Below are 57,671 nucleotides of genomic sequence, written 5' to 3' on the forward strand. Positions count from 1 at the left end.
GCATCACTAAGTCAGCAGAGAATCCTAAACATGCTAAATCTTTTAACTCATCACGGGTCATTGGACCTGTTGTATCCTGAGATCCCACCGTTGTCATTTTCGGTTCGCAATATTGCCCGGCGCGGATACCTTCTGTACCACAAGCTTTACCGACCATTTTCTGAGCCAATGTATAACCCTTTGTGGATGCTTCCGTATCAACAGGTAATTGGAATACCGTTGAAGTAGCAAGACCCAATGATTTACGCGCGCGATCTGTTAAGCCTCGACCGATAATAAGCGGAATACGGCCACCAGCACGTACTTCGTCTAGAATAATATTTGTTTTCAGAGTGAATTCAGCGATAACTTCGCCTGTTAGATGATTTTTTACCACACCTTGGTATGGGTAAATATCAATAACATCGCCACTATTTAGGGCACTAACATCCATTTCTATAGGTAATGCACCTGAATCTTCCATTGTATTAAAGAAAATAGGCGCAATTTTATTACCAATACAAACACCACCAGCACGTTTATTCGGCACAAAGGGAATATCATCCCCCATAAACCATAACACAGAGTTAGTCGCAGACTTACGAGAAGATCCAGTACCAACAACATCACCAACATAAACTAATGGATGTCCCTTAGTTTTAAGCGCTTCAATCTGTTTAATTGGCCCGGTAACGCCCTCTTCATCCGCAGTAATACCATCGCGAGATATTTTAAGCATCGCTAACGCATGCAATGGGATGTCTGGACGTGACCATGCATCTGGAGCAGGGGAAAGATCGTCAGTATTAGTTTCACCCGTTACTTTAAATACCGTCATAGTGATTTTTTCAGCAACCGCTGGTTTATCTAAAAACCACTGTGCATCCGCCCAAGATTGCATGATTTGTTGGGCAAATTGATTACCTTCTTTGGCTTTTTTTTCTACATCATAAAAAGCATCGAACATAAGTAATGTTTTTGATAAGGCAGAAACTGCTATTGGAGCCAACGCGTCATTATCAAGTTGCTCAATTAAAGGCTCAATATTATAGCCGCCTTGCATGGTACCAAGCAGTTTAACTGCATGTTCCGCAGTGATGATAGGTGAATTGACCTCTCCCCTTGCCAATGCAGCCAAAAACCGGCTTTAACATAAGCGGCTTCATCAACACCAGGTGGGATACGATTTTCTAAGAGGTCAATAAGGAAAGCTTCTTCACCTTGGAGTGGTTTTTTTATTAATTCAACTAATGCAGCGGTTTGTTGTGCATTTAATGGCTGCGGAACAACACCTTGAGCGGCACGTTCAGCGACATGTTTACGGTAAGCTTCTAACACAATAGTATCCCTCTTGTTTAAGCGAAAATCGTTCTCTGAGAATAATTTAATAGCAATATAAAGAAATGCAGTATATCGCATCATATTAGCAATGAAAATGACAGAGCGCATTATGCTTCCATCAAGTTAAAAAAATGTTAACGTTATTTTGAATTAAGTTAACATAAGGTAACAGAGTCATTCACCTTATGCATATCAGTAAACTTCAGGCGAACGACACTATGCTACTTATAACAATCGGTATATTATACCGAAAATGGATATTGGATTGGCTCATGGCATTGATAGTCGTTAACCGAAAAATCGTCCATCGTGACCCACGTTTCCAAATCTTCAAGCGATTGTATTTTCGGGTTGATGATTAGCTTTGGAGAGGCAAAAGGTTGGCGTTTTAATTGTACATCACGCATCAACGCTAATTGATCCTCATAGATATGTGCATTCACTATTTTATGGTATGCAGTACCTGCTTTTTTACCGGTTATTTGCGCCATTAATGCCAAAAAAGTAAATACTTGCACTTGGTTGAAGTTAAGCCCTAGTGGAACATCACATGAACGTTGGTAGCTAGTAAGATGCAGGGTATCACCTAATAATGAGAAAGTATGAGTATGCATACATGGTCGTAAACAGCCCATATCAAATTCACCGGGATTATAAAAAGTGATGATTTCAGCGCGATCATCAATGCCTTTTTTCAGGTTCTCAACCACTTTACGTAGCTGATCCACAAAACCGCCATCGGGTTTTGCCCATGAACGCCCTTGAATACCATATACTCTCCCCATGTCATCATCCCCCTTACGATAAGGGTTATTTAACCATGCAGCATTAAGGTTAGCATTAGCATCCCATGTTTTCGTCCCTAGCGCCCTAAAATCTGCAGCATTATCATAACCGCGAATATAGCCTAAAAACTCCGCGATAGCTGATTTCCAAAAACTTTTACGTGTTGTTATCAAGGGGAACTGATTATTTTTCACATCATATTCGAGATCCGCATTAATAACCGTCAAGCAACGTTTATTTGTACGTTCATTTTCAACCCAAACCCCTTCGTCAATAATGCGTTGGCATAATGCTAAATACTGCTTCATTTTTATCTCCTTACTGATTCACAGCCTTATTCACTTCACATTTATTGCAGTATGCAAAGGCAATTAGCCCACCTCCAACAATAACCATTGGTAATGACAAAATCTGCCCCATACTCAGGCCAAAAGTTAATAAGCCAAGCTGAGCATCGGGCTCACGGGCAAACTCAACGACAATACGAAAAATGCCATAACAAAGTAAAAACAGCCCTGCAACGGAGCCACTTGGACGTGGTTTGCGAATAAAGAGAAACAATATAATAAATAATACAACCCCTTCTAAGGCAAACTCATAAAGTTGCGAGGGATGACGAGGCAACGCCCCAGCATTAGGGAAAATGACACCGAAAGGTGAGTCTGTAACGCGTCCCCACAATTCAGAATTAATGAAGTTACCAATACGACCAGCACCAAGGCCAACAGGCAACAGCGGTACAATAAAGTCACCTACCGCTAATATTGAGCGTTGATTTTTCTTAGCATAATAGATAATAGCAAGCACAACACCAATCACCCCTCCATGGAAGGACATCCCCCCTTGCCAAATTTTAAAGAGATAAATAGGATCATCGATAAAGGTTGGAAACTGATAAAAAAGAACATACCCTACTCGCCCCCCCAGTATCACCCCCATGAACCCATAAAATAACAAATCGCTGGCTTGTTCGCGTGTCCATAAACCATTGGAACGATCACATTGACGATTAGCGAACCAGAAGGCAAACACAAATCCAACTAAATACATTAAACCGTACCAGCGAATATCTAGAGGCCCGATACTAATAGCAATCGGATCAATATGGGGTAATACATAATTTGACGATGACATTTATCTACTCATTAAACCGTTAAAAGAAAAATCTAATATAGCAAGCATCATGTTGCTTCACTATTAGAAAATAATTAGTATGGGGTTATCTTCGCTTATTTGGCCCTTAAAATCATGTTCTTTGGAATATTTCTTGCTCTTCTGGGCACTTTATTGTTTTCCTTAAAATCTATTTTTATTAAATTTGCCTATCTCGAAGGGTTAGATGCAGATAGCGTATTAATCCTGCGCATGGCTTTATCCGCACCGGCTTACTTTGCGATTTTAATTTACCTACTCATGCAGCAAGATAAAGATAAAACGCAAAACAAACTATCTAAACGAGTACTCCTAAAAGTATGTGGATTAGGATTTTTAGGTTACTACCTATCTTCGTTATTAGATTTAAAAGGCTTACAATATATCAGCGCACAACTGGAACGATTAACTCTATTTACTTACCCATTTTGGGTAGCCATTATTGGTTATTTTTTATTTAAACAGCCATTAACCAAGCGTATTATGATTTCACTACTCATCAGCTATTTGGGATTGTGGGTGGTGATGGGACAGGAACTACAAATTACTGGCAATGATGTCTTTTATGGCACTATCTTAGTGATGGCGGCTGCATTAAGTTTTGCTTTTTACGTTTTACTTAGCAAGGCAATGATTAATCAACTTGGGTCGTTACTTTTTACCAGTTTGGTGATGATAGCGTCCTCCCTTTTGGTCTTCATTCATGCACTCATACAAGCTGATTTAAACTTGTTGCAAGTAACGCCACAGGCTTGGTTGTGGGTTGGCCTATTAGCGCTATTAAGTACCGTTATCCCTAGCTTTATGGTCTCGGAAGCGATTCAGCGTATTGGCCCAACACAAACGGGTATCGTCGGCACATTAGGTCCAATTTTCACTATTGTATTGGCAATTTACCTTCTAGGAGAGCCGATTACAGCTTATATGATAGTCGGAATGACGATGGTTTTTATCGGAGTCATGGTTTTGATACTCAAAAAACAATAACGTAATCATTTTTTTATGATCCAGTTTAAAACACTGGCCATATAATTCGATTAATATTCACATGATAATAACCGCCTAACACCACCGAAACATGCAGGGAAGTAAGTTTTAGTGTATTACAGAGACGCATGCAATAGATAACAGTTTTATCTGCTTGTAATTCATAAAATAAATACAGGTTAACCATATGACCCAGCACCCCTCTTTTATACAACGTATTGTAAGCGCCAGTTTAATACTACAAATTTCGATTGCTATTATTATTGGTATCATAGTAGCAACAATGGCACCCGATATTGCGCTATCACTCTCTTTTTTAGGTGCGCTATTTGTTTCTGCTTTAAAAGCCGTTGCCCCAATACTGGTGTTTGTTTTAGTGGCATCATCAATAGCCAATCAGCAAAAGGGGACTCATAGCAATATAAAACCGATTATTAAGCTTTATATCATTAGTACGTTACTCGCTTCATTCACCGCGGTTATGATCAGCACCTTATTTCCAACAACATTGGTACTGATAACCGCAGATATCCAAGCGACACCACCACAGGGCGTTCTTGAGGTGTTAAATAGCTTATTATTTAAAGTAGTAGACAGTCCCGTAAACGCCCTAATAACAGGAAATTTTATCGGGATTTTAGCTTGGGCTATCGGATTAGGTTTAACATTACAACATGCGCAACAGACAACTAAAACAATATTACATGATGTCGCCAACAGCATAACTAAAATTGTTCACTTAGTTATTCGCTGCGCACCTATTGGTATCTTTGGTTTAGTCGCAGGTACCATCGCCGAAACCGGATTTGCTGCACTACTAAGTTACTCACATCTATTACTGGTTCTATTAGGTTGTATGGCTTTTATCGCTTTAGTAGTAAACCCTGTGATTGTTTATGCAAAATTAAAGCGCAACCCATACCCACTGGTATTTCAATGCCTACGAGAATCAGGAATAACCGCATTTTTCACTCGTAGCTCTGCAGCCAATATTCCCGTCAATCTAGAATTATGTGATAAATTAGATTTACATGAAGATACTTACTCAGTTTCCATTCCCTTAGGCGCCACTATTAATATGGCGGGCGCAGCGATTACTATTACGGTATTAACACTAGCAGCAGTACAGACAATGGGAATTGAATTTGATATTGCGACGGCAGTGTTATTAAGCGTCGTGGCAGCCATATCGGCGGGAGGCACATCAGGGGTTGCAGGTGGTTCATTACTGCTGATCCCACTTGCATGTAATTTATTTGGGATCCCCAATGAAGTCGCCATGCAAGTTGTAGCAATCGGCTTTATTATCGGTGTGGTACAGGATTCAGCAGAGACTGCATTAAATAGCTCTACGGATGTATTGTTTACCGCAACGGCCTGTATCGCGGCAGAAAGAGAACAAGTTAAACAGTAAGCAACAGAGAGTATAGATAGGGGTAGAGTCGTTAAGAGTAAACTCCCCTATCATCGCCAATCATTTACCAGCGCGTACAAATCCACCTAAGTTTTTACTGTCCAAATAATCACGGTAAATAGAGCGAGTATCTGCACCCGCATTTGCCTGCAAAGCCAGATCAATGCAGGTTTTTAATTCAGCATGCGATGTAGCATTAATCAAATACTTCACCTTTGCCATATTATTCGCATTCATACTTAACTTGTTATAGCCCATTCCCACAAGGATTAACGCGCCGATCGGATCGCCCGCCAATTCGCCACACACCCCCACTTCGAGATCATAACGACGGCAATTATCCACAATCATTTTTAAAGCTTGTAAAACCGCTGGATGATAACTATCAAACAGACCAGCTACACGGCTATTGTTACGATCAACCGCCAGTAGATATTGGGTTAAATCATTACTGCCTATTGACACAAAGTCGACCTCTTGCGCAAGCCTAGGAATAATAAAAATAGAGGAAGGTACTTCTAACATGACACCGATCTCTGGTAATGGAAATGCTTCGCTAGTTAAATTCAACTCAGTCTTAACTTCTTGCCAAGCTTGATTAATTAACTTCTTCGCTTCGATCACCTCTTCGATGGCACTAATCATCGGTAACATAATACGTAAATTTTGATGCTGTAAATTTGCCATCAGCATCGCCCGTATTTGCACCAAAAATATTTCTGGATGATCTAATGTTAAACGTATACCTCGCCATCCTAAGAATGGATTTTCCTCAATAATCGGAAAATAACTTAATTGCTTATCACCACCTACATCTAATGTACGCATTGTGACGGGAAATTGTGCATATTCATTTAATAATCGCTGATAAGCATCAGTCTGCTCTTGTTCCGTTGGAAATGAGTCGGTAAGCATAAAAGGTAATTCACTACGATATAACCCCACCCCATCAAAATGCCCTGCAACGCGCGCATGCTGATTTTCGTTTAATCCCGTATTGAGTAAAATAGAAACTCGGTACCCATCTGCAGTCACAGCCTCTTTTGCGTCACCTGAATCAACCAATTTCTTAAGATCATTATCTTCAGCTAATAACAGTTGATAATGTTGTAATAGTGGTTTTTCAGGAAATAAAATAACACTACCAGCATAACCATCCATGATCACATTTTTTTTGTGAATTTCACTCAAAGATAGCGATAGTCCCATCACAGCGGGTATTCCCAAGGCACGAGCTAAAATAGCCACATGTGAGCTACCACCACCATAAATAGAAATAATACCCTGAAGTTTATCCGTAGGGATACTTGCCATCATCGATAACGTAACCTCTGACGCCACTAGAATAAGCTTCTCAGGTAAGGAATGATTTTCTTCCACTTGCTGGGTAATATGATATAGAAGTCGTTGTGCAACATCTCTAATATCAGAGGCTCTCTCTTTTAGATAGCTATCACTCATTGCTTCAAATTGAGCAATATAAGATTCAGCAACCACTTTAATCGCACTCGCAGCGGTTAGCCCCTCTACGTTTATCTGCTCTGAACCTTGCCTAAAAATAATTTATCTTTAAGCACATGTGAATAAATATCAAATAAAGCAAATGTATCCTTAGATAATTGCTCCTTTAATGTTAGGGAGATATTAGAAAATTCATCGCTACATTTTTTAAGAATAAGCTCAAATAGCAAAATATCTTTACTGGTAGAAACACTTTTCTCTATATTCACTTCATCAAGCGTTAAAACAGGCCGTAATACAAATGCCTCAGCAATAGCAATACCCGAACTCGCAGGCGTGCCTTGCAGATGCATTGATCCCGTCAATTGATTACGTAGCTCTAGACCTAAACGTAAATCTGGATTAGCCAAAACCGTCGCCAAATGCATAGCCAAAGTAACCAGAAACGACTCTTCCAATTCACTAAATAAGCGCGGCGTTTTCTGCTGCACAACAAGCACACCTAGCACTCGTCGTTTATGAATAACAGGCGTGCCTAATAGAGAATTAAAACGCTCCTCATGTGCATCAGGTAGTAACTTAAAATGCGGGTGAGCATGAATATTAACAAGGTTTAATGGCTCGCCCTTTTGATGAATAAGGCCAACAATCCCTTCACCAAATTCAAGTCGAGAGCCGATTGCACGCTTCGATAGACCTTTACTTGCAATTAAATTGAGTTGGTGCGTTTTCTCATCAACAATATAAATTGAGCAACAATCAACTTCCATCGTTAGCTTGGTTTGTAAAACAAGGGTATCCATTGCGGCTGTTAAGTCTTTTGCATAGGCTACCTGCTCAACAATTTGACGCAACTGACTCAACATAGAAACTCCTTATTATACAATTATTGTCGATATATACCCATGCAACTTCAAGATGCAAAGTCAGCAAGGAAAAAGAGTGCCGAGATGCGAGGTATAAAGTTGAAGTATAGTTATTCTACATAGAGATTTTATAACAACACAGATGGGCGCTATTTTTCTTGCCCTACGGGGCGTTAGCTCAAAAACCACACCGGCTTTGTAACATTCGAAAAGTGAATAACAATTACCTCATGTTACTCCTTGCTCGGGTATCCGAGCTAGCGCCTGGCAAAGCATTTTTAGGTAACAACATAGGTATAGATACCTAAAGTATCACCTCTTTTTATATGATGAGGCACGCCTTGGACGCTTTTTTCGTTTATTATCCAAACCACTTTGTACTAATGCAAATGTCTGTGCAGAAAACTCTTTCAACGCCTTACGATAAACATCTCGTTTAAAGGAAACAACTTGCCGCACCGGATACCAATAAGTTACCCATCGCCAGTCATCAAATTCAGGATGCCCACAACGATCAAACTCAATTTGCATATCATCACCCGTTAATTGCAACAAAAACCAACGTTGTTTTTGACCGATACAAACAGGATCTGGTGAATCCCAACGCACTAAACGCTTCGGTAATTTGTATCGTAACCAACTACGGCTACTCGCAAGTAGTTTTACATGTTCAGCTTTGAGGCCAACTTCTTCGAACAATTCCCTATACATAGCCTGTTCAGGAGTTTCTCCCTCCTTTATGCCACCTTGGGGAAATTGCCATGAATGTTGTCCGTAGCGTTTTGCCCATAAAACCTGCCCATTTTTATTACAGATGATTATAGCAACATTGGGACGGTAGCCGTCTGGATCAATCACTAAGGCGCCTTATTATATATGAAGATTCATTACCTAATTTCTTATATATTTTTGGTATTAAATAATAATGAATACAAGTTGAAACAATAACCTATTCTTTCATAGATTATCTCCGCCATCAAATTGATAAATATAAAATTGTCGGATATATACTAACTGACAAGAAAATAGTAAAAATAGATAAAGTCAACGCTGCGCAAAATACCAACAATACACCAACAGTCACATGAATAAATAAATACATATTAACTATCCACGAAAACTGTGCATAACTTTGTGCATAATAAACAGATTTAATTATGATAAATCTTTGCAAGATCACAAAGGATCTTTGTGATAATAATAAAAAAGAGAATTAATAGTTAAATAACAAAGAGATAAAATATTTTTAGCCACAATGAAAAATAACATCTGTAATTAAAAACAGCTATACTTATTCATAAACCGATGTGCATATCTGTGTAGTCTAAAAAATAAACATTTCAAATTTATAGCCTTTTTTTTGTTTAATTATTAGACTAACCGCAAAGTTTCAACCGTGCTATATTTAAAATATTAATACTCCGTTTGATAAAAACGAGTTATCCACTATAAAAGTGGATAACTCTGTGTAATCTTCACGGTAAAAGTCTGAATAACCTTGAATAATAAAAATAGCCTCAAAACCTAATACATTGGTAAATAGATGATACAAACACCCCCCTCGAGGGAGTCATTACTACAACTCGCTGAAAATATCGCAGGCTACTCTCTTGGCGAGTTAGCCAATTTAGCAGGTATCCCGATCGCAAAAGATCTACGCAGGAATAAAGGCTGGGTAGGACAATTAATCGAATTTCACCTTGGTGCGACAGCGGGTAGTAAGCCCGAGCAAGATTTCAAACATTTAGGGATTGAATTAAAAACGATTCCTATCGACCAATATGGAAAAGTATTAGAAACTACCTTTGTTTGTTCTGCTCCTATTTTAAATACCCGTGGTTTAACTTGGCAAAACTCTAATGTGCGCAATAAACTCAGTCGCGTTTTATGGGTACCTGTTCAGGGGGAACGTAATATCCCCCTTAGTGAACGTATCGTTGGCAATGGTTTTCTATGGACAGCCAATAGCACCCAAGAAAAACTACTTTGCTCAGATTGGAACGAAATAATGGAAAAAATATCACTAGGTCAAATAGAAAGTATCAGCGCACGTGATGGGCAAGTGTTACAGCTGAGGCCTAAAGCCGCTAATGGGCAATGCTTAACAGAGGCATTTGGTCAAAAGGGAGAGCTAATTAAAGTAAGACCACGTGGTTTTTACCTGAAAAAAGCCTTTACACAAGCAATAATTAATTACGAATTTAGCATTTTATGAACAAACAACACACAATTGCATAGAAATTAAGCCAAATATACAGTAAATTTACAGTAACATTATTAAAAGGAGGTGATTATGACCATAAAAAAACAATATTTAAAGTCGAAACCTGAAGTCAAAGTTACATTTGAAATCGAAAAAGAAGACGCGCAAAATGCGCAAAGTATTGTCTTACTATCAGAGCATAATAACTGGGCTCCCATTGAATTTAAGCAGCTAAAAAGTGGTAAATTTAAAGTTACCGAAAATGTATCAACAGAAGATCGTAACGGTTTTCAGTTTATCTATAAAGCCACGTTGGCCGATGGAGGTGAATTTACTTTACTGCCAGCCGCTGCTGATAATTATGTGGATAATGGCATGACAGATGGTGGCAAAAACGCCGTTGTCGTTTTAGCACAGTAGACTATTTTCAATTGAAAAAGCGCTCGCATTATTGATAATGCGAGCGCTTTTTTCTATTTATTCTTCTGTTAATTAGCCTCACTTTAAAATAATCAAAGCTTCAATATCATATTGTTAACCATTTATAGCAAACCCCATGATTGGTAATAGCTGGCTATTATGATTGGGGGCAACACAGCTCTCTATTCTTTATAACCAACAAAATAGCTCAGATACTTATACGGATTGCTATTATTCCCTTAATTTGTATCAATTTGCATATCCAGAACTGCGCTTAATTATGCTATCCTCGGTGTAATAGTTAAATGAAAAGAGGTTGTATGAGTAATATTGAAATTCGTGGAGCAAAAACACATAACCTAAAAAATATTGACCTCTCAATTCCTCGCGATAAATTAATTGTTATTACAGGGCTTTCGGGATGGGGAAATCTTCATTAGCATTTGATACCTTATATGCTGAAGGTCAACGCCGTTATGTTGAATCCTTATCCGCTTATGCACGTCAGTTTCTCTCCTTAATGGAAAAACCCGATGTTGAGCATATTGAGGGTTTATCACCTGCAATTTCAATTGAACAAAAATCAACCTCACACAATCCTCGTTCAACGGTCGGCACTATCACCGAAATTTACGATTATCTACGCCTTTTATTTGCCCGTATTGGCGATCCTCGCTGCCCTACGCATAATATCTCGTTACATGCCCAAACGGTCAGTCAGATGGTAGATTCGATTTTAAGTCATCCCGAAGGAAGTAAAATGATGCTCCTTGCGCCAATCGTCAAAGAGCGTAAAGGAGAGCATGTAAAAACCTTTGCTACTCTTGCGGCACAGGGTTTTTTACGTGCTCGTGTTGATGGCGAAATTTGCGATTTAAGCGATCCACCGACATTGGCATTACACAAAAAACATACGATTGAGGTTGTTGTTGACCGCTTCAAGGTGCGCAAGGATCTACAGCAACGCCTCGCTGAATCCGTTGAAACGACGCTTAATTTAAGCAGTGGTAGCGCCATTTTAGCCTTTATGGATAGTGAACAAGACGAGTTATTATTCTCAGCAAATTTTGCTTGCCCACAATGTGGCTACAGTATTAGTGAATTAGAACCCCGCATCTTCTCTTTTAATAATCCCGCTGGAGCCTGTGAAACCTGCGATGGCCTTGGTATTGAGCAGTACTTCGATCCAAAATTAGTGGTTACCAATAAAACTCTCAGTCTAAGTGCGGGTGCCATCGATGGGTGGAGTAATAAATCCAATTACTATTTTCAAATGCTCTTCGCCCTTGCTGAGCACTATGGTTTCTCTGTCGACACACCATTTCAAGAATTGACTAAAAAGCAACAAGAGTTTGTTTTATATGGCTCAGGAAATGAAAAAATTAACTTTACTTACAGTAATGATCGCGGTGATCTTGTCGCACGTTTACATCCCTTTGAAGGGGTTATTCCAAATCGCGCTCGACGTTACCATGAAACAGACTCCAGTGCGATGCGTGAACATTTAAGCAAATACATGAATCGCAAATCATGCTCAAGTTGTGGAGGATCACGTTTAAAACAAGCTTCGCGCAATGTGTTTATTAATGATGTCAACTTACCCTACATTTCACAGCTCTCGATCGCTGAAGCGGAAACTTTTTTTAAAAAATTACAACTACACGGCCAAAAAGCACAAATAGCAGAAAAGATCCTAAAAGAGATCCTCGAGCGGCTCAGTTTTTTAGTCAATGTCGGCTTGAATTACCTTAGTTTAGAGCGCAGCGCAGAAACCCTTTCCGGTGGCGAAGCACAGCGCATTAGACTAGCTAGCCAAATTGGAGCAGGGTTAATGGGGGTCATGTACGTATTAGATGAACCCTCTATTGGTCTCCATCAACGCGATAATGAACGCTTACTTAAAACGCTCACTCACCTACGCGATTTAGGTAATACCGTGATCGTAGTTGAGCATGATGAAGATGCTATTCGCCAAGCGGATCATATCATTGATATTGGTCCGGGAGCAGGTATACATGGTGGTGAAATTATCGCACAGGGTAATTACAAAACCATTCTTAAAGCTAAAAATTCACTAACAGCCGATTACTTAAGTGGGCGTAAAGAGATCGCGATTCCTAAGCAACGCACAGCGTTAAACGATAAATGGATCAAATTAAACGGCGCCACGGGAAATAATTTAAAATCGGTTAATTTAGCCATCCCCATTGGCCTGTTAACCTGCATTACTGGCGTTTCAGGCTCAGGAAAATCAACATTAATTAATGATACATTGTATCCTCTCGCCCAAACCAAGCTCAACAAGGCAACGACCACCACCCCTGCGCCCTTTAAATCAATCACAGGGCTGTCACAATTAGACAAAGTGGTAGATATTAATCAAAGCCCTATCGGTCGAACACCACGCTCAAATCCCGCTACCTATACGGGCATTTTTACTCCGATTAGAGAGCTCTTTGCTGCCACGCCTGAATCTCGCTCAAGAGGTTATAAACCAGGACGCTTTAGCTTTAATGTCAAAGGTGGACGCTGTGAAGCTTGCCAAGGTGACGGTATGATTAAAGTTGAGATGCATTTCTTACCGGATGTTTATGTACCCTGCGATGCTTGTAAGGGGCAGCGCTATAATCGTGAAACCTTATCAGTCAAATACAAAGGCAAAAATATTCATGAAACCTTGGATATGACGGTGGAAGATGCTTTCACCTTCTTTGAGCCGATTCCGGTTATTGCACGTAAATTACAAACATTAATTGATGTTGGCCTTGCCTACATTCGCCTGGGTCAAGCTGCAACCACACTTTCTGGTGGGGAAGCACAACGCGTTAAACTTGCGAAAGAGTTATCAAAACGTGATACCGGTAAAACACTTTATATTCTTGATGAACCAACTACAGGTTTACATTTCCACGATATTGCACAGTTATTAAAAGTTATTCATACTCTGCGCGACCATGGTAATACCATCGTTATTATTGAACATAATTTAGATGTTATTAAAACGGCAGACTGGATTGTTGATTTAGGACCGGAAGGCGGGAACGGTGGTGGCGAAATTATGGCAACGGGAACACCAGAACAAGTCGCCGAAATAACGGCTAGTTTTACCGGTCAATTTTTAAACAAAATGTTAGCTAAATAAACTGCGATAGGAATAAAAAATAAATGGATGTTCAACAAAAACTGACTCGTGCTTTTTTTATCTGTTTTGCACTTTTAATGCTGTTAGGCGCGCATTACTTTCAGCATAATCAAGGAGGAAGTGGCCTTGAGCTGGCACAAAACAATGTGGTTTGGATTTTTTTCTCGTGTTTAATCGGGCTTGGTTTATGGAAAGTAAGTGAACAACAAAAATTTATTTATTCACGTTTCACCATACTATTTTTAATTGCGGTAGCGCTCTTTTGCGTCCCAATTTTATATCCTAACAATGAACTTGCCGAGCAAAGTTATACCCGCTTAATTGGCCTTTTCGCGGGCTTTTTGTTATTTCTAAGTCTGCAACAGTTTCACTTTAAACGCCTTGAAACTGAACGCCTTCTGTTGCTTATTGTCGGCGCAGGATTACTGCAAGCTTGCTATAGCTTAATGCAAGATTACCTGCTACCTGCACAAAATATCTTTGGCTATGATGTCGGCTATGGTCGCCCCTATGGTATTTTCCAGCAGCCTAATGTACTTGCCTCATTTATGGCGACAACGCTCATTTTATCGGGCTATTTATTGCAACAAATTAGTAATAAAAAAGTGCAAGCTTTTTTATTACTAACCACCCTACTTAATGCGTGGGTGATTACCTTGACTATGTCACGCACGGGCTATCTCGGTAGTGTCATCGCGTTACTTTTATTTTTACCTTGGGCATGGCAATGTAATAAAAAGAAGCTGACGATTTTTATGCTCGCCATCGCTTTAGGAACAGGGATTGCGATGCTAAAGGGGGATGCCTTGAAGGCGCGCAATGTTGATAATCTAAGTGAGGGGGGAGCGCGCTTAAACCACTATAGTAATAGCTGGCAAATGATTAAAGAGAAGCCACTACTCGGTTATGGTTACGGCGGTTTTGAAAAGCATTATTTACTGTTTAACGCTGAACAAGTGAAAAACAATAAATCTAAACCCGAATATGCCAACCTCACTCACCCACATAATGATATGCTATTTTGGGCCGTTGAAGGGGGTATTCTTCCTCTCTTTGCGATGTTATTGCTGATTGCTAGTTTCCTAAATTTACTACGTGCTTTTAAGTTTACCCACGCATTGGCACTCACCTCATTAGTGATTCCCATCATATTGCACACACAGACAGAATATCCTCTCTACCATAGTGCGCTGCATTGGTTAGTACTAATAGTTCTCGTGTTTTATATCGATAATCAAACTAAGCTCACTCAACAAAAGTCATTTAGGTTAACCTTTGGACTGCGTGTTTCAGCAATATTAGTCCCACTATTTACCACTATTTTTATGCTATCCAATCTTTATACTATCGCCAAGATAACTGAATATGAGCGCAGCAAAGAACCTAATATTATGGTGTTAATGGATATTGTTAATCCATTAGTGTTTGCTGATCGTTTTAATTTTCATCTCACCTACTTTAGGTTAGTCATGGCAATACAAAGGAAAGATGCCGAAGAGATCCAAAAAATTATTGCATGGACGAATGATACCGTGAAGGAGACCCCTCGCTCTTATTTTTATATTATTTTATACCATGCTTATATGAGTAGCGGTCAATCACAAAAAGCACAAGAAATTTTAGGCTATGCACGTTATTTATACCCTTTAGATAATGCACTTGCTAATATAGATAAACAAATAAAGGCGAACAATGCGCCTATATCAGACGCAAGTTCAACGGGTAGTACTACAAGTGCAGGACAATCAACAACTAATAAAGCCAATTAATATGAGCAGATATTTTTTCATTTTATTTATAAAATGTGTCAAAGTACTCTTACTTAGCTTGCTGCTTAGCCAGCAAGTTTTGGCTGATATTTATCTCTATATTGACAGCAATGGCAACCAACACTTTGCTGAGCGTAAAGTAAATAATGAATACAAATTATTACTACGCAGTGATACCAATAAGAGCCAAGGAAGTTTTAAAAATTGGAAAGAGAAGCGTTATAACAATATTAGCTTACCTAATAATGCTATTTTACAAAAAAAATACCATCCATTGATCCTAGAGGCTGCGCATAAATATCAATTAGAACCCGCTTTTATCCATGCCGTTATCACTGCCGAATCAAACTATCAACGTCATGCCATCTCTCGCGCAGGCGCGAAAGGGTTAATGCAATTAATGCCAGTAACGGCCGAACGTTTTGGTGTCAATGATCCCTTTGATCCAAAACAGAGCATTCACGCAGGAACGGAGTATCTAGCCAAATTATTGTCGGAATTTAAAAATAAAAAACTGGCACTAGCAGCCTATAATGCAGGAGAAGGGACAGTAAGAAAATATAATAAAATCCCCCCCTATCCTGAAACGCAACAGTACGTAAAAAAAGTGATGGACTTTTATCGTCATTACAAAATGAATTTATAATGAATTTTTTAAAAAACACAATACATTCATCAAAGGCAAAGCAACACCATCAACATACTGTTCAAAAAGCAACCGCCCAATTAAAACGGTTTCTAACATTGAGTTAATAAAATTGAAAATTAATAATTGGCACCGTGAAACGACTCACAAAGTAAAATAAAATATATTAATTTGAGAGAAAAAAATTTACAAAATAGCGCATAATAACCCTTCACCTATAAAACATAGATGTGGAAACAGTAACTTAGATAATGCACCCTAGAGATTTATTTATGAATGATGATGATCTTCTCTTTATAGAAGATGATATACACAACATAACAGAGCAATTATCTTTCCATCTATCTCCTTGGAAAGTGCTGATCGTTGATGATGACAAAGAGGTCCATGCAGTCACTAAGTTAGTGCTTTCAAAATTTGAATGGGATGAGATCCCACTACAATTTTATAGTGCTTATTCAGCCTATGAAGCAGAACAAATTATTTTAGAAAATAAAGATATTGCAGTGGCTTTGATCGATGTGGTCATGGAAACCGATGATGCAGGACTTCATTTAATCAAAAAAATTCGCGATGATTTTAATAACAAATCAACGCGAATAGTGCTTCGCACTGGCCAACCTGGGCAAGCTCCCGAACGAGAAATTATTCGTAAGTACGAGATCTCAGATTATAAAAACAAAACCGAACTCAGTGGGATGAAACTCGATACACTGATGTGTAGCGCACTACGTTCATACCAAAATATAATTAATCTAACAAAAAATAAACAAGCACTTGAGTTAGTCATTGAATCTTCAACGGTGTTATCTGAGACGATCACCTACGAAGCTCTTATTTATGAAACAATGAACTACCTGAGCAAATTACTGGATAAATGTTCTCATAGCGCGACTTCATCTCTATCTTCCCTTGGTATCTATTGTAATCCAACCGTTTTTCACCTCATTGAAGCTCGCGGTGAATTTGCTCATTTGAACAAATTAGATGATTTCGATAAGGTACATGATAAAGCCTCCATGTTAATCTCACAAAGTATTGCTGAAAAGCGTGATATTTACAGTGAAAATGCCTTTGTCATGAATATGCGAAGTAGTTCGAACAGCTCTATCCTATTCTACTTTGAAGGATTTTTTCCACTTAACGCACAAGATATTTCATTACTAGATCTATTTGCCAGTAATACAAAAACCGCTTTTGAAAATGAAGAGTTACGCCATGAATTAGAAGAGGGACAACGAGAAATTGTTTATCTACTTGGCGAAGCAATTGAAAGTAAATCCAAAGAAACGGGCAACCATATCCGCCGAGTAGCAGAGATAACCCGCATCTTAGCGCTTGAATTAGGCTTTAGCATTGTCGAGTCCGAAAAAATTAAATCAGCCTCTCCACTGCATGACCTTGGCAAAATAGGTATTCCCGATAGAGTTCTACACAAAGCAGGCCCGCTTAATGCTGAAGAGTGGGAGATAATGAAAACCCATGTTGAAATCGGCTATGAATTAGTGCGCTATTCCACTCAAGATATATTAAAATATGCCGCTTTAATTAGTTATCAGCACCATGAAAAGTGGGATGGCACGGGTTATCCCAATGGCTTAAAGGGAGAAGAGATCCACCTTGTTGGCCGTATCGCTGCCCTTGCCGATGTTTTTGATGCCCTTTGCCATGATCGCTGCTATAAAAAAGCTTGGCCGATGGAAGATGTTTTAAAGTTCATTGATGAGCAAGAAGGCTTGCATTTCGATCCGAAAGTCGTTGCCGCATTCCGCAAACATCGAAGTCAAATAATTGCAGTGAATGATCGCCATAGAGATTACTTCTAGCCTTTTCAAAAATCACAAAAGTTAGCAAGCATTTACGGTGCTTGCTTATATCCATAAAATAACTTTTTAAATTTTTATAAAAATCCCCCTGTTTGCTTTATAATAACCCCTACTTATACCAATTCGCATAATATTATGGTTATAGCTTGTTGAGGAAAAATGATAGAGAGCAAGGCGCATGATTGAGTAATAGCAGGCTATTACGAATAAATGCAACGCTATCATCTATTATTTTAACCAACAATATAGATCAGATCCTTATGCCGATTGGTATTATTATTGTTTTTTTATTTTGGAATATCGCATGTCTTTTGCAGAACTTGAGCTCGACCAACACCTATTAAATGCCCTTGCTCAAATGGGTCATAAACGCCCAACCAGTATTCAAAGCTTAGCGATACCTCCGGCAATGGATGAACAAGATATTATGGCGAGTGCGCCAACCGGAACAGGAAAAACGCTCGCATTTTTACTCCCCGCGGTGCAACGATTAATCGATTTCCCTCGTCGCAAAGGCGGCTCTGCGCGTATTTTAATTTTAACCCCGACGCGAGAATTAGCGGTACAGATCAGTGAAGTAGCACAACAGCTCATCGCGGGTACAGGACTCGTTGTAGGTAATATTATCGGCGGAGTTTCTTACCAAGATCAGGAAGAAGTGATCATGGGTAATGTGGATATCGTGATTGCCACGCCTGGACGCTTAATGGAATACATTGACTCTGAAGCATTTGACTGTCGTGAAGTTGAAGCCCTTATTTTAGATGAAGCTGACCGCATGCTGGATATGGGCTTTATCAAAGAGATGGACAGGATTGCTGGAGAAACTCGCTGGCGCAAACATACCTCGTTATTTTCAGCCACACTTGAAGGTAAAGGGCTACGAGAATTTTCACGCGAAGTACTACAAAACCCAATACAGTTAACGGCGGAAGTGTCACGCAGAGAGAGTGGAAAAATATTACAGTGGGTCCATCTTGCCGATGATCCTGAGCATAAATTAAATCTACTTTGCGCACTACTCGCACCACAAAAAACAGATTCAGAAAGTGATGCCGAAGAAAAACAACAGAAGATCATTGTCTTTGTTAAAACACGTGAACGTTTAGCAGAACTTGTCGCACAATTAGCCGAGCGCCATATTAGTTGTAATTATTTGCGTGGTGAAATGGACCAAGAAAAACGCAACCAAGCACTACGTCAATTTAAAGAGGGAAGCGTTAATATCCTGATCGCCACCGATGTTGCTGCACGTGGTATTGATGTGCCCGATATTAGCCATGTTATTAACTATGACATGCCGCGTAGTGCCGATGTTTATGTACACCGTATTGGCCGAACGGCACGTGGCGGTAAAAAAGGCATCGCTATTTCCTTAATCGAAGCGCATGACATTGATATCCTAGCCAAAATAGAACGTTATACCGACCAGAAACTCAAACGTCGCGTCATTAAAGAACTACGACCAACACATAAAGAAGCCAAAGTTAGCCAACGTAAACTTAAAAAACCGGTTAATAAAAAAGGTAAAGAGCGCGCAGAAGAGCTGAAAAAACAGCAAAAGGCAAAACGCTTACAGAAGAAAGAGAATATGGGTAAACAGCGTCATCGCGATATAAAAGCGAAGGGTAAACCCGATTGGGCGGCTAAGAAGAAAAAAGAAGATAAAGAGTCGTAACAAAATGATAGATGCCCCTATTCTTTATTAGATTGGGGCATCTCAAAAATAGAGCGCTTATTCTTTGATTTGCGCAATAAATTCATTGGATTGAGTTATCGCCAAATTCATATCCGTAATTAACCGCTCCACATCGCGTTTAATGACATTGTACTCCCCTTGTAATGCCCCAATCGCCTTCGCATTTAAATTATGCTTAAGAAACAAGACATTATCTTGCAATGCGGCTAGTACTGGCTGCATCCGCAGTTCCGCGGAATGCATCGTTTTAATCAGTTTATTATAGCGTTTCTCGGTGCTAGTTAGTTTTGCTTGGCTCTGCTTTTTTAACTGGGCACTGCTATATAGATTAATTTCATCTTGCCACTCAGCAAACAACGCATGTGCAACATCTTCAATCGATTCTATCTTACTCGATACATCATCAGCTGCCGCTTTACTAGTATCATAATGATTTTTACTTATTTCATATTGCTCGGCTAAATCACCGCCATCGAAGTTAATAAGCGTAGATAGATGAGTTAACGCATCCTTAAACTCAGTCTGTGCTTCCTGTTGAGACTCACTAGCGGATTCAACTCGGTCAATCAAGATATCGCGTTTGTGCTGCCCGACTTGCTCCATGGCTGCATAATAGGTCGATTCACATCCATAAAAAGTAAAAGTGAGCAGGGTTATTAATATAATTTGAATAAATTTCATCGGCTTACCTAATCATTATGAGCTCGAATGGCTGTATTTAGCGGCATCAATGATGCTCCAAATATATACAATAGGAACAAATAAATAACCAATTAAGACAACGGCTAGCCCCCATGAAATCAACATTCCAACAAAAAATATAAGCGCAGCTAAGAGCCTTCCCTGAACCAATTGCCCTAAACCTGGGATAAAAAAACTACAAATAGCGGCTAACACATTACCACCAGAACCTTGACCCGACATTATCATTCCCTCAATAGATTAATATAAATAATTACTTTAATACTAAAAGCGGGCAACGACAATTGAAAAATGGTGATATTGCTAAGCTAACTAACAATCGCATCGCAATGAGATCACTATCTTATCGTTTATTGCTTGTTGATCACCAATATAACCTCGCCAACATTTATTCCCCATTTTTTAATATAACTGCGATTAATCACGGTTTTATTATTGATTTGATATAACCAATCATCAAAGGTAACCCGGTAATGGCTATTATCGACTTTAATATCAAGTTGATAATCCCAATGCAAAGCAAATCCAGCCGCTTCACCTACCGCTTTGCCATGAATGTCCCCAGCCGTACCGCTGTATCGACCATTATCCAGTTGTGTAATAATCCATGTTCTAGTGGTTTTTTCGCCATCATCAAAAACAAACCACTCCTCTAATTTGCCAACATTATCCTGCCATGTACCGACCATTTTCACGCTAAAGCGACGCGCTACAACACCGGCGTGATTTAACACCACGCCATCAGCTTGTAAGGGGCCATTAAAAAAACGTTGCACATCAAACTCAGGGGAAGTTCCCCTATAATCATCGAGGCGCTGGCCACTACAGCCGCTTATTAAAATAACAATAAGAAAAGCCATTAGTTTCATCATTGCTCTCCAATTAACTGTTTACGCAGGGATGGCAAAGCCGTATTACGGGCCAGCCAGATACCTAAAAATGCCGCAGCAAAATCAGGGTGTTGAATGCCACCGACGGGCACCTGATTATAATAAAAAAAACCTTCCCCCTGCTCAGATACATAAAATGTTAATCTATCTCCCTCTTTAACATCGGGGAAAATCAAGGTCAGTTGTGATAGCCAAGGTTTATATAATGCGGCATTCAACTGTTGTTGTTGCCATTGCTCGCGTGTGGCATCAATTAACCGTTGTCGATCAATATTCTTATGGTAGTGAATAGTTAGTGCCTGTGGATAATGTAGCTCTTGATAGTTACCTGTACGACTATATAAACTAGCATTATAAATATCCATAAACATCCATTTTAAGGTCGCTTCCCCTACGGGCTTGAGATCAGCTGTTATAGTCGCGTGACTAACATTAGTTGAAGCTAATAAACTGATCATAAGGAGCAATTTAAGCTTAGTGATTGCCTCTCCTAATCGCATCATGTTCATCTCCCATTAATTTACTCGATAATAGGTATACGGGCATCAACGCCATCCAGATCACTGCGAGTAAAAATAAACTTGAGAATTCTCCAAAAGGTAAGCTCAGTGCTGAAAGTTTCACTCCAGCAAAATAACTTAAAGGGGCAAAAAATCCTCCTGCCAAGGATTTCACCCATAATGGCTTCCCCTTTAACCACGACATAGAATAATTTAGGCTTAATGCAAAATGAGCCCAAAGCAATAACAACCAGAACGGCATAATAGAACTATCAGGAAAGAGAAATACGTCATTAACCGACAACAGCGCATCAACCCCGCCACCTAACAGCGTCACCCAGAACAGACGATAGAGATCAAATGTGCGCTGTCGGGATAGGTAAAAGTGCAATGCTAATGACAATAACAGGGGCATGATTGCCTGCTGCTGAAAGTAAACAGCAGCAAACCAAGCAACTTGGAACCAAAAAAGATTTATCCAATTTGCATAGCGACGCCAGAGATTATCCACAACGGTAACCGGGTTTCGCTGCAATTAAATGTACGGTACTGATAGTACGCTCTAAAAATGCGCCTTCGCAGTAACATAAATAGAATTGCCATAAACGAATAAAATCATCACCATAGCCAAGTTGACGAATCTCATGCAAAGCGCCTTGAAAGCGCTCAAACCAATGCTTTAATGTTTGTGCATAATCCTGACCGATATCATGTAAACCGGTAATCACCATATCCGTCTTATTTGAAACATTATCCGCCATTACCGAAATAGAAGGCAGGCAACCGCCGGGAAAGATATAACGCTGAATAAAATCAACACCACTGCGGTATTGGTCATAACGTTGATCGGAAATCGTTATCGCTTGAATCAACATTTTACCATCATCCTTAAGATGCTTATTGCAGGTTGCAAAAAAGCTAGCTAAATATTCATGGCCAACGGCTTCAATCATCTCAATGGAGACTAACTTATCATATTGCCCGGTCAGCTCACGGTAATCTTTTTTCAATAGGGTAATTTGATCGCTAAGACCTAGGGATTCAACCCGCGCCTTAGTAAAATCATATTGAGCATCAGAAATGGTAGTTGTGGTCACATGCACCTTATAATTCTGTGCAGCATAGATAGCAAGCGCTCCCCAACCTGTGCCAATTTCTAATAATGTTTGCCCTTCTTTAAGATCTAAACGTTGGCAGATGGTTTCTAATTTATGTAATTGTGCCTCCTCTAAATCGGCATTTTGATGAGGATATATGGCACTTGAATAAAGCATTTCTCGGTCTAAAAATGTTTGATACATCTCGTTACCCAAGTCATAGTGTGCAAGAATATTTTTTTTAGAGCCCGCTTGGGTATTTTTACGCGCCTTATGGTAAATCCAACTGGGCAGTTTCATTATCGTAGCAACACCTTTATCAAGCTTGGCTAATGCTTGCTGCTCTCTTCCAAGGACTTGGATAACTTTGGTTAAGTCTGGACTAGACCATAAGCCTTGAATATAGGCTTCACCGGCACCGATACTGCCTCCTAAAAGCATCTTTTTATAACAACGAGGATCGTGAATAATCACCTTTCCCTGCAAGTCGGCATCTTTATTACCTAATAGTTTTTGCTCATTACCCTCTTGTAATATAATCGCGGCTTGTTTCATGGAAGCGAGAATAGAGAAAATCATTTTTTTAGCAAACTTGTCCAACACACCAATGGAAGCTTCTGATTTATTTAACTCTGCTTGTTCAATTGACATGATTTTTCTCCTTAGTAGAGTGAGGAATATAGGGGATGCCTTTGCAAAACAGGCGTAATGCTTGCCAATAAATCCCCAGCAGGGTTTTTACCGTCATCCACGGAATAGCTAAGAGATTATTACGTAAATTTTGATTAGTGAAAGCCAGCCTTTTCATGGCAATACTGGCGCTAAATAACTTATCTTGCTGATGATTTTCAATTATTAGATGTAACTGTTCACTTGGCTCACTAATACGCCAATGGTACTGCATTTGTAAATCCATGAAGGGAGAAACGTGGAAGGTTTTATCACAGACAGTCTCACCATCAATTGCAATTAAATAGTAATGACGTTCGTTCCAAGGTGTATTACTCACTTCAGCAAGTAGGTAAGCTAAACGGCCACTTTGGTCATAGCAATAGTAGTTATTAATGGGACTAAAATACAAACCGAAACAACGCATCTGCCCAATAAACAGCACTCGCCCTTGGCGATTTTCACCACCAAGCTCCACTACCTTAGACCAGACATCATTTTTACTAATAGATGCTTGATGGCTAAGGTAATCGCTGCTGCGAAAACTCAAAGGGGCAAATTGATTCACTTTAAAATAGCGCCCTAACTTTGCTAAAACGGGGAGTTCATCTAAATCTATCGCCAGAAAAAAAATATTGTAACTAAAACGATGTAGCTTAGGCGCAAAACGTTTGTGAAATACCTTACCTTGATAGATACAAGAATTGAGAGGTTTATTTTGATTCATAAACTAACTCCAAATCGTTTACAAACATCTAATGCACTATTCACACCATCTTCATGAAAACCGTTGTACCAATAAGCACCAGCAAAGTGAGTATGGTTTTTGCCACAAATGCGCGACCTTAATTGTTGCGAGTGGATGCTTTTGCCATTAAAAACAGGGTGGTCATAGTGATAAGTTGCTAATATTTTACTTGCGTCGATCTGCTTGGTTTGATTCAAGGTGACACAAAAGGTCGGGGCATCGGCAGGCAAGCGTTGCAAAATATTCATGTTATAGGTCAGCGCAGCTGGGCTATCAGCATCATTACTAAGGTGATAATTCCATGCCGACCAGGCTCGCTTTTTAGTTGGTAATAGAGAGGCATCGGTATGTAAAACCACCTCATTTTTTTGATAGCATAATCCCCCTAACACCCTCTCTTCATCGGCAGTGAGATCCACTAGCATTGCTTTCGCTTGATCACTATGACAGGCTAAAATCACCTCATCAAATTGCTGCCAATCTTCGCCTGCAACTTGAATTTCAACCCCCTCTGCGACGCGCCTTACTTTACTAATCGGCGTGTTGAGATGTATTTTATCTGCAAAAGATTCGCAAAGCGGCGCGATATACTGCTTTGAGCCACCGGGAATAACATACCACTGCGGCCGATTCGTGACACTTAATAAACCGTGATGATAGAAAAAACGGACGAAAAAATAGAGCGGAAAGGCCTTCATATCATTGAGACTAGACGACCAAATCGCTGCCCCCATTGGTAAAATATAGTGATTGGCAAAGTAATCATCAAACCCCTGCGCGCTAAGGTAATCACCTAAATTTATTTGTGGATCGATACTTTGCTGTTGCCACGCTTGGGTGCAGAGTTTGTTAAAACGTAAAATATCCTTTATTAAGCGCAAAAACTTTACATTCAATAAATTGCCGCGCTGGGCAAATAGGCTATCGAGATTAGTACCACTATACTCCAAACCCGTGTGTTGATTTTTAACACTAAAACTCATGGTGGTTGCCAAACGCCCCACACCAATTCTTGCCAAGAGTTTTTCAAAATTAGGGTAAGTTCTATCATTAAAAACGATAAATCCCGTATCTATTTGCCATGCTTTGCCATCAACTTGAACACTTTTCGTGGCTGTATGGCCACCAATATAATCACCCGCCTCAAAAACGTGAACATCCTCCTTTTGATTGAGCAAATAGGCACAAGTTAAACCAGAAATTCCACTACCAATAATCGCTATTTTTTTCATTATCGCTTCATCCTTTTTGCCATACTTCTCCATACCCAATCGGGTAAAAATGCGAATAACTTCAGCAAACCAGTAAAAACTCTCGGAAAATGTATTTCTCTTTTACCTTGAGTAATTCCTTTGAAAATAAACTGAGCGGCTTGTTCCGCACTAATTAACATCGGCATTGGAAAATCATTTTTTGCCGTCAAGGGGGTCTTTATAAATCCAGGGTTAATTAAACTCACGGCGATGCCATCTGTTTGTAAATCAAGACTTAATACCTTAGCCAGATAACTAATCGCCGCTTTGCTTGCTCCATAGGCTTCGGCACGGGGAAAGGGCAAATAACTTGCGCTTGAACCCATTAACGCGAGCCCTCCTCCACTTTTTAATTTGGGCAACAAAAGTGCTAAAGCGTGTCCCACGGCAATCACATTAGTGCTAATAACACGTTCAAATAACTCCCCATCAAAATTGACAGGATCATCAATATATTCACAATTTCCAGCGTTTAATATAACCACATCTAATTCAGGAATACCCAGCAGCGCCGCGTTAATCTGTGCTTTATTTGTCAAATCAAAAGCAATACAACTAACATTGTTTAAGTTTGCTAACTCAGCTAAAACTTTTTCATTACGTCCACAGGCAATAACTTGCCAATGCTTTGCTTGATACAGTAAACAGAGCGCTTTACCAATCCCAGAGGTCGCCCCAGTAATTAAAATACGCTTCATTGTCTGGCCCTCTTTTTAATCACCTTAACTAGTGTAGATAACAGCGGTAGGTGTTCATAGAGCATCTCACCAAGGTCTAAATAATCGCGGTGATAATCAATCTTATCGCTAAAACTAAGGTGGCTAGCACCATGCACAACAATGGTTTTACCACTGGCAATTTTCGGATGCGCATAGTGCATCGTCCAGATGATGCTTGCTTGCTCCCCCTGTTCAATCACCTCTGTGATATCAAAGTGACACAACTGCAAGTTGCTATAAAGATGCTGAAAATAGCCACGTAATTGAATTAAGCCATTAATCTCATGCAAAGGATCTCTAAACTGTACCTGCTCACTATAAACCTCACTGAGCAGATCCAGATTATCACTATTCAATCCTTGGTATATTTGACAAAATCTTGCTAGTAATGGCGAACTCATGCTTTACCCCTGTGACTTTAGTACCGAGAATGTTTGCAATGCCTTAATACGCGCCTGTGTATGGTCAACTATGGCATTAATCGGCAAATGGATCTCTCGATTAGTTAGTTTTTTTAGCTCTGGTAAATAGTTACGTATGAACTCGCCATTTGGATCAAATTTTTGACTCTGTAAGATAGGATTAAAAATACGAAAGTAAGGTTGAGCGTCACAGCCCGTACTAGCCGCCCACTGCCAGCCTCCATTATTGGAGGCAAAATCACCATCAATAAGCTGTGATTTAAAATAAGACTCCCCCCAACGCCAATCAATTAAAAGATGTTTAGTGAGAAAGCTTGCCGTAACCATACGTAGCCGATTATGCATCCAACCACGCTGCTTTAGTTGACGCATTGCCGCATCGACTAATGGATACCCCGTTTCACCATCACACCACTTAGTAAATAGAACGCTATCATTCTGCCAAACAATATTATTTGCCAAGGGATTATAATTTGCCCCCTTACCAAGCTCAGGATTTAGCACCATGATATGGCGATAAAATTCACGCCAAATAATTTCGTTAAGCCAAACAAAAGCGCCACTCTCTGCCCTATCTAAGGCATAGGGAAAATGCATTAATAACTGATAAAGACACTGCTTCGCACTTAACACCCCCAATGCAAAATAGGGCGATAAACTTGAGGTAGCGGGTTGAGCGGGAAAATCACGCAGCGCGCCATATTGATCGACGCTTTGCTCAAAAAAGGTCGTTAATAACTGTTGTGCATATTGCTCACTCGCTGGCCACAAACGACTATCAAGCTGGTTGGGGGCAATATTAATAATAATCTTATCGGCTCCATCAGCCATGTTCACAACATGACCTTGCTTAATTGGCATCGGGCAGGGACGTAAATCAATTTGCTTCACTTGCTTGAGCCACTGCTTACGAAAGGCACTAAACACTTTAAACATACTGCCCTGCTGCGTTAATACCGAACCAGCAGGTAAAATGGTGTCGCCTTGATGCAGCAGCAAAGGGAAACCGATCGCTTGCAGATGCCTATCTCGATTTATCTCATCGATTTCAGGCTCCGCATTGGCGTGAATTTGGCTAATTTCCCATTGCTTACAAAGCGCCCCTAACCTCTCAGCAATACCGCTAAAATAGTCAACATATTCAATGTGTAAAGGGATACCTAATGATGCTAATTGAGTGCGTAAACTTTGTAGTGTTTTTCCAATAAAATCGACTTGAATGGGGGCAACTTGATGCTTTTGCCACTGCTTAGGGGTGACAAAATAGATAGCACGAGTCTGACCATGTAAACACGCCTCATATAAAGCGGGATTATCACTAACACGAAGATCCTTTCTAAACCAAATTAGCTGCATCACTATCTTTCCTTTGCTTTAACATTAATGGTTATACCGTAATTTCAATGCTTCCGGATGGGGGTGCAAATAGACTTGCTGGATAAGATAGGGATCGGGGTAAATAGTTAAATAATGAGTAATTAAGGTTAAAGGAGCCATTAACGGTAACAATCCCGTGCGGTATTTATCAATCGTATCGGCTAATGCAGTACGCTCTGTACTGGTGAGTTGTTTTTTAAAATAGCCCTGTAGATGCGAAAGTGTATTGGTATGGCTTTTTCGATTAGCGATACATTTTAAGGTCGCCATAAAGCCTGCAATATACTCAGGAGCAATCTCCTCGGCACTCTTTCCTGTACCACCGAGCATCGGCCCCAAGGTGTAATAAATAGTCGGATTATGCGCCATCAACAGGTATTTATGTTGGGCATGAAAGTTGGTCAGCTTAGCCATGGTGATCCCAGAGGCAACCAAGCCCTGCCATTTGTGATAGGCAATAACACGGGTGATAAAGTTCTCACGCAATAAAAAATCGTTTAAACGCCCATCTTCTTCGACGGGTAATAGAGGGTGATCTTGCATCACCTTAGCTGCAAACACACCAACCCCATTACGCTGCCCTTGATTATTATCAGGGTTATATAGTGTCACTCGCTCCATCCCACAACTGGGCGACTTTGCACAAAAAACATAACCACTTAACGGTGTTAAGGTCGGGCTAGTTTGCGCGGAAAATTCCTCTAATTTCTCGGTGACTTCAAAACTACCATCGCTGGCGACGACTCTGATACGTTGCTCACCCTTAATTAAGCGAATGGCTCGGCGAGGCGTCCCCATACCAATCGCCATCTCTGGGCATATGGGATGAAAATCGAAATATTGCGATAATATTTTCTGGCAATAAACACTACGTTTATGCCCGCCATCAAAACGCACTTTATTACCGATTAAGCAACTACTAATACCGACTTTAATTTTATTGGCATCAAATTCCATGTTCATCTCCAGCGCCTAGGCAACACAATTAATAAATCAATTTTCCTAATGGGTTCAAAACCTTACTAATACCAGAGGTAAAGTGTAAAGGGGCATTTTGTACCGCATAGCATAAACATCCTGACTCGCTAAATGGGCTGTGTTGCTGCCCACCCTCTAGCCAAATAAAATCACCTTTGTGATAACTACCATGTTCATCGGCAAAGGAGCCATCTAATAATAGCGTTACTTCATAACCTTTATGGCTATGACTCGGGATCACCCCATTTTTATCAATGTGTAACAAGTTAGAGCGAATATTATCTTCGTCTTTAACGATACGGGCACGACTTACAGGCCCTAGTCCAGACCACTTAATATCCTTAAAGGACCTAAAGGCACGCGGCAAATTAAAGGTTTTATTACTCACATAGGTGGTGACATTTTTCACTTGAGCTGCGACTGGCACTTCGGGCAACTCACTCTGTAGTATATTTTGCAACATGTCTGAAAAATCGACAGTGGGGCTATTTTCTTGCCAAGTCTGTGACGCTAACGATTGCGTTAGTTGTTGCGATTTTTTCTGACAATGTTCGCACATCTCGATATGCGCACTCACTGCAACGGCTAAAGAGAAGGGTAAATGACCTTCACTGTGTAAAATGAGTAGTTGCTGGGTTGGATGATGCTTAATCATTAGCGCTCTCCAGTTTTAATTTTAATTTACTGATTGCTAAACGTAGCCGCGATTTCACCGTACCTAAGGGTAAGTCTAAATGGTTGGCTAACTCCTGTTGCGACATGTCCTGTAAATAGATAGCCTCTACTACCTCTTTCTGCTGCATAGGTAAGCTATTGATATGTTCAAGTAAGTGACGCGAAAATAGATGGTCTTTGTTTAAAGATGTATCTTCTTCTGAAAATAACGGCCACAGATCTTCGCTGACATCATCTTCTTTGTTTCTTTGCTTTTTACGCAACATATCAAAACAAACATTACGCATAACGGTAAAGATCCAACCGCTCGCTTTGCCCTTATCACTATCAAAAAGTGACGCTTTACGCCAAACAAGCAACATGGTTTCCTGGACTAACTCCATCGCTTGCGCCTCAATTTGTAAACGCTGTAGACCGAAGCGATGAATACGAGGAGCAAAATAGTTAAATAATAAGGTATAGGCAGCCTTATCTTGCTGACGGGCAACAGCAAGCAATTGCTGCTGTAGTTGCATCTCTTGCTCATCAACATCAGGATGATCATTATATTTCAAATTAATGCCTAACTCAGGGGAAGATACCTTAAGCATATTACAATTCCATAAAAGCGATAAGTGGTTATCTGATAATTACGTAGCAACAAGCAATTTAGATCACAAAACCTCATGACGAATAACTTCTCCAATAAATTCCGCACAGGGTGAACAATCAGACTGCTTAGCCAACCAATATTTTTTACTGTCATCAATGGGCAATAATTCAAGCCAACGCTGACAAACCCAAGTTAGATTTTTAAAATCCTGATCCTTCAAGTTGTCACTATAAAGAGGATGACTAGTTAAGTAACCTCTTAACCTCGAAGCCATATATTGTTGTTTTTCGGGCAGTTTATATGTTTGCCAATGAGGTAAAATAACTATTTCTGCCTCTTTTAAGCCGTCTGATTGCACCGTAAAAGCCCCAATTTCCACTCTATCAACAGCTTCGACATCTATTGTCAAAACGCCCTGCTCATCCTTTTCAAAATCATAAATTTGCACACGACTGCCAATCGGATAAAATTCATCATTAATGGTGCATAGACAAATAACGAAACCATTACCATGCAGCAGAGATTGACTCACTAAGCGCAAATATCGAGGCTCAAAAATACGTAAACGAGTTTTACCGCCTGGCAATAAGAAAACAGGTAAGGGAAACAAGGCTAATTTCATGGTCAACTCCTCTTCTATCGCCGTTATTAAGCAAAATATTTAATAATACTAATCGGAATAAATAGCTGATCTATTTTACTGGTTAAAATAACTTACTTTTTTGTTGTAAGTTTCGTAAAGGGAACAACCATTTACGTCAACTTACGCGTCAAATTAAGCCATTTTTCCTGCGCAAAATTTAGATCACATACTTAATCCGATTGGTATAAATAGAGACGGCTTAGAAAAGAGTACGAGTGAAGGTGAGGTTTAGTTCACTACAATAAAAAATAAAGGCAATCGTGTGGATGAATTTAAAAGCAGTTTATACGCAAACTTAGCAGCAATCCCAGCAGGTAAATTAATTAGTTACGGTCAACTCGCGACACTTTGCGGATACCCGAATCATGCTCGCTATGTCGGAAGAGTATTATCCGCGTTACCTAAAGATAGTCAGCTACCTTGGTTTAGAGTGGTCAATAGCCAAGGAAAAATATCCCTTATGGGGGAAGCCTTTATACGACAAAGGGAGCTTCTTGAAAAGGAAGGGGTTATAGTCAGTGACAGCGGGAAAATAAGTCACTTTAAAAAAAGACAATACTAGCAGCCATTACACAAAATATTGATGTACTATTTTGCTAAATATCTTTAAATAAATAGAGGCGTAATACTGAGCGATTGACACCGCACAAACTAGAGCCGAGGGTACCTTGTTTAGCATAATAAAAAGCAGGTTGCGCTAGCTAGCCTTTGCAAATTATCTTTTATTTGGAACAAGTTTCATAAGAATCCTGTGTGCAATAGGTTAACGGAGTATAAATAACTTCCTCGTACTTTTGTTTTTCAATAATTTTAAGAAGTGTAAATATTATCTGCCTGCCCATTTCATAAGGCTTTTGACCAATGTTCACGTGAGCAAGATGGTCTCCTAGCATCTTTAACTGAATTTCAGATGCATCCGAAATAACAAGCACTATCTCTTTGCGCTCAAGTTTATCTTTAAACGGTTCAATCATGGTGCGGTATAGGGGGGCATCATTTTGTACCCAGCCACCAACGGCAATAAATGCATCAACCTTATTAGACGGTACTTTAAGCATTGACTCTAGCTGTTTAACAGAGCGGTTGATATTGTCATAATTTGGGATCGGAAGGCGCACTTCAGTCCATCCTAAATCATTTTTAAGTATTTCACCGGGAGGATTCTGATACTCTTTTCCAGATAGAGCGGAGCGCACCCCCATAATTCTTAGGTTTAAATTGGGCGAATCGGGTCTTCCTGTTTGAATAAGAAGCGTTCCACCAGCGGGGCGTATTTTTTTTAATTGCTCCCCCAAAGCCTTACCTAGTTCAAAATTGTTTGTCCCTATATAAGCCAAACGTAAGTTGTCATATTTTTCTAGGGTAACTGTATCAAAATCAGAATCATAAGTGATAACAGGAATTCCCAATTTTTTAGCTTTTTGCATGCTACTTTTAGCTAAGAAACGAGACTCAGTAACAGCGACGGCAATTCCATCAACACCTTCATTGAGTAACTCTTCTATAATTTTGTCCTGTATTCTGACATCTCCTTGAACAGGCCCACGGTATATACATTCAACCCCTTCGATTTGCGCAGCGGCATCTTGACACCCCTTTCCACTTTCATCAAAAAAAACACTATAATATTTTGGAACAACAGCAAATTTCAGGTTTTTTGCACTTACAGCAAATACGGTAAACATTAAAAAAACGATAGTTAGCCTTAGCATATTTCCCCTCATATCTATATTACCTCAAGCCTTGAACTGTTGTGCTTAGTTTACATGGCACACTTTATACTGCGTTTATTAATATCTTATAAGAGAATTTGTGCTCCACAGGAAGTGGCTGGAATCAGAGCTGATAATCATATTAGTAAGCCCCTACAAGTGAGGCTCAACCTAGAGTGTAGTATACATACAATTAAAACGCGGGCTTAAAAATGAAACTAGTATAGCGGCATCGGCAACCAGTCCTATCAATGTTTATTAGGGATAAACAGCTATAACCTGACATCGGTTTCCTGTCGACTTTGATAATTTATCAAATGATATCTTTAGTTTCCGTAACGAAGGAGTAGTCGCAAGTGATAAGTTGACATTTTCTATAACAAAGCATCCTTTTGATTCACACCTTTTATCAAAGCCAATGTGCTCATCTCCGTGGGCTCCAATGCCATAGCTATCGATAACAATGAAAAGCGGAGGGGTTAAAAGTATGAAGTCAAGAACATCACTATACAGGGTAGTATCCATAGAGCCATATTCAGGGGTTCCATAATTATTATTTTCAACATTCCCAGTAAAAAGAATGAGCGCTTTGCCTGACATATCCAGAGAAACTAAATCATCCACTGAAGGCATCTTTTCTGTACAATTAACCGTTACTACCTCTACCTCATAATCATTTTTTTCTGGTTCGGAGTCATAACAATCAATATGAGTTCCAATATGCCCAAAAGCACTAACCGCATCAGATTGACGTTTTGCCCACTCATAGGCGGCGTGCCCCTTTTCGACAATAAGGGTTAAATTTTCTTCATACATAAACTAAATCTCTTTAATACATATTAAGTAATATTAAACTATATACCCATGTTACCTCAATATGCTTTGTCAGGCGCGAGCTCGGATACCTGAGCAAGACGTAACGAGAGATAATTGTCATTCACTATTTGAGTGTTACAACGCAACACTGGTTTTCGAGCTAGCGCCCCGTAGGACAAGGAAAATAGCACCAATCTGCTTTGTTATAAAATATCTATGTAGAACTACTATACTTTTATTTTATGCCTCGCATCGCGGTACGCTTTTTCTTGCTGACTTTGCATCTTGAAGTATCATGGGTATATAACTAACGAGGTTGTAGAATTTTTCATTCGTAGTGCGATAACCTTCAATCAAAAAATGATTCATAATTTATTGATATTAAATTAAATAGTTTTTTTAAATCAAGGTGAAACGGTCAAAAAACACTATATCCGACCTACCAATAAATGGCGAGTATTTGTATCTAAAGTGATTGATATTTTGCAGGGAAATAACAAATAAAAACATTATTATTTGCTTTGATTTTTTTTATTGAATTTGACTAATATCACGGTACAATCGGCCAACAATTAACGGCACGAAAGAGCATTATATTATTATTTTTTGCAAGCTATATTGTTGATGGAAATGTTAACTCAATGAAGGCTATTGAGCTAATTACACACTTAAGTAACAACAATACTTAAGCTGATTTTAACAGCCACTATGGCTAGACTTTTGGAATATTGACAGTGACAGAGTGCCAACCTCTTTTACAACTATCAGGGGTCAGTAAAACGTTCGCCGATAATACGGTGTTAGACGATTTAGATCTGACTATTTACGATGGTGAATTTCTCACCTTATTAGGCCCATCTGGTTGTGGTAAAACGACCGTTTTACGCATCATTGCTGGCTTTGAGCAAGAAGATCAAGGGCAAATACTGCTCGATGAAAAAGATCTATCTATTCTTAAAGCAGAACATCGCCCAGTCAATACGGTATTTCAAAGCTATGCCTTATTCCCTCATATGAGCGTCTATGAGAACGTGGCATTTGGCTTGATAATGCATAAAGTGCCGAAAGCGGAAATTCAAGAGCGCGTGCTTGAAGCGCTACGTATGGTGCGCTTAGAAAGTTTTGCACAACGTAAACCGCATCAATTATCCGGTGGTCAACAACAGCGTGTTGCTATTGCACGAGCTGTGGTTAATCGCCCACGATTATTATTGCTCGATGAGTCATTAAGTGCGCTCGATTATAAACTACGTCAAGAGATGCAAATTGAGTTAAAACGGTTACAACGCCAACTCAAAATAACCTTCGTGTATGTCACCCATGACCAAGAAGAAGCGCTCTCCATGTCTGATAGGATTGTCGTTTTGAACAAAGGCAAAGTACAGCAGATTGGTACACCTCGTGAAATATACGAAACGCCTGTGAACCTTTTCGTGGCACGTTTTATCGGTGAAATTAATCAGTTTGATGGCCACGTTGTACGTCGAATTGATGAAAAGCATGTGGAAGTGATCGCAGAAGGGGCCGATTGGGTCGTACAAACCGACTACCCTTTTGCAGCCAACGATAAAGTGCATGTATTACTGCGCCCTGAAGATGTACGTCTAACGAAACCTGAATTGGCAAAAGAAACGGTACATATTGATGGCCATATCTACGAATGTAACTATAAAGGTAAAACCTTAGACTCTTATATTCGCTTATCAACGGGCACGACGGTCATCGCAAGTGAGTTTTTTGATGAAGATGATCCCGACTTTGATTATCGTCTAGGGCAAAAAGTCGCGCTGCAATGGATTACTGGTTGGGAAGTGGTGTTGCCTTATGAACAAACAATTTAATCAGTTTCGTTTCTGGGCAATAGGCCTTGCAACAAGCTGGCTAGCGCTGTTCGTTTTAGTGCCTAGTCTAATGGTATTAGTGACCAGTTTTCTAACCCGTGACGCTGATTTTTTAATTAAATATCAGTTTAGTTTAGATGGTTGGAAAGGTGTATTTGACCCAAGCTTTGTTACCTTGTTATGGGATTCGCTTTCCATGTCACTGATCACCTCGGTGATCTGTTTGGTCATCGCCTACCCCTTTGTAATGTGCCTAATGGGATTGCCGCAGCGTTGGCGGGGTATTATTCTATTTTTATTAATCATTCCCTTTTGGACCAATTCTTTGGTGCGCATTTATGCCATTCAATTTTTATTAGGTAAAAAGGGGCTTATTAATGAAGCGCTGCAATTTGTTGGCGTTATTGATAAACCATTAGATATGCTATATAGCCAGTTTGCCGTTATTTTTGGGCTCAGTTATATCCTCCTCCCCTTTATGATTTTACCCATCTATTCATCAATGGAGAAGTTGGATTTTAAATTACTCGATGCCGCCAAAGACTTAGGGGCGACTGCGACGCAACGTTTATTACGCATCACCTTACCATTAACATCACCGGGCATTATCGCGGGTTGTTTAATGGTCATACTCCCAGCGATGGGAATGTTCTTTGTGGCGGATCTATTAGGTGGATCTAAACATTCATTATTAGGTAATGTCATCAAAAATCAGTTTATCCAAACACGTGATTGGCCCTTTGGTGCCGCATTGAGCATGTTAATGATTTTCTTATTATCATTTATGCTCTGGCTTTATTACCGTGCGACGAAGATGTCGAACCGCGAAGGAGGCATCAATGACTCGGATTTTTAAATTAGGTTTCATCGGTTTGGTGCTCTGCTATGTATACACCCCGATTTTAATTTTAATTGTTAACTCCTTTAACATGTCACGTTATGGTAATAAATGGAGTGGTTTTACCTTTAAATGGTACGATAAATTATTCACTAATGACTCGCTAATGGAAGCCGCTTGGCATACCTTGCAAGTCGGTATTACTAGCGCAACGGCGGCAACGGTGATTGGCACCTTGGCGGCGGTTGCACTGCAACGTTACCGTTTTTATGGCAAAGGAGCGGTATCTTCATTGGTGTTTGTGAGTATGTTGACACCTGATATCGTAATGGCTATCGCGCTACTTATTCTATTTGTTAGCTTAGGAATAGAATTAGGCTATATTTCTCTATTAATTGCCCATATTACCTTCTGTTTACCCTTTGTGATTATTAGTGTTTTTTCTCGCTTAAAGGGGATGGATATGGCGGTGACTGAGGCGGCACGAGATTTAGGCGCTAATGAATGGCAAGTATTTAATAAAATTATCCTACCTATGATATTACCAGCGGTAGCATCGGGTTGGTTGTTAAGTTTCACTTTATCGATAGATGATGTGATTGTAAGTTCCTTTGTCACGGGACCAGGCTATGAAATATTACCACTTAAAGTGTATTCCATGGTGCGTGTTGGTGTCTCGCCAGAGGTAAATGCTATCTCTACCCTACTCTTTGTTGGTTCGGTAGTCTTAATTGTAATATCGCAACTATTGCTGCGTAAAAAAGGAAATTAATAATGAAAAAATGGTTAACACTTACAGCGGCAATGCTGATCAGTTTTTCAGCGCTCGCGGAAGAAAAAGTTGTACTGTATAACTGGGCTGATTACATTCCAGATTCAATCCTAAAACAATTTACTAAAGAAACGGGTATTAAAGTTGAAGTTGCTACCTTTGATAGTAATGAAACGATGTTTGCTAAGCTACAGCTAGTTAACGGTAAAGGTTATGACTTAGCGATTCCAACAACCTATTTTATCGAGCGAATGAAGCGTGCTGATCTGATACAACCACTTGATAAATCTAAGTTAAAAAATCTAGCTAACCTAGAGCCAAGCTTATTAAACCAAGCTTATGACCCGGAGAACAAATATAGTATCCCATATCTATGGGGTAGTACGGCGGTTGCGGTCAATAACGAAGAGATAGATCCTAAATCCATTACTTCGTGGAAGGATCTTTGGAAACCAGAGTTTAAAGATCAAATACTATTACTCGATGATGTTCGTGACATTTTCTTAATGGGGTTAAAAGTTAAAGGCTTTGAAAACAACACAAAAAATGAAGATGAAATCCGTCAAGCCTATGAAGCTTTGGTGGAATTATTACCGAATGTTAAGCTGTTTTTATCTGATTCACCAAAAGGCCCTCTGATTCAAGGCAACGTACCGATGGGCGTAATGTGGAATGGTGAAGCCTATATGGCACAAGCTGAATTAGGCACAGTGACATACATTTATCCAAGTGAAGGGGTGACATTTTGGGTAGACAGTTTCGTGATTCCGAAAGGCGCTGAAAACGTTGAAAATGCACATAAATTTATCGACTTTGTACTACGCCCTGAAATTGGTAAAATCATCGTTGAAGAAATCGGTAATTCAACCCCAAATAGAGCGACGATCCCTTTATTAAGTGAAGATATGCGTAACAATCCAATGGTTGTGCCACCTGCGGATGTTATCAAAAAAGGGACTTACCATAGCGATCTCGGTGAAGCTAATGCGATTTATGAAAAGTATTGGCAGATGCTAAAACAAGCAAAACCATAATTTACATTGCTCTTTTTAGTCCAAAAAAAACCGCTCAAGTGAGCGGTTTTTTATTAATTATGACATTCTTTCTCGACTAGCCTCAGCCAATTCAGCAAGCATTGCATCTGTATCATCCCAACTAATACAGGCATCGGTAATACTTTTACCAAAGACGAGCGCGTTGCCATCTTCGACCGACTGATTACCCTCTTCAATAAAGCTTTCAATCATCACGCCAGCAATAAAGGGGCTGCCGGAACGCATCTGTTGCATAATATCATGACCAACCTGCCACTGTTTTTTAAACTGTTTTAGACTATTACCATGACTAAAATCGACAACCAAACGTTTACTTAAACCAACTTTATCTAAAGCGATAGCCGCATCGGAAATATCTTCACTACTATAATTAGGCACCTTTCCACCACGTAAAATAAGATGCCCATAGGGATTACCTGCCGTTTTATAAATAGTCATACGACCAATTTTATCCGGTGAATAAAAAATATGACGCGCCTTCGCTGAGCGTATCGCATCAATGGCAATTTGCAAGTTACCATCGGTACCATTTTTAAAACCAACTGGACAAGAGAGCGCCGATGCCATTTCACGATGAATTTGACTTTCTGTGGTTCGAGCTCCGATAGCTCCCCAAGTCACTAAATCAGCAATATATTGACCTGTTACCATATCTAAAAATTCAGTGGCTGTCGCTAACCCCAATTCGTTTATATCCACTAACAATTTACGAGCCAGCTTAATTCCCTTATTAACATTATTACTACCATCTAAATCAGGATCGTTGATCAAACCTTTCCAGCCAACAATAGTGCGGGGCTTTTCAAAATAGGTACGCATAACTATACAGAGCTGATCGGTGTATTTATCTTTTAATTTTACGAGTCGTTTCGCGTATTCTAGCGCAGCTTCTGGATCGTGAATCGAGCAAGGCCCAACAATCACTAATAAACGAGGGTCTTCTCCCGATAATATCGCCTCCACCTCGCGCCTAGCTCGAGTAACCACGCCAGCCGCGACATCGGATATTGGTGAAACTTCAGCGAGTTCAGCTGGGGTAATCAAGTAATCTAGTTTTTCACTACGTAATTCATCTGTTTTTAATGGCATATCCATACTCTATTATCTGTTTATATTATTTCATACAATATAAAAATTATGCTTCGGTTAAAAGTAAAATCCCCCCTAAATTAATATTGTAGCCACATCATGGCTGCCTCATAATCATCGAAGGCTTTAATCTCTCCGGAGACAAACCATTCACTCACTTTAATACCTAACGCTCGCCACTCATTATTACCGTAAACAGCAATCTTAGAAAAACTCTCGCCATGCTTTAATCCTAACTTAAAATCATCCCAAGCAGCACGCAGCTCCCACCCTTCAAATTCACTAATATCAACCAAAACCTTGGCGCTCGATGACATCACTTTTTGCAATGCCGAATCGATCATCGGTGACAACACTTGGTAATCCGCGTGGTTCAGCTTTCCTATTGCTTTAACAACAATAATAAACTCTTCATCCACCCTTACCATACCCAGTGATAAACCATGATGTTGACGACTCATAATATCTCCTTAGTGTCTCTAAATAGTGGCAAATATAGAATGATACCAATCGGATTAAGTATGTGATCTAAATTTTGCACAGGAAAAATGACTTAATTTGTGGCGTAAGTTGACGCAACTGGTTGTTCCCTTTGCGAAACTTACAACAAAAAAGTAAGTTATTTTAACCAGTAGAATAGATCAGCGATTTATTCCGATTGGTATGAGTATAGATCGATAAATCAATAGTGGAGGCGCAGAATAAATCAGAGCAAAAAGATAATAACAGACTGAGGCGTCAGTCTGTTATTGATAAAAAGCGATAAAATTAATCGGCAAAAGAGATGCCTGTTTGACGAGCAGATTGCACAGATAAATGGTCTAGCGGTACCCGTTTCGTTTTCCCAGCGACCTTTTCAAGGGGCACTGTGACAACTTCAAGGCCATCGGTAGCAACAAGCACATTATACTCTCCTTTAAAAAGAAGCTCGGCGGCCTTAGTGCCGAATTGCGTTGCCAGCACCCTATCATAACCAGAAGGAGCCCCCCCTCTTTGCAGGTATCCAAGTACCGACACTCGCGATTCATAATTAGAAATGGCATTTAGTTCATTGGAAACTTTATAGGCAGCACTACTGATATTTTCAGCGGCTCTTTTCTTACGCAACTGTTTTTTCGTTAACTCCGCTTCATCAAGGGATTTTGCTCCCTCTGCCACGACAATTACAGAAAAGGGTGAATTGGCATTGACGATGCGTTTATCAATATGCTCTTTTAGTTTCTCAATATCATAGGGAATTTCAGGAATAAGTATGGCATCCGCACCACCTGCAATGCCGGCATAGAGGGCCAACCAACCAGCCGTGTTGCCCATAATTTCAGCAATCAATACGCGCTTGTGAGAATGTGCCGTAGTGTGTAACCGATCCACCGCGTCGGTACAAAATTCAAGGGCGGTATGAAAACCAAAGGTAATATCGGTGCCATAAAGGTCGTTATCAATGGTTTTGGGTAAGGCAATGACATTTAAGCCCCTTTGAGTTAGCCAATACCCTCGCTTAGCCGTTCCACCGCCACCGAGTACAACCAGGCAATCAAGCTCCCAGTCATTATAATGCTTAATCATCTTTTCGACTTTTTCTTCATCTTTAAAGGGGCGTTCACGTGAATTACCTAGTATAGACCCCCCCGTATGTAGAATGCCTGAAAAATCAGCTTGTTCCATTAACTTGGCATTATTTTCAACTAATCCTTTATAACCATCAAAAAAAGCAACGATTTCAATACCGTAGTTATTTTGTGCACTTTTTGCCAAACCTCTTAACGCGGCATTCAACCCCGGCGCATCGCCGCCCGCGGTTAATACACCAATTCTTTTAGTAACTGACTGCATACAAATAACCCCTTTCATTGTAAATAGTTATTATAGATCACCTTGCGATAGCGCTCTTTATTGCTGCTATATTCTCGGCTTTAGTGACACTAATCGTTTGAAATTCAGGTAAAGTCGCACAGGCGACTATCGTTTCCATGTCGCTTTGACGTGGCGTTTTACCTGATAAGTGCACCTCGTTAACGCCTGTTTTATTAATTATTGTTGCGACATTATCACCATTAACCCCCGCCCCGGCCATCACAGATAATCGACCTTTACATTGTAGAACCATTTTACGAATAGTCTCTGCACCGTTCACAGCATTATTTGCAAGACCAGAGGTTAATACGCGTTCACAACCTGCACCAAGAATAATTTCCAATGCTTCATGTACATCAGCGCAGCAATCAATGCCGCGATGAAAGGTTACACCAACCCCCTTCGCCTCTTTCATTAAACTACGTAAAATATCTCTATCAACTTGCGCATTTTTATTTAAACACCCCAGAACAACACCTTGAACTCCCTGAGTTTTGGCATGATGAATATCATGCAACATCATCTCGACTTCAAGGCTGGAATAGAGGAAATCACCATCGCGCGGACGGATCATGGTGTAAATTGGGATATGGGCATGTTTCAGTGCTAAGGCGATCAAACCATGATTTGGCGTCAATCCCCCCACCGCAAGAGAGCTGCATAGTTCGATGCGATCCGCTCCCCCCTTTTGTGCTGAAAATAAAGATTCGATATTATCAATGCATACTTCAATATTAACCATTTTTCACCCATAAAATAAAAAGCGTAACAGTGAATATACCATTGCGCATAAGTATCTGATCTATCTTGTTGGTTAAAATAATAGATAGCTACGTTGCATTCAATCGCAATAGCCAGTAATTACTCAATCATGCGCCTTGCTCTCCATTATTTTTCCTCAACAAGCCCTGATCACAATATTATGCGCAATGGTATTAGACCAATCCTAAGGTAGCTAATGTTTTTGCTTTAACTTTATTCAATAATTTTTCATTTTCGATAAGTGACTGACCGTATGAAGGGATCATCTCCACCATCGTCTTATTCCAGTCAGCTTCTTCAAATCTATCTGTAAAACATTTTTCAACCACATTGACCATCGCCTGGACAGCTGTTGAAGCTCCCGGTGAAGCGCCCAACAATACCGCTAACGTACCATCTTGAGAGGTCACCAATTCGGTGCCAAATTCAAGTTTGCCTATGCCATTCTTATCTTTTTTAATAACCATTACACGCTGGCCAGCTTGCGCTAATGTCCAATCGTCTTTATTAACTTCCGGGTAAAAATGACGTAACGCTTTTACTCTATCTTTATGAGATTGTAAGGACTCTTTTATTAAGTAATGGCTTAAATCTATATTCTTTGAACCAACTGATAGCATAGGCTTTAAATTAGTACCTGTAATGGATCCAAACAGATCCATTTTCGATCCTTTTTTCAAAAACTTCGTGGTAAAGCCAGCAAAAGGGCCAAATAATAGTGCAGGATTGCCATCAATAATACGCGTATCAAGATGAGGCACAGACATGGGAGGTGCGCCAATCGGCGCTTTTCCATACACTTTTGAGCGATGTTGTTCAACAATCTCAGGTTTGCGACAAACCAACCACTGTCCACTCACGGGAAAACCTCCGTACCCCTTACGCTCAGGAATACCCGATTTTTGTAACAGGGGTAATGCCCCGCCACCGGCACCAAGAAAAACAAACTTGGTATCGATCAATGCAGAATGCTTGCCTGTCCGTTCTTTAACACGTACCGCCCAATGACCATTATCATGCTGTTTGATGCGCGTTACATTGAAATTCAATAGTAATTCAAAGTTCGGGGCTTGTTGCAGATTTTTAACCATATTGCGGGTCAATGCACCAAAGTCGACATCGGAGCCATAATTAACACGCGTGGCAGCGACAGGTTGGTTAGTGTCGCGTTTACTCATTGCCAATGGCATCCACCCACGGATCACCTCAGGATCTTCACTATACTGCATATCTTTAAATAGATGATGAGCACTGAGGCGTTCATAGCGTTGGCGAAGAAATGCCACATCTTTTCCCCCCAAACTAAACTTTGGTGTGGAATAGAGTTAATAAATTCACTCGGGTTTGGTAAAATATTTTTTTCTACCAAATAACTCCAAAGCTGCAAAGTCACTTCAAAGGAAGCGTTAATAGCTAGCGCGCGATCAATATCTACACGTCCATCATCACCTTGAGGGGTATAGTTCAATTCACAATATCCCGCATGACCAGTACCGGCATTATTCCATCCATGTGTACTTTCATGGGCGACATGATCCAATCGCTCAACCATTAAAATTTTTAATGATGGATCAAGTTGTGTCAATATCATACCTAGCGTTGTGCTCATGACTCCACCACCAACAAGCAGGACATCTACCGTTTTTATATCCATTAAAACCTAGCCTTTACAAATTAATCTGAAATCTACTATTTGAACCTAACAAGTAAAAGCCCTTTACAGTTAATTAAATAGTGATAGGTTAAAATCCATTTGATTTTTGAGAGGAATCGATTCTAACCAAAATTTAGACTGGAAACTAGGGAATAATGTTGCCTAAGTTTGAAATATGTTAACGTTTTGTAAACACCCATCTACAACTAGCCATGCTATAGCCATGATACTTAAAGATGCGAAACGGATAATCATTTACTTCCTGCATTGTTGCAATACCTTATATGGCCCCTCTCCGGTTGCAAGACAATGTAGATAGTTGAAAAGAAAAATATAGAGCAAAAATAAATCAAAATAATTTTTAAAAATGAACTTACATTTCAAATATTTATGCAATTCAACGAAAACAAAAATGCCCATTACAACTGAAATTTATCCTATTAATTAGATAGATGCCAATAATTTTAATTATTACTACCTGAATAAATACCCGCTTAAAACGCGCAGTTAACCACTTCACTTTCATGGTTAATTGGTCATTTAAATTTCATTATCTCTTTTGCTCTTTTGTCCCCCTAGTAAATAATTACAATTATGGTAAAAATGTCCTCTTTCGCTCTACTAATAATTGACGAGCTACACAACGAGTAGGTTGATTCGCACATAATTTCTTACCTCATGGATGACGCATAAAATATTTCAGTGCATTGATGGTTTACCTCTTTTTTAATAAACAGTATCAACTCCCGTAATTAGATAATTATAGGATTTGCTATGAATGCAACAGGAATATTGAATGAAAAATCGTTTATCGGGTTTTGATATACTCGCTTTAGGCTTCATGAATTTTGCCTTTTTTTTAGGGGCAGGTAACATCATTTTCCCTCCACTGGCAGGCGCAATGGCTGGAGAAAACTTAACGCCAGCAACACTTGGTTTTTTAGTCACTGCCGTAGGCCTTCCGCTGATCTCCTTAATTGCAGTCGCAAAAGCAGGAGGCGGTATTATTGAGATGGCAAAATATCTGCCGAGTAAAGCGGCAACACTATTAGCGCTTGCTGTATTTATTGTTATTGGCCCAAGTTTCGCAACGCCAAGAGCGGCATTAGTCGCCTATGAAATAGGCATCTCTCCTTTTTTAGCAACCCCGGATGCAACGAGTTTAGCGATCTTCTCCATTGTGTTCTTTTTAATCACAGGTTACCTATCACTATCAACGGGTAAATTATTAGATATGATTGGTAAAGTGATCACGCCGTTACTAATTATCTTATTGATTATCCTATCCGTCGCCGTTTTTACTACCCCACTTGCAGAGTTAGGCAGTGCCACCCAAGAATATATTCATAATCCATTTATGAAAGGCTTTTTAGAAGGCTATAACACAATGGATACGCTAGGCGCTTTGGTTTTTGGCATATTAATTATTAACGTTATCAAATCAAAGGGCGTTGATGATAAGAAAGCACAATATAAATATCTCATTATGGCAGGCAGTATTGCAGCTTTTGGGTTAGCTTTTGTTTATTTATCACTCTTCTATTTAGGTGGAACAAGCCAAGGAATTGCCGGTAATGTCAGCAATGGCGGCGAAATAATCGCTCTTTATGTACAAGCACTATTTAATACCAAAGGGCTAATTTTACTCGCCTTAGTCGTTGGATTAGCCTGCTTAACGACCGCAGTTGGCTTAATCAGCGCGATGGCTGAGTTTTTAGTGACCCTAAAACCCAATTGGAATAGAAGCCGCTTAGTCATCATCAACTGTGCATTATGTGCGTTGGTAACCAATGTCGGTTTAAGTCAACTTATCAGTTTATCTGTACCTGTTTTATTTATTATCTATCCCGTGGCGATTGCACTGGTTGCCTTAACCTTATTAAGTGGCTTTATTAGCAAGAAGCAACTGAGCTATCGTTTTGTAATATCGATCGCCCTCTTCTTTGGGCTATTGGATGGTTTAAAAGTTGCGGGTGTGAATATGCATAACTTTGATTTTTTACCCTTGTTTGAGAAGGGAATGGCATGGTTTCTACCAACTTTTGCTGCATTAATTATCGCTGTTTTTGTCTTTAAAGAATCAACTGAAAAAGTAAGCCAACCCGTTGAGTCTTAATACTAAGTAATTTAAAACTAACTGTTAATTTAATAGTCCATTTTTATTTTACCTGCTTAGCAATTTTTATGGAGATAGTATGAATTTAAAACTTTTAGGCGGCATGTTACTCATTGCTGGTACAGCCCTTGGTGCAGGTATGCTCGCCATTCCAATGGTGCTAGCGCAATTTGGTATGCTTTGGGGATCACTATTAATGCTAGGCATCTGGATTGGTACAACCTATGCCGCATTGTTATTATTGGAAGCAACGCTCCACAGTGGTGGCGGCATCGGCATGAACAGTATTGCACAAAAAACACTTGGCAAGCCGGGGCAACTTATCACTAACGGTTTACTATATTGTTTAGTCATCTGTTTGATGATCGCCTACATTGTTAGCGCAGGTGATTTAATAAGAGAATTGTTAAATCACCTCGGTTGGCAACTTAACCTATGGCAAAGCCAGCTGCTCTTTACACTGGTCACTGCTGCTTTTATTAGCAAAGGTACCGCGAGTGTTGATAAGCTTAATCGCGTACTCTTTTTAGCGATGATCATCACTCTAGTGATAACACTGCTTTACCTGTTGCCAAATATTGAAATCGGTCATTTTGTTCAGCAAAATAATAGCAATAAAGTTGAGCTCATCAAAAATAGTGCAGTGCTATTTACCAGCTTCGGTTTTATGGTGGTGGTGCCGTCAGTCGTAAAATACAATAGTGAAGCAACTCATCAACAATTACGCAATATGGTCGTTATCGGTTCCATGCTGCCGTTTATCTGTTATTTGTTATGGTTAGTTGCCGTTATTGGCAATTTACCCACAGAACAACTCGTCAGCTTTGCAAACGTCTCTCAATTAATCACCATATTAAGCGCCCAATATAATAGCTTAGGCATTGTTTTGACGCTATTTACGGCACTTGCGATAGTCACTTCATTTATGGGCGTTGCGATGTCGCTATTTGATCAAAATCGTGATTTATTTAAGGGTAATAAAAGCGCTACGTTTTTAGTTACTTTTATATTGCCACTGCTCGGTGCCATTTGGGCAAAAGAGCAGTTTATCGGTGTCTTAGCATACGCGGGCATTATTCTGGTATTCTTAGCGGTTTTTGTGCCAATGGCAATGGTAGTTAAAGTTCGCTCTGCTAAATTCAAAAAAACCGACGCGGCGCCTTATCAAGTAGCAGGCGGTAAATCGGCATTAGTAGCATGTTTCTCTTTTGGTGGTTTCTTACTGTTTTCACAACTTATTTAATCATCATTCTCGTTGATGGTCAGTACTTACGCAATGACCATCAACTCACTATTTAAGCTTTAATAAGCTGCTGCACTTTCCCACAAATAGCCTCCGCTAATTGATGACTACTTAGATTACGATGATCACTGACTGTTTTAATTTTCCTGATTGCACCACACTTAACCAATCATCAATCATATCCGCGAAGCCCTTTGCGGTTAACATCGGCGTCCAATCTTCAAGCTGAATGAGCGAGGTTTGCTTATCTTGCAAACACTTTCCACTAATAAAGGAATCAAACTGATAAGCGCGATTTTCAAAACTGGCTGATACATGCTCACAGGTGATACCGTATAGACGATTCATGGAGGCATGTAACAGTGTATTGTTCGATTGCCACTGCACATCTAACCGAGCTAACTGAGCTAACTGAGTTCCCTTAAATTGACTCGTCAGGTGAACACCTTGCAAGTCGCTTTTAGCATCGAGATTAACACTATCTAAGGGATGAATAAAATCATCAAAAATAAAATCACGAATATTTCCCGGTAGATTATGGCGATTTTTTTGCCAGTGTAATGATAATAAAGGCGATGCCAAATTAACGCTTTGCAGATCCCCCAAATGACGGTTATAAAGCGGAATAAAACGGCGATTAAACCCCATATACAGCGGCACTTGTTTCGCTTGTGCTAACTCATAGAGTTTTTCACAGTCAAAGGCGTTATCTGCAAGCGGTTTATCAACAAAGGTTGGTATACCCTGCTGTAAAAAATAGGCCGCTATTTCAGGGTGAGAAACGGTACTGCTGTGGATCATCACTGCATCAATATTGGCCTTACTCAGTTGGCGATAATCTTGATAAAGGGTTGTAACTCGGTATTGCAAAGCGAGCTTTTGCAAGGTCGCATTATTACGCGTGCAAAAAATCAACTCCACATCATTTAACTGAGTTAAGATAGGCAAATAAGCCTTCTGTGCAATATCACCAATCCCCACAATCGCAATTCTCATATCCCTCACCCTCTCAACGTTTAAAATATTTTTAAGAATCTACCCTCAGCTTTAACTGTCGATAATTAACACTATTTTTATCTTCTTCCGCGCAAACACTAAGCAGATCATCAATAAAATAGCAGTAGGCTCGATACTCAATCTGCTTTATTTTCTGTTGCTCTGTAGAGCTTAACATGTGGTACATCGTCGCCGCGCCAAAATCACCAAAAATGATATTAGCTTGCTCATCAAAAAGCGTGTTGTGCGCATACAAATCCCCATGACAAACTTGATTGGCATGTAAATGATTAAAGACCTCTTCCATTTGTGCCACTATTTTTTCAATTTGCCCAATGGACAAAGTAAAATCAGGGGCAAAGGTATCACGTGTACAGGTTTTAAAGCAGGGTGGTAACCCAAGGTTACGATAATGGTCAGGTATTAAGTTCATAATTAATGCTAAATACCCTTTTTCATCGACCTGCGCTAATGACCGCACAAGATTCACGTGATTTCCCAGCTTTAAACACGCTTGCAATTCATCCTGCGGATAACCATCACTGGTGACCTCACCTTTAAACACTTTAACGGCAATAGCATCAGGTAAGTCTGGTTGCGGCTGATTCCAAAGCGCCTTTGATATAACACCAGAAGCCCCCTGCCCTAATACCTCGCATAGTGTAAAGCTTGTTGATGGCACAACAGGTACAGAGTCAATACGGAGATCAGATTGGCTAAAGGGATTACCTGAAAAGGCAAACCATGCCAATTTTGGTAAATCGAGCAACTGCTGCGGACATTCCGTTAATCGATTCGCTGAAATTCGCACTAACTCTAGGTTGTGAGAGTGAGCCAAAGTGTGCGGTAAATGAGTTAATAAATTACCCGCCAATGCCAATTTTTGCAGTCTAGGTCGCTCGCCTAAAGAGTTTGGCAAGATTTCAATACGGTTGTCCGTTAAAATAAGCCAACGCAGTTTAGGTGGGAGAGCATTTTCTGGTACATCGCTGATTTTATTAGATTTGAAACCGACCATCTCTAAATTTTCGCATTGCCCAAGCACCTCAGGGAGGGTTTCAAAGTGATTATGAGAGGCAAAAATAATTTTCAGCTTAGTTAACTGCTTTAACTCATCGGGCAATGAACTTAATTGATTGTTCGATAAATCAAGGATCTCTAAGCTATCCGCCAAGGATAAAATCTCTAATGGGAAGGAAGTTAATTGTTCTGATAATGTTAAACGCTGAATACCAGTGAGTTTGCCTGATCGTAACTGAGCGAGAGTATGCAAAATAAGTAATCCATAATAGGTGATATTTAAAACGCCCAGTAGTTTACTAGAAAAGAGCAAGCACTGTCGGCTTAGCTTGAAAAATTTATTGTTTAAGGCATCTATATTTAAAGAATGATGACAAACTGCAGACGAAAAAACCGCAACAAGTGCGGTCTTTCTGAAAGTGGTCGGTGATAGATGGAGCGAACAAGCGACAGCTTGATGTCTGAGCAATCTTCTATGTGATACTAACACTACTATCTAGCTAAACTTTTATACTTCCAAAGCGACTTTAAGTATTGTGACTATTACGAAATTCAGGCGAAAAAAAACCGCAACAAGTGCGGTCTTTCTGAAAGTGGTCGGTGATAGATGGAGCGAACAAGCGACAGCTTGATGTCTGAGCAATCTTTTATGTGATACTAACACTACTATCTAGCTAAACTTTTATACTTCCAAAGCGACTTTAAGTATTGTGACTATTACGAAATTCAGGCGAAAAAAAAACCGCAGCAAGTGCGGTCTTTCTGAAAGTGGTCGGTGATAGAGGATTCGAACCTCTGACCCTCTGGTCCCAAACCAGATGCGCTACCAAGCTGCGCTAATCACCGAAAATCTATATTTAAGACTTTACATATTACGGGTCAGACCCTCTGGTCCAACTCTTTGTAAACCCAAGGAGATGCGCTACCAAGCTGCGCTAATCACCGAGAATCTTGTTTTACATCGAGAAAAGATGGGGCGAATGACGGGGATTGAACCCGCGACAACCGGAATCACAATCCGGGGCTCTACCAACTGAGCTACATCCGCCACTAAAACTTATTTACGCTACCAAGCTGCCTACCGAAATATGGTGCACCCGACAGGAGTCGAACCTGTGGCCTTTGCCTCCGGAGGGCAACGCTCTATCCAACTGAGCTACGGGTGCTCACATCTTTAGCGTGGCGCGGATAATACTGGGAGTTATCTTTTCTGTCTACTACTTTTTACTACTTTTTTTAATTTTATTTAACTTAAGTTGCTGATTGAGCCATATTAATAAGATGCAATCGCTATTTTCGGATATACTTTCAGTAATATATTATAAGAGAGCAACAATATGACCATAGATCCCCATTTAGAGCGCGAATCAGAAAGTTACGAGCATCCCGTTCCAAGCCGTGAATTCATTTTAGAATACATGGAAAAGCAAGCGAAGCCGATAACTCGTGACGCCCTCTTTAAGGCTTTTTCATTAAGCAGTGAGGAAGAAGCTGAAGGGTTACGCCGTCGTTTAAAAGCGATGGAGCGAGATGGTCAATTAGTTTGGTGCCGTAATGCCACCTATGCGTTACCTGAAAAACTTGATTTAGTGAAAGGCAAAGTGATTGGCCATAAGGATGGCTTTGGTTTTCTAAAAAGCGAAGCGGGTGGCGATGACCTTTTCTTACCTAATCACCAAATGCGCTTTCTATTTCATGGTGATACCATTTTAGCACAACCTGTCAAAGTCGATGCCAAAGGGCGTACCGAAGCACGCTTTGTACGCTTACTCGATGCCCGCAAAGAACCCATTGTTGGGCGCTATTTTGTCGAAGAGGGTATTGCCGTTGTGGTGCCGGATGATTCGCGTATTAATCAAGAAATTTTAATCAGCAAAGAAAATAATGGTGGCGCACGTCATGGGCAAATTGTTGTTGTAGAAATAACTCAACGTCCAAAGGCGCGTTTCACGGCTCAGGGAAAAATATCCGAAGTACTCGGACAAGCGATGGAACCGGGGATGGAAGTGGAAATCGCAATACGTACCCACGATATTCCCCATGAATGGCCTAAGGGGTTAGATAAAGAACTCAAACAGTTTGCTGAATTTGTCCCTGAGCATGCCATTGTTGGTCGTGTTGATTTACGTGAACTACCTTTGGTTACCATCGATGGTGAAGATGCGCGTGACTTTGATGACGCTGTCTACTGTCAACGTGAAACCGATGGCGGTTGGCGCTTATGGGTGGCGATTGCCGATGTCAGCTATTACGTGCGTCACGGAACCCTATTAGATAAAGAAGCGATTAATCGTGGTAACTCGGTCTATTTTCCTGACCAAGTTATCCCAATGCTGCCAGAAGTCTTATCCAATGGTTTATGTTCATTAAATCCCCAAGTTGACCGCTTATGTATGGTCAGTGAGATGGTGATCTCGAAGGATGGCACGCTAAAAGATTATAAATTTTATGAAGCAGTGATGAACTCGCATGCGCGCTTTACTTATACCAAAGTTGCTAAAATTTTAGCAGGTGATGAAGCGTTAAGAGACCACTACAAACCTTTAGTCCCCCATCTCGAAGAGTTAGAAAATCTCTACAAAGCCTTTAAAAAGGCGCGTCATATTCGTGGCGGCATGGAGTTTGAAACGCTAGAAGTGCGCTTTATATTCAATGAAGCACGTAAAATCGAATCGATAGAGCCTTTAATTCGCAATGATGCGCATAAGATCATCGAAGAGTGCATGATCCAAGCAAATGTTGCCTCTGCTCTATTAATTGAAAAGGCAGAAGCCGCAGCACTATATCGCGTCCATGAAACGCCAAGTGAAGAGAAACTAGCAAACTTTCGCTCTTTCCTTGCGGAATTAGGGTTAAGTTTAGAAGGTGGCGATAGCCCTGCTCCTCGCGACTACGCTAATCTAGCCGAACAATTTGCGGATCGAGAAGATAGTGAGCTTTTACAAACCATGTTATTACGGTCGATGAAACAGGCTGTTTATCAAGATGAAAATCTCGGTCATTTTGGTCTGGCATTAGCTGAATATTCTCACTTTACTTCGCCAATTCGTCGTTACCCAGATCTTATTTTACATCGCGCCATTAAATACTTAATTGCACAGCAAGAGAATGGGCAACAAAAATCGAAATGGACAAATACCGGTGGTTACCATTATCAACATGATGAGATGGGAGTACTCGGTGAGCATTGCTCAATGACCGAACGCCGTGCTGATGATGCAACGCGTGACGTTGCTGATGCCTTAAAATGTGAATATATGCAAGATCACGTTGGTGATACCATGACGGGCACCATCGCTGCGGTGACCAATTTTGGCTTCTTTGTCCGTTTGAACGATATTCATATCGATGGATTAGTGCATGTAACCAGCCTACTGTCCGATTACTACATCTTTGATGCGGGCAAACAAACCTTGAAAGGTGAGCGTACAGGTCGCACTTACCGTATTGGCGATGTGTTAGATGTGAAAGTATTATCGGTTAACTTAGATGATAAGAAAATCGATTTTGAACTGGCCGACCAAGAAGCGGCAGGACAACGAAAACGAGCTCGGACAACGGCAGCAAGAGAGAATGAGCGCCCAATCGATCGCCGTGCCAAAAACAGCCGAAATCGTAAAGAAAAAAATAAAATGAGCGATCAACCCGTGATCCGTGAAATCGATCAAAACAGCGCGGAGCAACAGAAAAAAGCAAAGGCAAAAAAGAAGAAAAAAATAAAACAGGGTGAAAAAAACACCCCTACATCGAGAAAGAAAAAAACAACAGCGAAGAAAAAACGCCCCGGCCGTGCCGAGCGAAATAAAGCCAAAGCAAAAGGCGAATAGCTGATAATCCATTTAAATATTAGAGAAAACGATGAGTAAAAGTGAATTAATTTATGGCATGCATGCCGTTGATGCGTTACTAGAAAGACAACCAGAGCGCGTAATCGAAATATACGCACTCAAAGGGCGTGATGACGAACGCCTTAACGCAATTCTAAATAAAGCGCGTGAATGGGGAGTATCAATACAGGAGATGCAACGCAAGGCATTGGATGATAAATCCGATGGCGAGCAGCATCAAGGTATCATGGCGCGCGTTAAAGCAGCTAAAATACTCACGGATAATGATTTAGAACCCATTTTAAACGAGTTAGATGTACCTCCCTTTCTACTAATTTTAGATGGGGTAACCGATCCTCATAATCTTGGTGCATGTTTACGTAGTGCTGAAGCGGCAGGCGTTCACGCGGTCATTATTCCAAAAGATAATTCAGCGAGCCTAACGCCCGTTGTGCGCAAAGTTGCCTGTGGGGCTGCCGAATCAATCCCGCTTATCCATGTTACTAACCTCGCGCGTATGATGCGCAGTTTACAAGAGAAAGGAATTTGGATTTACGGGACTGCTGGAGAAGCTGAACAAAGCATCTACGATTGTAAACTTTCTGGTGGTATTGCATTGGCGATGGGTGCTGAAGGCAAAGGTTTACGCCGTTTAACACGCGAACATTGTGATGAACTGATAAAATTACCGATGGCGGGCGCGGTTTCTAGTTTGAATGTATCAGTGGCAACGGGCATCTGTCTATTTGAAGTAGTTCGTCAGCGCCGTTAAGATCCTTTTGAACGCGTGCAATGAAAATGTTGCATGCGTTCTAAAATGCATAAAGGAGCTTTAATCCACTCGTCACTTCACGATTTTTGGTATCTTCAGGCACTGTCGTTGTGTAGGTATAATCCAAGTCAAAAACCAAATACAGCTCTTGATAAATTCTATTCTGCGCTTTTACTACTGAATTATAGGTTGAACTTTTTCGCCCCGTTTGCACCGCCCCTTCTGCAGAAAATTGCAATGCATCTGAGAAAACAAAACTATAGAAATAGTAGGCACGAATAATCGCTTCGTTAATCGTGATCTCATCTTCCCCCTCATTAGGTTGTGCTATTTTATAACCAGGCCCAAACTCGGCATTAAGCGTATGTTTATCGCTATGCAATATTTTTCGACCATACCCCACTGCATATACATCTTCACGTTTATAACTAGAAAAACGCCCGTGTTGCATATCACTTCGAGAATAGATGAAGTCTTCCGGAGCTAAATGATAATCACCCTGCAATTGCCAACGTTGTTTAGATGTTTTGGTTTTGCCATCTTCATCTTCAAATTCAAAATAAAGGTCATTATGAATTTTATACTTGTCCCGTATTTCATAATCGACAATAAGACGCCCATCAAGGGAACGATTGACATTATTGTCCTGCTCATAGCTATAACCAAACTGAACCGAACCAGATAATGGGTTATAGGTCTCTTTTTTTTGCTGAATTTTATCAGGGCTACTATCTTCGTTATGTTTAGGGCGCTTAATAATATCCGGCTGACTATCAATTTTAAATTTCATCTCTTTATTTTGTGCCATCAATAGATCTTCATCTTTTTGCATTTTTTGAGCTTCGGAGAGCTCCACTTGCAATGCTTGATATTGCTGACGAGTAGCCTCTAGATGAGCATTCTGCTCTTGTATCATTTGTTCACGTTTACGTAACTGCTCCTGTAGGGCGTTATTTTCTGCGATAAATTGTTTTAACTGCTCAGCTTGATTTTGAGATTTTTTTAATAAACGCTGATGCAACGCTTTTTGCTGTTTTAGTTCAGCATTATTATAAGCGATGTGACTTTCCATCGACCAAAATGAAGGAGGCGTAGAGCTTTCCTGTAGTTGATACTGCGAAAGTTGATGCTGCGAAAGTTGTTCAGCATGGGGCTGCCTAGCTTGCTCAAGTCGCACATTCTCTTGTGCCGGCAAATAGCTAAAGGTAAGCTTACTATCTTCATTATCCAATGAGATGATAACGACAGAAAGTAACGCAAGAGAAATTGTAAAAACCAATAAAAATCGAGAATTAAACAAGGTGAACTCAATAAAACAGTTAAAAAACCAAAAAGAGATATACTTATATTAGAGATTAATCAATTAGATGCAATACGTTAAGATAATATCAATAATTAGCATAATCAAAGCTTGCACCAGATTACGCTAAGCTGTACACTTTGTCGCCTTAAATCAACCACCCTTTTTGTTCCTTGCTTCTATTGGTACGGTTGAGCCAAATTAAGAAGCTACTAACCCGTAAGGAGCGATTTTTATATGCGTCATTATGAAATCGTATTTATGGTTCACCCTGATCAGAGTGAACAAGTTAATGGTATGATCGAGCGTTACACTGCATCTATTACAGAAGCAGGTGGTACTGTTCATCGCCTAGAAGATTGGGGCCGTCGTCAACTGGCTTACCCAATCAACAAGCTACACAAAGCACACTATGTTCTTATGAATATTGAAGCTGAGCAAAGCGTAATCGATGATTTGGAAACTGCTTTCCGTTTCAACGACGCAGTGATCCGCAACATGATCATGCGTACTAAAGCACCTATTACTGAAGCATCTGTAGTGGCAAAAGCAAAAGAAGAGCGTTCTGAACGTGCTCCTCGTGCTCCACGCCCTGAGTTCGATACGGACACAGCAGACACTGAAGAAGCAGACGCTTAAGCATAAGTAACTTAGTGACTGATAACTTTTTGCGACTTTCAGGTGTAGTAACAGAAAAACCTACATTCAAAAAAAGTCCGGCAGGTATTGAACACTGCAATTTTGTGATTGAACATAATTCAATGCAAGAAGAAGCAGAGTTACCACGCAACGTTTTTTGCTATATGCCCGTTGCAGCAAGTGGAACACTCGCTAATCAGTTGAAACATAAATTATCGAAAGGGATGCAAATTAGAGTAAGTGGCTTTATCACTTATCACCAAAGCGCCAATAAGCTTGGTAAACTCGTATTGCATGCTAAGTACATAGAACAAATTTGAGGAAATACCATGGCTCGTTACTTCCGCCGTCGTAAGTTCTGTCGTTTCACCGCTGAAGGTGTTAGCGAAATTGATTACAAAGACGTAGTTACGTTAAAAAATTACATCACAGAAAGTGGTAAAATCGTACCAAGCCGTATTACTGGCACAAGTGCAAAATACCAACGCCAATTAGCGCGCGCTATTAAACGTGCTCGTTACTTGTCACTTTTACCTTACACAGATTTACACAAGTAAATAGGAGCTATATATTATGGAAATTATCCTACAAGATACAGTTGCTAACCTTGGTAAACTAGGCGATAAAGTTAACGTTAAAGCAGGTTACGCACGTAACTTCCTTTTCCCGCAACAAAAAGCTGTACCAGCAAACAAAGCAAACTTAGAAGCTTTTGAAGCACGTCGTGCTGAATTAGAAGCTAAGCAAGCTGCAAACCTTGCTGCTGCGCAACAACGTGGTGCAGCACTAGAAGCACTAGAAGTTGTTACTATCGCATCTAAAGCTGGTGATGAAGGTAAATTATTCGGTTCAATCGGTACGCGTGATATTGCTGATGCAATCACAGCGGCTGGTGTAGCTGTTGTTAAAAGTGAAGTACGTCTTCCTGAAGGCGCTTTACGCCACACTGGTACATACGAAATTGCTGTTTCAGTACACTCTGACGTATCAACAATTGTTAATCTTGAAGTGGTAGCAGCAGAGTAATCTCTCCTAACACGTTCAAGCATAAAAATACCTGCCCTGTGCAGGTATTTTTTTATCCAATTATTTTTTAATAGCGTGCCACTCATCACATCCGCATAGCATAATAGCTACATGACAAGATCCCAATCACATTCATCGCTATTAGCAATAAGATAAAATAAACACATTATCTCTGTAGCAAGGAAGTGCGCCATGTCCAAATTAACATTACTTAATAAATTACTCATACTTACCCTTTTACCGCTTATTATTATTCTAATTTCGGTTGTTTCTGTCTCCTATACCGTTAATGTTGAGGCTCTTAACCATGATATTGATACATTCCGCACTACCTTAATTAAAGAGAGAAAAAAACAACTTAAGGAGATAACAGAAGTTGCAGTAGGGATAGTGGGCTATCAAAAATCACTTGGAGATAAAGGGGACATTAAGGCAGCGCTTCGTGATCTTCGTTTTGGTAATGCCGGCTATTTTTATATCTACGATACTCAGGGTAATAACATATTTCATGCTTTCAAACCTGACTTAGAAGGAAAAAACCTACTCAGCTTAAGTGACTCTAAAGGGACTAAAATAGTTGTAGGTTTACTTAATGCCGCACAAAAAGGCGATGGTAATTTCTCCTACTTTTATCAAAAGCCAGGCTCACAGACTCAAATTGAAAAACTCGGCTATGCAACCATGATCCCTAACACTAACTGGATGCTGGAACTGGCGCTTATATTGATGATATTGAAACAGTCATCGATGGATATGCGATAATGGCAAAGCAAACCCTGCAAGAAACAATGGTGATGCTTGCCTTGATATCACTCGCCTTAATCATCGTGACAATCATCATTATCTATCTGGCAGCAATCCGAATTGTTAATCCGATCAAAAATATGGCGAACAACCTTAATGATATTGCACAGGGTGAAGGAGACCTAACGCGACGTCTTAGTGTCAAAGGTAAAGATGAAATAGCACAACTCGGTCGGGCATTTAATCTATTCGTTGATAAACTACAACACACAATAAGCGATATCAATGCCGTCACCATAAAAATCAACCAAGCTGGCGATGATATGTACAAACAGAGCAGTGATATCGCCACCCAATTACTCAGTCATAATAATGAAACAGAGCAAGTTGCATCGGCCATTACCGAAATGTCATCAACGGCCCATGAAGTAGCCAGTAATACTAATCATGTGGCTGATGCAACACAAAATGTCACCAAAGATGTGATGCGCGCTCAAGAGTGTGTAGATACCTCATTATTTGAAATTTCAGGTTTAGTCGATGAAATCAATGGTGCGGCAAAGAGTATGAGCTCGCTGAGTGAACAATCGAAAAAAATTAATAACGTACTCACCGTTATTGGCAGCATCGCTGAACAAA

Annotated in this window: 49 protein-coding genes, 3 tRNA genes and 5 pseudogenes (2 of these 57 cut by a window edge); 23 read left to right on the forward strand and 34 right to left on the reverse strand. The window is 40.1% G+C overall.

The window, feature by feature from the left end; genetic code table 11:
• The 3 genes and pseudogenes from acnB to lgt form a co-directional block, all read right to left on the reverse strand.
• Positions 1-1,317 (reverse strand): annotated as a pseudogene (gene acnB, locus AB2N10_RS11330) (bifunctional aconitate hydratase 2/2-methylisocitrate dehydratase) (it extends 1,280 nt beyond the left edge of the window).
• Between the two features lie 245 nt (positions 1,318-1,562).
• The gene (locus tag AB2N10_RS11335) at positions 1,563-2,414 is read right to left on the reverse strand and encodes a thymidylate synthase (protein ID WP_369433864.1); all 852 of its coding nucleotides are present in this window, start codon (positions 2,412-2,414) and stop codon (positions 1,563-1,565) included.
• A gap of 10 nt (positions 2,415-2,424) precedes the next feature.
• Positions 2,425-3,240 (reverse strand): prolipoprotein diacylglyceryl transferase, encoded by an 816-nt coding sequence (lgt, locus tag AB2N10_RS11340; RefSeq protein WP_354625467.1) that lies wholly within the window; start codon positions 3,238-3,240, stop codon positions 2,425-2,427.
• 114 nt (positions 3,241-3,354) lie between these two features.
• Between lgt and AB2N10_RS11345 the strand changes: the two genes are divergently transcribed.
• Complete coding sequence (locus AB2N10_RS11345; RefSeq protein ID WP_354625492.1) at positions 3,355-4,245, forward strand: DMT family transporter; 891 nt, start codon at positions 3,355-3,357, stop codon at positions 4,243-4,245.
• 187 nt (positions 4,246-4,432) lie between these two features.
• Positions 4,433-5,659 (forward strand): serine/threonine transporter SstT, encoded by a 1,227-nt coding sequence (gene sstT, locus AB2N10_RS11350; protein WP_354625466.1) that lies wholly within the window; start codon positions 4,433-4,435, stop codon positions 5,657-5,659.
• A gap of 60 nt (positions 5,660-5,719) precedes the next feature.
• On the opposite strand, the gene ptsP is transcribed toward sstT, so the two are convergent.
• The 3 genes and pseudogenes from ptsP to rppH form a co-directional block, all read right to left on the reverse strand.
• Positions 5,720-7,156 (reverse strand): phosphoenolpyruvate--protein phosphotransferase, encoded by a 1,437-nt coding sequence (ptsP, locus tag AB2N10_RS11355; protein WP_369434673.1) that lies wholly within the window; start codon positions 7,154-7,156, stop codon positions 5,720-5,722.
• A pseudogene (locus AB2N10_RS11360) lies at positions 7,154-7,986 on the reverse strand (GAF domain-containing protein); the annotation flags it as partial. The gene ptsP and the pseudogene AB2N10_RS11360, both read right to left, overlap by 3 nt.
• 312 nt (positions 7,987-8,298) lie before the next feature.
• Positions 8,299-8,844: an RNA pyrophosphohydrolase gene (gene rppH / locus AB2N10_RS11365; protein WP_369433865.1), complete on the reverse strand. Its 546-nt coding sequence runs from the start codon at positions 8,842-8,844 to the stop codon at positions 8,299-8,301.
• 685 nt (positions 8,845-9,529) lie between these two features.
• On the opposite strand from rppH, the gene mutH reads away from it, so the two are divergent.
• The 7 genes and pseudogenes from mutH to srmB all read left to right on the forward strand — a co-directional run bounded on the left by mutH (position 9,530) and on the right by srmB (position 19,670).
• Positions 9,530-10,201 carry a DNA mismatch repair endonuclease MutH gene (mutH, locus tag AB2N10_RS11370; protein WP_354625464.1) on the forward strand — a complete coding sequence of 224 codons (672 nt, stop codon included), beginning with the start codon at positions 9,530-9,532 and terminating at the stop codon, positions 10,199-10,201.
• A gap of 78 nt (positions 10,202-10,279) precedes the next feature.
• Positions 10,280-10,609, forward strand: coding sequence for a hypothetical protein (locus tag AB2N10_RS11375; protein WP_354625463.1), 330 nt, complete (start codon positions 10,280-10,282; stop codon positions 10,607-10,609).
• Between the two features lie 320 nt (positions 10,610-10,929).
• A pseudogene (uvrA, locus tag AB2N10_RS11380) lies at positions 10,930-13,751 on the forward strand (excinuclease ABC subunit UvrA).
• 23 nt (positions 13,752-13,774) lie between these two features.
• Positions 13,775-15,520: a Wzy polymerase domain-containing protein gene (locus AB2N10_RS11385; protein WP_354625461.1), complete on the forward strand. Its 1,746-nt coding sequence runs from the start codon at positions 13,775-13,777 to the stop codon at positions 15,518-15,520.
• Position 15,521: 1 nt separating this feature from the next.
• Positions 15,522-16,166, forward strand: a complete 645-nt coding sequence (locus AB2N10_RS11390) for a lytic transglycosylase domain-containing protein (RefSeq protein WP_354625460.1) — start codon at positions 15,522-15,524, stop codon at positions 16,164-16,166.
• A 272-nt stretch (positions 16,167-16,438) separates the two neighbouring features.
• Positions 16,439-17,992, forward strand: coding sequence for an HD domain-containing phosphohydrolase (locus AB2N10_RS11395; RefSeq protein WP_354625459.1), 1,554 nt, complete (start codon positions 16,439-16,441; stop codon positions 17,990-17,992).
• 304 nt (positions 17,993-18,296) lie between these two features.
• Positions 18,297-19,670: an ATP-dependent RNA helicase SrmB gene (srmB, locus tag AB2N10_RS11400; protein ID WP_369433866.1), complete on the forward strand. Its 1,374-nt coding sequence runs from the start codon at positions 18,297-18,299 to the stop codon at positions 19,668-19,670.
• 57 nt (positions 19,671-19,727) lie between these two features.
• Here the strand turns inward: srmB and AB2N10_RS11405 are convergent, their stop codons facing one another.
• From AB2N10_RS11405 to AB2N10_RS11475, 15 genes are all read right to left on the reverse strand, one after another.
• A complete protein-coding gene (locus AB2N10_RS11405) occupies positions 19,728-20,372 on the reverse strand; it encodes a DUF2959 domain-containing protein (RefSeq protein ID WP_354625457.1) in 645 nt (214 codons plus the stop codon).
• 15 nt (positions 20,373-20,387) lie between these two features.
• Positions 20,388-20,615 carry a hypothetical protein gene (locus AB2N10_RS11410; RefSeq protein ID WP_354625456.1) on the reverse strand — a complete coding sequence of 76 codons (228 nt, stop codon included), beginning with the start codon at positions 20,613-20,615 and terminating at the stop codon, positions 20,388-20,390.
• Positions 20,616-20,743: 128 nt separating this feature from the next.
• Positions 20,744-21,265 (reverse strand): DUF3833 domain-containing protein, encoded by a 522-nt coding sequence (locus tag AB2N10_RS11415; RefSeq protein ID WP_369433867.1) that lies wholly within the window; start codon positions 21,263-21,265, stop codon positions 20,744-20,746.
• Positions 21,262-21,786, reverse strand: a complete 525-nt coding sequence (locus tag AB2N10_RS11420) for a chalcone isomerase family protein (protein ID WP_354625454.1) — start codon at positions 21,784-21,786, stop codon at positions 21,262-21,264. Before AB2N10_RS11420 ends, AB2N10_RS11415 begins: the two co-directional genes overlap by 4 nt.
• Positions 21,758-22,294: a DUF2878 domain-containing protein gene (locus AB2N10_RS11425; RefSeq protein ID WP_354625453.1), complete on the reverse strand. Its 537-nt coding sequence runs from the start codon at positions 22,292-22,294 to the stop codon at positions 21,758-21,760. Before AB2N10_RS11425 ends, AB2N10_RS11420 begins: the two co-directional genes overlap by 29 nt.
• A complete protein-coding gene (locus AB2N10_RS11430) occupies positions 22,287-23,531 on the reverse strand; it encodes a cyclopropane-fatty-acyl-phospholipid synthase family protein (protein ID WP_354625452.1) in 1,245 nt (414 codons plus the stop codon). Before AB2N10_RS11430 ends, AB2N10_RS11425 begins: the two co-directional genes overlap by 8 nt.
• The gene (locus AB2N10_RS11435; RefSeq protein ID WP_354625451.1) at positions 23,521-24,276 is read right to left on the reverse strand and encodes a DUF1365 domain-containing protein; all 756 of its coding nucleotides are present in this window, start codon (positions 24,274-24,276) and stop codon (positions 23,521-23,523) included. The genes AB2N10_RS11430 and AB2N10_RS11435 overlap by 11 nt, the downstream gene beginning before the upstream one ends.
• Entirely contained in the window at positions 24,273-25,529 is a 1,257-nt protein-coding gene (locus AB2N10_RS11440) for an FAD-dependent oxidoreductase (protein WP_354625450.1), read from the reverse strand. Before AB2N10_RS11440 ends, AB2N10_RS11435 begins: the two co-directional genes overlap by 4 nt.
• Positions 25,529-26,248 carry an SDR family NAD(P)-dependent oxidoreductase gene (locus AB2N10_RS11445; protein WP_354625449.1) on the reverse strand — a complete coding sequence of 240 codons (720 nt, stop codon included), beginning with the start codon at positions 26,246-26,248 and terminating at the stop codon, positions 25,529-25,531. Before AB2N10_RS11445 ends, AB2N10_RS11440 begins: the two co-directional genes overlap by 1 nt.
• On the reverse strand, positions 26,245-26,670 hold the full coding sequence (locus AB2N10_RS11450) for a nuclear transport factor 2 family protein (RefSeq protein ID WP_354625448.1): 426 nt from the start codon (positions 26,668-26,670) through the stop codon (positions 26,245-26,247). Before AB2N10_RS11450 ends, AB2N10_RS11445 begins: the two co-directional genes overlap by 4 nt.
• Positions 26,671-26,673: 3 nt before the next feature.
• On the reverse strand, positions 26,674-28,047 hold the full coding sequence (phrB, locus tag AB2N10_RS11455) for a deoxyribodipyrimidine photo-lyase (protein ID WP_354625447.1): 1,374 nt from the start codon (positions 28,045-28,047) through the stop codon (positions 26,674-26,676).
• Positions 28,048-28,071: 24 nt separating this feature from the next.
• On the reverse strand, positions 28,072-29,031 hold the full coding sequence (locus AB2N10_RS11460) for a DUF523 and DUF1722 domain-containing protein (RefSeq protein WP_354625446.1): 960 nt from the start codon (positions 29,029-29,031) through the stop codon (positions 28,072-28,074).
• A 22-nt stretch (positions 29,032-29,053) separates the two neighbouring features.
• Complete coding sequence (locus tag AB2N10_RS11465) at positions 29,054-29,701, reverse strand: ChrR family anti-sigma-E factor (protein WP_354625445.1); 648 nt, start codon at positions 29,699-29,701, stop codon at positions 29,054-29,056.
• Positions 29,694-30,311, reverse strand: a complete 618-nt coding sequence (locus tag AB2N10_RS11470) for a sigma-70 family RNA polymerase sigma factor (protein ID WP_354625444.1) — start codon at positions 30,309-30,311, stop codon at positions 29,694-29,696. Before AB2N10_RS11470 ends, AB2N10_RS11465 begins: the two co-directional genes overlap by 8 nt.
• Positions 30,312-30,374: 63 nt before the next feature.
• Positions 30,375-30,935, reverse strand: a complete 561-nt coding sequence (locus AB2N10_RS11475) for an LON peptidase substrate-binding domain-containing protein (RefSeq protein WP_354625443.1) — start codon at positions 30,933-30,935, stop codon at positions 30,375-30,377.
• A gap of 283 nt (positions 30,936-31,218) precedes the next feature.
• Here AB2N10_RS11475 and AB2N10_RS11480 point away from each other — a divergent pair, with 283 nt between their 5' ends.
• Positions 31,219-31,518, forward strand: a complete 300-nt coding sequence (locus tag AB2N10_RS11480; RefSeq protein WP_354625442.1) for an MGMT family protein — start codon at positions 31,219-31,221, stop codon at positions 31,516-31,518.
• Positions 31,519-31,678: 160 nt separating this feature from the next.
• Here the strand turns inward: AB2N10_RS11480 and AB2N10_RS11485 are convergent, their stop codons facing one another.
• A complete protein-coding gene (locus AB2N10_RS11485; protein ID WP_354625441.1) occupies positions 31,679-32,680 on the reverse strand; it encodes a substrate-binding domain-containing protein in 1,002 nt (333 codons plus the stop codon).
• 246 nt (positions 32,681-32,926) lie between these two features.
• The gene (locus AB2N10_RS11490; protein WP_354625440.1) at positions 32,927-33,484 is read right to left on the reverse strand and encodes a hypothetical protein; all 558 of its coding nucleotides are present in this window, start codon (positions 33,482-33,484) and stop codon (positions 32,927-32,929) included.
• Between the two features lie 734 nt (positions 33,485-34,218).
• Here AB2N10_RS11490 and potA point away from each other — a divergent pair.
• Genes potA through AB2N10_RS11510 form a run of 4 tightly spaced genes read left to right on the forward strand, consistent with a single transcriptional unit; the run spans position 34,219 to position 37,969 of the window.
• Positions 34,219-35,325, forward strand: a complete 1,107-nt coding sequence (gene potA, locus AB2N10_RS11495; protein WP_354625439.1) for a spermidine/putrescine ABC transporter ATP-binding protein PotA — start codon at positions 34,219-34,221, stop codon at positions 35,323-35,325.
• Entirely contained in the window at positions 35,309-36,181 is an 873-nt protein-coding gene (gene potB / locus AB2N10_RS11500) for a spermidine/putrescine ABC transporter permease PotB (protein ID WP_354625438.1), read from the forward strand. The genes potA and potB overlap by 17 nt, the downstream gene beginning before the upstream one ends.
• Entirely contained in the window at positions 36,165-36,935 is a 771-nt protein-coding gene (gene potC, locus AB2N10_RS11505; RefSeq protein WP_354625437.1) for a spermidine/putrescine ABC transporter permease PotC, read from the forward strand. Before potB ends, potC begins: the two co-directional genes overlap by 17 nt.
• Positions 36,936-36,937: 2 nt before the next feature.
• Complete coding sequence (locus tag AB2N10_RS11510) at positions 36,938-37,969, forward strand: extracellular solute-binding protein (protein ID WP_369433868.1); 1,032 nt, start codon at positions 36,938-36,940, stop codon at positions 37,967-37,969.
• Positions 37,970-38,026: 57 nt separating this feature from the next.
• Here the strand turns inward: AB2N10_RS11510 and AB2N10_RS11515 are convergent, their stop codons facing one another.
• From AB2N10_RS11515 to mqo, 5 genes and pseudogenes are all read right to left on the reverse strand, one after another.
• Entirely contained in the window at positions 38,027-39,079 is a 1,053-nt protein-coding gene (locus AB2N10_RS11515; protein WP_354625435.1) for a 3-deoxy-7-phosphoheptulonate synthase, read from the reverse strand.
• A gap of 80 nt (positions 39,080-39,159) precedes the next feature.
• Positions 39,160-39,540, reverse strand: a complete 381-nt coding sequence (locus tag AB2N10_RS11520) for an STAS/SEC14 domain-containing protein (protein WP_354625434.1) — start codon at positions 39,538-39,540, stop codon at positions 39,160-39,162.
• Between the two features lie 307 nt (positions 39,541-39,847).
• Positions 39,848-40,912 (reverse strand): ATP-dependent 6-phosphofructokinase, encoded by a 1,065-nt coding sequence (locus tag AB2N10_RS11525; RefSeq protein WP_354625433.1) that lies wholly within the window; start codon positions 40,910-40,912, stop codon positions 39,848-39,850.
• A 37-nt stretch (positions 40,913-40,949) separates the two neighbouring features.
• Positions 40,950-41,675, reverse strand: a complete 726-nt coding sequence (locus AB2N10_RS11530; protein ID WP_369433869.1) for a copper homeostasis protein CutC — start codon at positions 41,673-41,675, stop codon at positions 40,950-40,952.
• A gap of 193 nt (positions 41,676-41,868) precedes the next feature.
• A pseudogene (mqo, locus tag AB2N10_RS11535) lies at positions 41,869-43,349 on the reverse strand (malate dehydrogenase (quinone)).
• 796 nt (positions 43,350-44,145) lie between these two features.
• Between mqo and brnQ the strand changes: the two are divergent.
• Together brnQ and AB2N10_RS11545 are read left to right on the forward strand one after the other, a co-directional pair.
• Entirely contained in the window at positions 44,146-45,465 is a 1,320-nt protein-coding gene (gene brnQ, locus AB2N10_RS11540) for a branched-chain amino acid transport system II carrier protein (RefSeq protein ID WP_369433870.1), read from the forward strand.
• A 79-nt stretch (positions 45,466-45,544) separates the two neighbouring features.
• Positions 45,545-46,708: an aromatic amino acid transport family protein gene (locus AB2N10_RS11545; protein WP_354625430.1), complete on the forward strand. Its 1,164-nt coding sequence runs from the start codon at positions 45,545-45,547 to the stop codon at positions 46,706-46,708.
• Positions 46,709-46,819: 111 nt separating this feature from the next.
• On the opposite strand, the gene AB2N10_RS11550 is transcribed toward AB2N10_RS11545, so the two are convergent.
• The 5 genes from AB2N10_RS11550 to AB2N10_RS11570 all read right to left on the reverse strand — a co-directional run bounded on the left by AB2N10_RS11550 (position 46,820) and on the right by AB2N10_RS11570 (position 49,890).
• Positions 46,820-47,704 (reverse strand): Gfo/Idh/MocA family protein, encoded by an 885-nt coding sequence (locus AB2N10_RS11550; protein ID WP_369433871.1) that lies wholly within the window; start codon positions 47,702-47,704, stop codon positions 46,820-46,822.
• Between the two features lie 31 nt (positions 47,705-47,735).
• Positions 47,736-48,977 carry a leucine-rich repeat-containing protein kinase family protein gene (locus AB2N10_RS11555; protein ID WP_354625428.1) on the reverse strand — a complete coding sequence of 414 codons (1,242 nt, stop codon included), beginning with the start codon at positions 48,975-48,977 and terminating at the stop codon, positions 47,736-47,738.
• 516 nt (positions 48,978-49,493) lie between these two features.
• Positions 49,494-49,570, reverse strand: a tRNA-Pro gene (locus AB2N10_RS11560).
• A gap of 126 nt (positions 49,571-49,696) precedes the next feature.
• Positions 49,697-49,772, reverse strand: a tRNA-His gene (locus tag AB2N10_RS11565).
• Positions 49,773-49,813: 41 nt separating this feature from the next.
• Positions 49,814-49,890 (reverse strand) — tRNA-Arg (locus AB2N10_RS11570).
• A 171-nt stretch (positions 49,891-50,061) separates the two neighbouring features.
• On the opposite strand from AB2N10_RS11570, the gene rnr reads away from it, so the two are divergent.
• Together rnr and rlmB are read left to right on the forward strand one after the other, a co-directional pair.
• Positions 50,062-52,551, forward strand: a complete 2,490-nt coding sequence (gene rnr / locus AB2N10_RS11575; RefSeq protein ID WP_354625427.1) for a ribonuclease R — start codon at positions 50,062-50,064, stop codon at positions 52,549-52,551.
• Between the two features lie 31 nt (positions 52,552-52,582).
• Positions 52,583-53,323: a 23S rRNA (guanosine(2251)-2'-O)-methyltransferase RlmB gene (gene rlmB, locus AB2N10_RS11580; protein ID WP_354625426.1), complete on the forward strand. Its 741-nt coding sequence runs from the start codon at positions 52,583-52,585 to the stop codon at positions 53,321-53,323.
• Positions 53,324-53,363: 40 nt separating this feature from the next.
• Here rlmB and AB2N10_RS11585 read toward each other — a convergent pair whose 3' ends face one another.
• Positions 53,364-54,623, reverse strand: a complete 1,260-nt coding sequence (locus AB2N10_RS11585; protein WP_369433872.1) for a DUF481 domain-containing protein — start codon at positions 54,621-54,623, stop codon at positions 53,364-53,366.
• A 237-nt stretch (positions 54,624-54,860) separates the two neighbouring features.
• Between AB2N10_RS11585 and rpsF the strand changes: the two genes are divergently transcribed.
• The 5 genes and pseudogenes from rpsF to AB2N10_RS11610 form a co-directional block, all read left to right on the forward strand.
• The gene (rpsF, locus tag AB2N10_RS11590; protein ID WP_354625425.1) at positions 54,861-55,262 is read left to right on the forward strand and encodes a 30S ribosomal protein S6; all 402 of its coding nucleotides are present in this window, start codon (positions 54,861-54,863) and stop codon (positions 55,260-55,262) included.
• 14 nt (positions 55,263-55,276) lie between these two features.
• Entirely contained in the window at positions 55,277-55,582 is a 306-nt protein-coding gene (gene priB / locus AB2N10_RS11595) for a primosomal replication protein N (protein ID WP_354625424.1), read from the forward strand.
• A gap of 9 nt (positions 55,583-55,591) precedes the next feature.
• Entirely contained in the window at positions 55,592-55,819 is a 228-nt protein-coding gene (gene rpsR / locus AB2N10_RS11600; RefSeq protein WP_019613652.1) for a 30S ribosomal protein S18, read from the forward strand.
• A 16-nt stretch (positions 55,820-55,835) separates the two neighbouring features.
• A complete protein-coding gene (gene rplI, locus AB2N10_RS11605; RefSeq protein ID WP_354625423.1) occupies positions 55,836-56,288 on the forward strand; it encodes a 50S ribosomal protein L9 in 453 nt (150 codons plus the stop codon).
• Between the two features lie 192 nt (positions 56,289-56,480).
• Positions 56,481-57,671 (forward strand): annotated as a pseudogene (locus tag AB2N10_RS11610) (methyl-accepting chemotaxis protein); it runs 473 nt beyond the window's last position.

Origin of the sequence: Psychromonas sp. MME1 (assembly GCF_041080865.1) — a bacterium.
Classification (GTDB): Bacteria; Pseudomonadota; Gammaproteobacteria; order Enterobacterales; family Psychromonadaceae; genus Psychromonas.

Excerpts from the sequence above, each read along its gene's own strand:
- AB2N10_RS11335 (WP_369433864.1), bottom strand. The coding sequence starts at position 2,414 with ATGAAGCAGTATTTAGCATTATGCCAACGCATTATTGACGAAGGGGTT.
- lgt (WP_354625467.1), bottom strand. The coding sequence starts at position 3,240 with ATGTCATCGTCAAATTATGTATTACCCCATATTGATCCGATTGCTATT.
- AB2N10_RS11345 (WP_354625492.1), top strand. The coding sequence starts at position 3,355 with ATGTTCTTTGGAATATTTCTTGCTCTTCTGGGCACTTTATTGTTTTCC.
- sstT (WP_354625466.1), top strand. The coding sequence starts at position 4,433 with ATGACCCAGCACCCCTCTTTTATACAACGTATTGTAAGCGCCAGTTTA.
- mutH (WP_354625464.1), top strand. The coding sequence starts at position 9,530 with ATGATACAAACACCCCCCTCGAGGGAGTCATTACTACAACTCGCTGAA.
- AB2N10_RS11375 (WP_354625463.1), top strand. The coding sequence starts at position 10,280 with ATGACCATAAAAAAACAATATTTAAAGTCGAAACCTGAAGTCAAAGTT.
- AB2N10_RS11385 (WP_354625461.1), top strand. The coding sequence starts at position 13,775 with ATGGATGTTCAACAAAAACTGACTCGTGCTTTTTTTATCTGTTTTGCA.
- AB2N10_RS11390 (WP_354625460.1), top strand. The coding sequence starts at position 15,522 with ATGAGCAGATATTTTTTCATTTTATTTATAAAATGTGTCAAAGTACTC.
- AB2N10_RS11395 (WP_354625459.1), top strand. The coding sequence starts at position 16,439 with ATGAATGATGATGATCTTCTCTTTATAGAAGATGATATACACAACATA.
- srmB (WP_369433866.1), top strand. The coding sequence starts at position 18,297 with ATGTCTTTTGCAGAACTTGAGCTCGACCAACACCTATTAAATGCCCTT.
- AB2N10_RS11405 (WP_354625457.1), bottom strand. The coding sequence starts at position 20,372 with ATGAAATTTATTCAAATTATATTAATAACCCTGCTCACTTTTACTTTT.
- AB2N10_RS11410 (WP_354625456.1), bottom strand. The coding sequence starts at position 20,615 with ATGTCGGGTCAAGGTTCTGGTGGTAATGTGTTAGCCGCTATTTGTAGT.
- AB2N10_RS11415 (WP_369433867.1), bottom strand. The coding sequence starts at position 21,265 with ATGATGAAACTAATGGCTTTTCTTATTGTTATTTTAATAAGCGGCTGT.
- AB2N10_RS11420 (WP_354625454.1), bottom strand. The coding sequence starts at position 21,786 with ATGATGCGATTAGGAGAGGCAATCACTAAGCTTAAATTGCTCCTTATG.
- AB2N10_RS11430 (WP_354625452.1), bottom strand. The coding sequence starts at position 23,531 with ATGTCAATTGAACAAGCAGAGTTAAATAAATCAGAAGCTTCCATTGGT.
- AB2N10_RS11435 (WP_354625451.1), bottom strand. The coding sequence starts at position 24,276 with ATGAATCAAAATAAACCTCTCAATTCTTGTATCTATCAAGGTAAGGTA.
- AB2N10_RS11440 (WP_354625450.1), bottom strand. The coding sequence starts at position 25,529 with ATGAAAAAAATAGCGATTATTGGTAGTGGAATTTCTGGTTTAACTTGT.
- AB2N10_RS11445 (WP_354625449.1), bottom strand. The coding sequence starts at position 26,248 with ATGAAGCGTATTTTAATTACTGGGGCGACCTCTGGGATTGGTAAAGCG.
- AB2N10_RS11450 (WP_354625448.1), bottom strand. The coding sequence starts at position 26,670 with ATGAGTTCGCCATTACTAGCAAGATTTTGTCAAATATACCAAGGATTG.
- phrB (WP_354625447.1), bottom strand. The coding sequence starts at position 28,047 with ATGCAGCTAATTTGGTTTAGAAAGGATCTTCGTGTTAGTGATAATCCC.
- AB2N10_RS11460 (WP_354625446.1), bottom strand. The coding sequence starts at position 29,031 with ATGAACATGGAATTTGATGCCAATAAAATTAAAGTCGGTATTAGTAGT.
- AB2N10_RS11465 (WP_354625445.1), bottom strand. The coding sequence starts at position 29,701 with ATGATTAAGCATCATCCAACCCAGCAACTACTCATTTTACACAGTGAA.
- AB2N10_RS11470 (WP_354625444.1), bottom strand. The coding sequence starts at position 30,311 with ATGCTTAAGGTATCTTCCCCTGAGTTAGGCATTAATTTGAAATATAAT.
- AB2N10_RS11475 (WP_354625443.1), bottom strand. The coding sequence starts at position 30,935 with ATGAAATTAGCCTTGTTTCCCTTACCTGTTTTCTTATTGCCAGGCGGT.
- AB2N10_RS11485 (WP_354625441.1), bottom strand. The coding sequence starts at position 32,680 with ATGAGGGGAAATATGCTAAGGCTAACTATCGTTTTTTTAATGTTTACC.
- AB2N10_RS11490 (WP_354625440.1), bottom strand. The coding sequence starts at position 33,484 with ATGTATGAAGAAAATTTAACCCTTATTGTCGAAAAGGGGCACGCCGCC.
- potB (WP_354625438.1), top strand. The coding sequence starts at position 35,309 with ATGAACAAACAATTTAATCAGTTTCGTTTCTGGGCAATAGGCCTTGCA.
- potC (WP_354625437.1), top strand. The coding sequence starts at position 36,165 with ATGACTCGGATTTTTAAATTAGGTTTCATCGGTTTGGTGCTCTGCTAT.
- AB2N10_RS11510 (WP_369433868.1), top strand. The coding sequence starts at position 36,938 with ATGAAAAAATGGTTAACACTTACAGCGGCAATGCTGATCAGTTTTTCA.
- AB2N10_RS11515 (WP_354625435.1), bottom strand. The coding sequence starts at position 39,079 with ATGCCATTAAAAACAGATGAATTACGTAGTGAAAAACTAGATTACTTG.
- AB2N10_RS11520 (WP_354625434.1), bottom strand. The coding sequence starts at position 39,540 with ATGAGTCGTCAACATCATGGTTTATCACTGGGTATGGTAAGGGTGGAT.
- AB2N10_RS11525 (WP_354625433.1), bottom strand. The coding sequence starts at position 40,912 with ATGCAGTCAGTTACTAAAAGAATTGGTGTATTAACCGCGGGCGGCGAT.
- AB2N10_RS11530 (WP_369433869.1), bottom strand. The coding sequence starts at position 41,675 with ATGGTTAATATTGAAGTATGCATTGATAATATCGAATCTTTATTTTCA.
- brnQ (WP_369433870.1), top strand. The coding sequence starts at position 44,146 with ATGAAAAATCGTTTATCGGGTTTTGATATACTCGCTTTAGGCTTCATG.
- AB2N10_RS11545 (WP_354625430.1), top strand. The coding sequence starts at position 45,545 with ATGAATTTAAAACTTTTAGGCGGCATGTTACTCATTGCTGGTACAGCC.
- AB2N10_RS11550 (WP_369433871.1), bottom strand. The coding sequence starts at position 47,704 with ATGAGAATTGCGATTGTGGGGATTGGTGATATTGCACAGAAGGCTTAT.
- rnr (WP_354625427.1), top strand. The coding sequence starts at position 50,062 with ATGACCATAGATCCCCATTTAGAGCGCGAATCAGAAAGTTACGAGCAT.
- rlmB (WP_354625426.1), top strand. The coding sequence starts at position 52,583 with ATGAGTAAAAGTGAATTAATTTATGGCATGCATGCCGTTGATGCGTTA.
- rpsF (WP_354625425.1), top strand. The coding sequence starts at position 54,861 with ATGCGTCATTATGAAATCGTATTTATGGTTCACCCTGATCAGAGTGAA.
- rpsR (WP_019613652.1), top strand. The coding sequence starts at position 55,592 with ATGGCTCGTTACTTCCGCCGTCGTAAGTTCTGTCGTTTCACCGCTGAA.
- rplI (WP_354625423.1), top strand. The coding sequence starts at position 55,836 with ATGGAAATTATCCTACAAGATACAGTTGCTAACCTTGGTAAACTAGGC.